Below are 55,751 nucleotides of genomic sequence, written 5' to 3' on the forward strand. Positions count from 1 at the left end.
TAATAACACTGGCCCCCCCCGGCCCCCCCCCCCCCCCGCCCCCCCCCCGGGCCCCGGGGGGGGGCGGGGGGGCCCCCCCCCCCCCCCCCGCTTCTCTAGGTTGCTTGAGAACGACCCCAACACCCTTCGTGTTGCGACGATTTGTTGAATCCGCCTGGGGCCGACGGGGCGCACGGAGCGGGCGGGAGTTACTTCTTCTCGACCGCGTGGCCGCCGAACTGGTTGCGCAGGGCGGCGATCATCTTCATCTGCGGGGAGTCCTCCTGGCGGGAGGAGAAGCGGGCGAAGAGGGAGGCCGTGATCGCGGGCAGCGGGACCGCGTGGTCGATGGCCGCCTCGACGGTCCAGCGGCCCTCGCCGGAGTCGGCCGCGAAGCCGCGCAGCTTGTCGAGGTGCTCGTCGTCGTCCAGGGCGTTGACCGCCAGGTCGAGCAGCCAGGAGCGGATGACGGTGCCTTCCTGCCAGGAGCGGAAGACCTCGCGCACGTCGGTCACCGAGTCGGCGGCCTCCAGGAGCTCCCAGCCCTCGGCGTAGGCCTGCATCATGGCGTACTCGATGCCGTTGTGGACCATCTTGGAGAAGTGGCCGGCGCCGACCTTGCCGGCGTGGACGTAGCCGAAGTCGCCTTCGGGCTTGAGGGCGTCGAAGACCGGCTTGACCTTGGCGACGTTCTCGTCGGAGCCGCCGACCATCAGGGCGTAGCCGTTCTCCAGGCCCCAGACGCCGCCGGAGACGCCGGCGTCGACGAAGCCGATGCCGCGCTCGCCGAGCTCGGCGGCGTGCTTCTCGTCGTCGGTCCAGCGGGAGTTGCCGCCGTCGACGACGAGGTCGCCCTCGGACAAGAGGTCCTTCAGCTCGTCGACGGTGGACTGGGTGGCGGCGCCCGCGGGGACCATCACCCAGACCACACGCGGGCCTTCGAGCTTGTCGACGAGTTCGGCGAGGGAGGCGACGTCGGAGATCTCCGGGTTGCGGTCGTAGCCGATGACGTCGTGGCCGGCGCGGCGGATGCGCTCGCGCATGTTGCCGCCCATCTTGCCGAGACCGATGAGACCGAGCTGCATGTCAGTTCACTTACCTTCGGGGTTAGTTGCGGCCGCGCAGAGCGCGGTAGGTGGCGACCAGGGACTGCGTGGAGGAGTCGAGGCCGGGGACCCGGGCGCCTTCGGTGAGGGCGGGCTCCACGCGCTTGGCGAGGACCTTGCCGAGTTCGACGCCCCACTGGTCGAAGGAGTCGATGTTCCAGACCGCGCCCTGGACGAACACCTTCTGCTCGTAGAGGGCGATGAGCTGGCCGAGGACCGAGGGGGTCAGCTCGGTCGCGAGGATCGTGGTCGTCGGGTGGTCGCCCTGGAACGTCTTGTGCGGGACCAGCTCCTCGGGCACGCCCTCGGCGCGCACCTCTTCGGGCGTCTTGCCGAAGGCCAGCGCCTGCGTCTGCGCGAAGAAGTTGGCCATGAGCAGGTCGTGCTGGGCCGCCAGGCCGGACTCCAGCTCCTCGACCGGCTTCGCGAAGCCGATGAAGTCCGCCGGGATCAGCTTCGTGCCCTGGTGGATCAGCTGGTAGTAGGCGTGCTGCCCGTTGGTGCCGGGCGTGCCCCAGACCACCGGTCCGGTCTGCCAGGCCACCGGCTCGCCGTCGCGCTGCACCGACTTGCCGTTCGACTCCATGTCGAGCTGCTGGAGGTACGCGGTGAACTTGGAGAGGTAGTGGCTGTACGGGAGGACCGCGTGCGACTGGGCGCCGTGGAAGTTGCCGTACCAGATACCGAGGAGGCCCAGGATCAGCGGGGCGTTGGCCTCAGCGGGGGCGGTGCGGAAGTGCTCGTCGACGAGGTGGAAACCGTCGAGCATCTCGCGGAAGCGCTCCGGGCCGATCGCGATCATCAGGGAGAGGCCGATGGCGGAGTCGTACGAGTAGCGGCCGCCGACCCAGTCCCAGAACTCGAACATGTTCGCGGTGTCGATGCCGAACTCGGCGACCTTCTCCGCGTTCGTCGACAAAGCGACGAAGTGCTTCGCGACGGCTTCCTGTCCGGCGCCGAGGCCCTTCAGGAGCCAGTCGCGGGCGGAGCTCGCGTTCGTGATCGTCTCGATGGTGGTGAAGGTCTTCGAGGCGACGATGAAGAGGGTCTCCGCCGGGTCGAGGTCGCGGACGGCCTCGTGGAGGTCGGCGCCGTCCACGTTCGAGACGAAACGGAACGTCAGGTCGCGGGCGGTGTACGGGCGCAGCGCCTCGTAGGCCATCGCGGGGCCGAGGTCGGAGCCGCCGATGCCGATGTTGACGACGTTCCTGATGCGCTTGCCGGTGTGGCCGGTCCAGGCGCCGGAGCGGGCCTGGTCGGCGAAGGCGGCCATCTGGTCGAGGACGGCGTGCACCTGCGGCACGACGTTCTCGCCGTCGACCTCGATCACGGCGCCGGCCGGGGCGCGCAGGGCCGTGTGCAGGACGGCGCGGTCCTCGGTGGTGTTGATCCTGTCGCCGCGGAACATGGCGTCGCGCTGCCCGAAGACGTCGGTGGCGGCGGCCAGGTCACGCAGGAGGGCGAGGGTCTCGTCCGTGATCAGGTGCTTGGAGTAGTCGATGTGCAGGTCGCCGACGCGCAGCGTGTAGCGGTCGGCGCGCTCGGGGTCGGCGGCGAACAGCTCGCGCAGGTGGGTGCCGTCGGTCTCGGCGCGGTGGTCCTCCAGGGCGGTCCACTGCGGGCGGCGTGTCAACGGGGTGTTCGGGTCAGGCATGTTGAACGGACTCCTTGGAGTCGGAGGTGCCGGTGCCGGCCTGGAGCGCGACGGCGTACATCTCGTCGGCGTCGAGGCGGCGGAGCTCTTCGGCGATCAGCTCGGCGGTGGTGCGGACCTTCAGGGCGAGGGTGCGCTCGGGCTGGCCGGGCAGGGTGAGGGTGGCGAGGGGGCCGTCGGGGCGGTCGATGCGGATGTCGCCGCCGGCGGTGCCGAGGCGGACCGCGGTGACGACGGGTCCGGCGGTGACGACGCGCTCGACCGGGACGCCGAGCCGGGCGCCGAGCCAGCGGGCGAGGAGTTCGGCGCTGGGGTTGCCGGCTTCCGACTCGACGGCGGCCGAGGTCACCTCGACGCGGGCCTGGTCGAGCGCGGCGGCCAGCATGGAGCGCCACGGGGTGAGCCGGGTCCAGGCCAGGTCGGTGTCGCCGGGCGTGTAGGACACCGCGCGCCGGTCGAGGGCGTCGAGGGCGTCCGCGTCGGCGTACAGGTCGGTGATGCGGCGGGCGGCGAGGGCGCCGAGCGGGTCCTTGGCGGGCTCGTCGGGGGCGTCGACCGGCCACCAGACGACCACCGGGGCGTCGGGCAGCAGCAGCGGCAGGACGACGGAGGCGGCGTGGTGGCTCACCTCGCCGTACAGGCGCAGGATCACCGTCTCGCCGGTGCCGGCGTCGGAGCCGACCCGCACCTCGGCGTCGAGCCGGGTGCCCTGCCGGTCCCGCGGGGTGCGGGCCGTGCGCTTGATGACGACGAGGGTGCGCGAGGGGTGCTCGCGGGAGGCCTCCTCGGCGGCCTTGACCGCGTCGTAGGCGTTCTCCTCGTCGGTGACGATGACCATCGTGAGCACCATGCCCACGGCCGGGGTGCCGATGGCGCGGCGCCCCTCTACGAGCGCCTTGTTGATCTTGCTTGCCGTGGTGTCGGTCAGGTCGATCTTCATGGCCTGCGCCAGCTCCGTCCGTCTCGTGCGAGCATCTCGTCGGCTTCCACCGGGCCCCAGCTGCCGGAGGCGTACCGGGCCGGGCGGCCGTGGGTGTCCCAGTGCTCCTCGACGGGGTCGAGGATCCGCCAGGACTCCTCCACCTCCTCCGTGCGCGGGAAGAGGTTGGCGTCGCCCAGCAGTACGTCCAGGATCAGCCGCTCGTACGCTTCCGGGCTGGACTCGGTGAACGACTCGCCGTACGCGAAGTCCATCGAGACGTCGCGGATCTCCATGGAGGTACCCGGGACCTTGGATCCGAAGCGTACGGTCATGCCCTCGTCGGGCTGGACGCGGATGACGATCGCGTTCTGGCCGAGCTCCTCCGTGGCGGTGGAGTCGAACGGGGAGTGCGGGGCGCGCTGGAAGACGACCGCGATCTCGGTGACGCGGCGGCCCAGGCGCTTGCCGGTGCGCAGGTAGAACGGGACGCCCGCCCAGCGGCGGTTGTCGATCTCCAGCTTCACGGCGGCGTAGGTGTCGGTCTTCGACCCGGGGTCGATGCCGTCTTCCTGGAGGTAGCCCTTGACCTGCTCGCCGCCCTGCCAGCCGCCTTCGTACTGGGCGCGCACGGTGGAGCGCTCCAGGTCGGCGGGGACGCGGACGGACTTGAGGACCTTGAGCTTCTCGTTGACGAGCGACTCGGCGTCGAAGGACGCGGGCTCCTCCATGGCGGTGAGCGCCATGAGCTGGAGGAGGTGGTTCTGGATGACGTCGCGGGCGGCGCCGATGCCGTCGTAGTAGCCGGCGCGGCCACCGATACCGATGTCCTCGGCCATCGTGATCTGCACGTGGTCGACGTAACTCCGGTTCCAGATGGGCTCGTACATCTGGTTGGCGAAGCGGAGCGCCAGGATGTTCTGGACGGTCTCCTTGCCGAGGTAGTGGTCGATGCGGAAGACCTGCTCGGGCGCGAAGACGTCGTGGACGATCGCGTTCAGCTCGCGGGCCGAGGCGATGTCGTGGCCGAACGGCTTCTCGATGACGGCGCGGCGCCAGGATCCCTCGGGGGCGTCCGCGAGGCCGTGCTTCTTGAGCTGCTGGACGACCTTGGGGAAGAACTTCGGCGGGACCGACAGGTAGAAGGCGTAGTTGCCGCTGGTGCCGCGCTTCCCGTCGAGCTCGTCGACGGCGTCGCGCAGCTGCTCGAACGCGGTGTCGTCGTCGAAGTCGCCGGGGATGAAGCGCATGCCCTCGGCGAGCTGGGCCCAGACCTCCTCGCGGAAGGGGGTGCGGGCGTGCTCGCGCACGGAGTCGTGGACGACCTGGGCGAAGTCCTGGTCCTCCCACTCGCGGCGGGCGAAGCCGAGGAGCGAGAAGCCCGGGGGCAGCAGACCGCGGTTGGCGAGGTCGTAGACGGCCGGCATCAGCTTCTTGCGGGAGAGGTCGCCGGTGACGCCGAAGATGACGAGCCCGGAGGGGCCCGCGACGCGCGGCAGACGGCGGTCGCGGGGGTCCCTCAGGGGGTTGTGCCAGGCGGAGGCGCTCACTTGGCCTGCGCCTCCTCGCCGGCGAGGCGGGCGGAGACGGTGCCGAGCAGGTCGTTCCAGGCGATCTCGAACTTGGCGACGCCCTCGTCCTCGAGCTGCTGGACGACCTCGTCGTAGGAGATGCCGAGGGCCTCGACGGCGGCGAGGTCGGCGCGGGCCTGCTCGTAGCCGCCGGTGACGGTGTCGCCGGTGATCTCGCCGTGGTCGGCGGTGGCGTTCAGGGTGCCCTCGGGCATGGTGTTGACGGTGCCGGGGGCGACGAGCTCGTCGACGTACAGGGTGTCCTTGTACGCGGGGTCCTTGACGCCGGTGGAGGCCCACAGGGGGCGCTGCTCGTTGGCGCCGGCGGCCTCCAGCTCGGTGGCGCGCTCGGAGGCGAAGACCTGCTCGTAGGCCTCGTAGGCGAGTCGCGCGTTGGCGAGGGCCGCCTTGCCCTTGAGGGCCTTGGCCTCGTCGGTGCCGACCTTGTCGAGGCGCTTGTCGATCTCGGCGTCGACGCGCGAGACGAAGAAGGAGGCGACGGAGTGGATCGTGGAGAGGTCGATGCCGCGGGCGCGGGCCTTCTCCAGGCCGGCCAGGTAGGCGTCCATGACGGCCTTGTAGCGGTCCAGGGAGAAGATCAGCGTGACGTTGACGCTGATGCCGAGGCCGATGACCTCGGTGATGGCCGGGAGGCCCGCGAGGGTCGCCGGGATCTTGATCATGACGTTGGGGCGGTCGACGAGCCAGGCGAGCTGCTTGGCCTCGGCGATCGTGGCCTCGGTCTCGTGGGCCAGGCGCGGGTCGACCTCGATGGAGACGCGGCCGTCGCGGCCCTGGGTGGTCTCGTACACGGGGCGCAGGATGTCGGCGGCGGCGCGGACGTCGGCCGTGGTCATCATGCGGACGGCCTCGTCGACGGTGACCTTGCGGACCGCGAGGTCGGCGAGCTGCTCCTCGTAGCCCTCGCCGGAGCCGATGGCGCCCTGGAAGATCGAGGGGTTCGTGGTGACGCCGACGACGTGGCTGTTCTCGACGAGCTCCGCGAGGTTGCCGGACTCGATGCGCTTGCGGGAGAGGTCGTCCAGCCAGATGGAGACGCCCGCGTCGGAGAGGGACTTGAGGGGGGCCGCGGTGGTGCTCATGTTCTTCTTCATCTTCTTTCGAGTGCTATGACGCGTACGGGTCAACGACGGGCGGCGGCAAGAGATTCCCGGGCCTGAGCTGCGACGTTCTCGGCGGTGAAGCCGAACTCGCGGAACAGGATCCCGGCGTCGGCGGAGGCGCCGAAGTGCTCCAGGGAGACGATCCGGCCGGCGTCGCCGACATAGCGGTACCAGGTCAGACCGATGCCGGCCTCGACTGCCACGCGGGCCTTCACGGACGGCGGAAGGACGGCGTCCTTGTAGGCCTGGTCCTGCTCCTCGAACCACTCGACGGACGGCATCGACACGACGCGGGTCGCGACGCCCTCGGCCTCCAGCGTCTCGCGGGCGGCGACGGCGAGCTGGACCTCGGAGCCGGTGGCGATGAGGACGACGTCCGGGGTCTCCTTCGAGGCCTCGGCGAGGACGTAACCGCCCTTGGCCGCGTCCTCGTCGAGCGCGTACGTGGGAACGCCCTGACGGGTGAGCGCCAGGCCGTGCGGGGCCGGCTTGGCCGAGCCGCGGCGCAGGATCTCGCGCCAGGCGACGGCCGTCTCGTTGGCGTCGGCCGGGCGGACGATGTTGAGGCCCGGGATGGCGCGCAGCGAGGCGAGGTGCTCGACGGGCTGGTGGGTGGGGCCGTCCTCGCCGAGGCCGATGGAGTCGTGCGTCCACACGTACGTGACGGGGAGCTGCATCAGCGCGGACATGCGGACCGCGTTGCGCATGTAGTCGGAGAAGACCAGGAAGGTGCCGCCGTAGATGCGGGTGTTGCCGTGCAGCGCGATGCCGTTCATCTCGGCGGCCATCGAGAACTCGCGGATGCCGAAGTGCACGGTGCGGCCGTACGGGTCGGCCTCGGGCAGCGGGTTGCCCTTCGGGAGGAAGGAACTGGTCTTGTCGATCGTGGTGTTGTTGGAGCCGGCGAGGTCGGCGGAGCCGCCCCACAGCTCGGGCAGGACCGGGCCGAGGGCCTGGAGGACCTTGCCGGAGGCGGCGCGGGTGGCGACCTTGGTGCCTTCCTCGAAGGTGGGAAGCGCGTCCTCCCAGCCCTCGGGCAGGCGGCCCGCGACGATCCGGTCGAGCAGCTGGGCGCGCTCGGGGTTGTCGGTGCGCCAGGCGCCGAGCTGCTTGTCCCAGGCGGCGTGCGCCTCGGCGCCGCGGTCCAGGGCGGTGCGGGCGTGGGCGAGGACCTCGTCCTCGACGATGAAGCTCTGCTCGGGGGCGAAGCCGAGGACGCGCTTGGTGGCGGCGATCTCCTCGGCGCCGAGCGCGGAGCCGTGGGAGGCCTCGGTGTTCTGCGCGGTCGGGGCGGGCCAGGCGATGATCGTGCGCATCGCGATGATGGACGGGCGCCCGGTCTCGGCCTTGGCGGCGGCGAGGGCCTCGTACAGGGCCTTGACGTCGGTGTTGCCGTCGGCGAGCGGCTCGATGCGCTGGACGTGCCAGCCGTAGGCCTCGTAGCGCTTCAGGACGTCCTCGGAGAACGCGGTCTCGGTGTCGCCCTCGATGGAGATGTGGTTGTCGTCGTAGACGAAGACGAGGTTGCCGAGCTTCTGGTGGCCGGCGAGGGAGCTGGCCTCGGCGGAGACGCCCTCCTCCAGGTCGCCGTCGGAGACGATCGCCCAGATGGTGTGGTCGAAGGGGCTGGCGCCCTCGGGGGCCTCGGGGTCGAAGAGGCCGCGCTCGTAGCGGGCGGCCATCGCCATGCCGACGGCGTTGGCGACGCCCTGGCCGAGCGGGCCGGTGGTGGTCTCGACGCCGGCGGTGTGGCCGTACTCGGGGTGGCCGGGGGTCTTGGAGCCCTGGGTGCGGAAGGCCTTCAGGTCGTCGAGCTCCAGCTCGTAGCCGGACAGGAAGAGCTGGGTGTAGAGGGTGAGGCTGGTGTGGCCGGGCGACAGGACGAAGCGGTCGCGGCCGGTCCACTCCGGGTCGGCGGGGTCGTGCCGCATGACCTTCTGGAAGAGGGTGTAGGCCGCGGGGGCGAGGCTCATGGCCGTGCCGGGGTGTCCGTTGCCGACCTTCTGGACGGCGTCGGCCGCCAGCAGACGGGCGGTGTCGACGGCCCGCTGGTCGAGCGCGGTCCACTCGAAGGGACGCTCGAAGGGGTCGAGACCGTGCGGTGTCTGCGTGCTCATCTGTGGGACTTCCTTCGCATCCGTTGTCCTGTCCACGTGCCCGAAGGCACCGCCCGGCCGAGGCTAAAGCCCCAGGTCGAACCGGTACCTAACTTAAAGGTCATACTTTTGAAACGGCAGGTGCCCCCGTGCCGTTGTTCGGTGAAAATGAGACACCCACAGGCCCCGAAGCCGAGGAAGGTCGATGACGGAGCAGGACCCCGCGCAGACGAGCGCACATCTGGGAGCGAGCCCGGAAGAACGAGCGCGCATCCGCACGTATCCCTTCGACCCGAGCACCAGCGTGTCCGGGGTCGGGATCCAGGTCGGCCCGATGGGGACCGAGGGTCCGTGGGCCGGCGGCGCCGACCTGTCGCGGCGGGTGCACCGCATCGACTTCCACGTCCTGCTGTTCTTCCGCGCGGGCCCGGTGCACCACATGATCGACTTCGCCGAGTACGAGGCCGGCGCGGGCGACGTGCTGTGGATCCGGCCGGGGCAGGTGCACGGCTTCTCCGCGACCGAGCCGTACGAGGGCACGGTGCTGACCATGCAGCCGGGCTTCCTGCCCCGCTCGATCGTCGAGGCCACCGGCCTGTACCGCTACGACCGGCCGCCGCTGCTGCACCCCGGGCCGGACCAACTGGCCGCCCTGGACGCCTCACTGGCGCAGTTGCAGCGCGAGTACCTGGACACGCGGACGCTGCCGCTGAGCCTGCACACGAACGTGCTGCGGCACACCCTGACGGCGTTCATGCTGCGGGTCGCGCACGTGTCGGCGCAGGCCGCGGCGGACGAGTGCCGGCCGCAGCCGGACACCACGTTCACCCGGTTCCGCACAGCCGTCGAGCGCAGCTTCACCACGAACCACAGCGTGAGCGCGTACGCCGACGAACTGGGCTACTCGCGGCGGACGTTGGTGCGCGCGGTGCGGGCCGCGACCGGGCAGACGCCGAAGGCGTTCATCGACCGGCGGGTGGTCCTGGAGGCGAAGCGGCTGCTCGCGCACACGGATCTGCCGGTGGGCCGGATCGGGGTCGCGGTCGGCTTTCCCGACTCGGCGAACTTCTCGAAGTACTTCCAGCAGCACGCGGGCACGACCCCGGCGGCCTTCCGCGCGGAGCAGGTCTGAGGGGACGGCGCCGAGAGGCGCTCGGTAGAGTCGGCGGCATGGCACGCCCCACCCCGACCACCTGCCCCTGCGGCCTTCCCGCCGCGTACGAGGACTGCTGCGGCCGCTACCACTCGGGCCGGGCCGCCGCGCCCACCGCCGAGGCGCTGATGCGGTCCCGGTACGCCGCGTTCACCCGCAAGGACGCGGCGTATCTGCTGCGCACCTGGCACCCGGACACCCGGCCGCCGGCGGTGGAGTTCGACCCGGGGCTCACCTGGGTGGGCCTGGAGGTCCTGGAGACGACCGACGGCTCGGCGTTCCACCAGCGCGGCACGGTCACCTACCGGGCCCGCTACAAGGACGACGGCCGGGCGGGGTCGCTGCACGAGCGCAGCCGGTTCGTGCGGGTCGACGGCGCCTGGGTGTACGTGGACGGCGACTTCATCGAGTAACCCGGCCCCGCCGCGGGACGCGTTCAGGGCGCGAGGATGTCCAGCTCCTGGAGCGCGCCCACCGCGATCTCCCGCGTGAGCGCCTCGGCGCGCTCCGCGTCCCCCTCCCGGACCGCCTCCGCCACGTGCACATGGAGCGAGACGGCGGCCGGGTCGGGGTCCTCGAACATGACCTGGTGGTGGGTACGGCCCGCCAGGACCTCGGCGACCAGGTCGCCCAGGTGCGCGAACATCTCGTTGCCCGACGCGTTGAGCACGATCCGGTGGAAGTCGATGTCGTGCACGAGGTACTTCTCCAGCTGCTGGCCGCGCGAGGTGGCGACCATGCCCAGCGCGCACTCGGTGAGCGCGGCGCACTGCTCGGGCGTGGCATGGCGGGCGGCGAGGCCCGCGGCGACCGGCTCGACCGCCGAGCGCAGCACCGTGAGCGAGCGCAGCTGGCGCGCCCGGTCGGCGCCGGCCAGGCGCCAGCGGATGACCTGCGGGTCGTAGACGTTCCACTCCGCGGCGGGCCGCACGGTGACGCCGACCCGGCGCCGTGACGCCACCAGATGCATCGACTCCAGGACGCGCACGGCCTCCCGCATCACCGAGCGCGAGACCTCGAACTGCTGCGCCAGCTCATCGGTGCGCAGCACGCTGCCCTCGGGGTACTCCCCCGCGGTGATGGCGGGACCGAGGCTTTCGAGTACGCGGGCGTGCAGGCCCCGGCCCTGTGTGGTCATGTCGAAAGAGTACGAGGCGGGACGTGACGTGCACGACGCGGTACCGGGACCCGGAATAAATAGTCTGACTTTTATGTCACAGCCTCTTGAATTAGTCAGACCTATTGGGTTTCAGTGACGTGACACAGCGATGTCGACGAAGACAGCGATGAAGACAGCGAGGCAGCGATGAGCACCCCCCACGTCGTCGTGGTCATGGGCGTGGCAGGCACCGGCAAGACAACGATCGGTCCCCTGCTCGCCGAGCGTCTCGGCGTTCCGTACGCCGAGGGCGACGACTTCCACCCGCAGGCCAACATCGACAAGATGTCGGCCGGGACGCCCCTGGACGACGAGGACCGCCGCCCCTGGCTCGAGGCCATCGGCCGGTGGGCGCACAGCCGCGCCGGACTCGGTGGCGTCGTCTCCAGCTCGGCGCTCAAGCGGAGCTACCGGGACCTGCTGCGCTCCGAGGCCCCGGACGCCGTCTTCCTGCACCTCACCGGCAGCCGTGAGCTCATCCTCGACCGGATGAGCCACCGCGAGGGCCACTTCATGCCGACGAGCCTGCTGGACTCGCAGTTCGCCACGCTCCAACCGCTCCAGGCGGACGAGGCGGGCGTCGACGTCGACGTGTCGGGCTCCCCGGAGGAGATCACGGACCGGGCCGTCAAGGCTCTGGCCGCGCTCGACCCCGAGCAGCCCTAGCTCTCCCCCGCACTCCCCCAGTAGTCCTTCCGTCCCCCTCCCCTCCTCGTACAAGGGATCAGACCGTGACCAGTCTCAGTGTCGAGACCCTGGCAGCGGACGCCGTCGAGCCGATCACGTCCGCGGGCCATGCCCAGCTCGGGATCGCCGTGCTCGTCGGTATCGCCGTCATCGTCCTGCTCATCACGAAGTTCAAGCTCCACGCCTTCCTGGCGCTGACGATCGGTTCGCTCACGCTGGGCGCGGTCGCCGGCGCCCCGCTCGACAAGGCGATCACCAGCTTCAGCGCCGGTCTCGGTTCGACCGTCGCCGGTGTCGGTGTGCTGATCGCGCTCGGCGCGATCCTCGGCAAGCTGCTCGCCGACTCCGGCGGCGCCGACCAGATCGTGGACACGATCCTCGCCAAGGCCGGCAAGTCCGGCGGCAAGGCGATGCCGTGGGCGATGGTCCTCATCGCCTCGATCATCGGCCTGCCGCTGTTCTTCGAGGTCGGCATCGTGCTGCTGATCCCGGTCGTCCTGATGGTCGCCAAGCGCGGCAACTACTCGCTGATGCGGATCGGCATCCCGGCCCTCGCCGGCCTGTCCGTGATGCACGGCCTGATCCCGCCGCACCCCGGCCCGCTCGTCGCGATCGACGCGGTCGGCGCCAACCTCGGCATCACCCTGGCCCTCGGCGTCCTCGTCGCGATCCCGACGGTGATCATCGCCGGTCCGGTGTTCTCGAAGTTCGCCGCGAAGTGGGTCGACGTGCCCGCCCCGGAGAAGATGATCCCGGCGCGCGCCTCGGACGAGCTGAAGGGCCGTCCCAGCTTCGGTGCCTCGGTCGCCACGATCCTGCTGCCCGTCGCGATGATGCTGTCGAAGGCTCTCGTCGACATCATCGTGGACAACCCCGAGCACACCGTGCAGCGCGTGTTCGACGTCGTCGGCTCGCCGCTGATCGCCCTGCTCGCGGCCGTCATCGTGGCCATGTTCACCCTGGGCCGCCCGGCGGGCTTCACCAAGGGCAAGCTGGCGTCCACGACGGAGAAGTCGCTCGCCCCGATCGCGGGCGTGCTGCTCATCGTCGGCGCGGGCGGCGGCTTCAAGCAGACCCTGATCGACTCCGGCGTCGGCCAGATGGTCCTGGACATCTCCAAGGACTGGTCGATCCCGACGCTGCTGCTCGCCTGGCTGATCGCGGTCGTGATCCGTCTCGCGACGGGTTCGGCGACGGTCGCGACCGTCTCGGCGGCCGGTCTGGTGGCCCCGCTGGCGGCCGGTATGACCGACACGCACACGGCGCTGCTGGTGCTGGCGATCGGCGCGGGTTCGCTGTTCTTCAGCCACGTCAACGACGCGGGCTTCTGGCTGGTCAAGGAGTACTTCGGACTCAGCGTCGGGCAGACGGTGAAGACCTGGTCGGTGATGGAGACGATCATCTCGGTCGTCGCCGGTGGCCTGGTCCTGCTGTTGTCCCTGGTGATCTAGCGCCACGGGCCCGGCACACGGCGGCGGCCCCACCCGACCTCTCCGGTCGCGTGGGGGCCGCCGCCGTCTTCCGTACGGGTCAGCCCGCGCGCTTCTCCAGCTGGAACGCCTCGTTGCCGAGGCCGATCCGGGCGTGCGCCTGCGGGTTGCGGGCGCGCAGCACCAGGCTGTACGCCACGCCGGCGAGGGCCGCGAGCACGATGACGCCGGGCAGGATCCAGGTCAGCGCGGAGCCCGGCGCGGAGGCCAGGAGCACGTCGAAGTCCTTGACCGTGTAGCCGGCGATGACGAGCAGCGCGAGGCCGGCGATGCCGGAGGCGAGCAGCCGCCAGATCTGCGCGCCGGCCGCGCCGCGCCGCACGAAGAAGACGATGACGGCGAGGGAGGCGGTGGCCATCAGCAGGATGACGCCGAGCGCGCCCACGTTGCCGCCCCACGTGAACAGGCGCAGGACCGGCGCGGTCGGGTCGCCGGCGGGGGCCGAGTCGGTGACGGCGAAGACGAGGACGACGACGAGGGAGATCACGGACTGCAGCACGGAGCCGGTGCCGGGCGCGCCGCTCGCGCTGTTGGTGCGGCCGAAGCGGGCGGGCAGCAGGCCCTCGCGGCCCATCGCGAAGGCGTACCGGGCGACCACGTTGTGGAAGCTGAGCAGCGCCGCGAACATGCCGGTCACGAACAGCACGTGCACGATGTCGGTGAAGGTGCCGCCGAGCCGGTCCTCGGTGAGCCCGAACAGCAGGCCCGCGGACTGCTTGCGGGCCTCGCCGACGATCGCGGCGGGGCCGGTGGCCACGGTCAGGGCCCAGGCGCTGAAGGCGAAGAACAGGGCGACGCCGCCGACGGCCAGGAACATGACGCGGGGCACGAGGATGTGCGGGCGGCTGGTCTCCTCCGCGTAGACGGGGGCCTGCTCGAAGCCGGTGAACGCGGCGATGCAGAAGCACAGGGCGGTGCCGAGGCCGACGCCGGAGAGGGTTCCGGGGTCGAAGGCGTCCAGGGAGAGGCCCTGGCTGCCCGGGTCGCCGATGGCGGCGATGTCGAAGACGACCACGACGGCCACCTCGACGAGCAGCAGCACGCCGAGGACCTTGGCGTTCACGTCGATCTTGAGCAGGCCGAGCACGGCGACCGCGACGACGGCGAGGACCGCCGGGATCCACCAGGCGATCTCCAGGTCGAGGAACTGCTGGGCGAGCCCGGAGACCTCGAAGCCGAACATGCCGTAGATGCCGACCTGGAGCGCGCTGTAGGCGACGAGCGCGACCAGGGCCGCGGCGGCGCCGGCCGTCGGGCCGAGGCCGCGCGCGATGTAGGCGTAGAAGGCGCCCGCGTTGTGCACGTGCCGGCTCATCTCCGCGTAGCCGACGCTGAACAGGGTCAGGACGACGCCGAGGATGAGGAAGAGCAGCGGCATGCCGACGACGCCCATCACGGCGAACGTCGTGGGCATGACACCTGCGACGACCATCAGGGGGCCGGTCGCGGCGAGCACGGAGAGCAGCAGCCCCGCCGTGCCGAGCCGCCCGGCCCGCAGGGCGCTCTCCTCGCCTATGAACGTGCTGATGCCCGGCTCCGCCGTGCTCTCGGCCGTTCTGTCGCTCGTGGTCATCGGGGGGTGTCCCTTCACGGTGGGTCGTGGTCGACGGCTACGCCGTGCCGAGCGCGGCACTGCGCGCGGCACGGAACGCTTCGTACGGATCCCGGTCGGGGTAGGACCAGGGCTCCGGTGTGACGTGCGGTCCGATGCGGTGGAACAGGGCGGCCGCCTCGGCGGGGCGGCCCTCGCAGTACTTGGCGTGGGCGAGGAAGTTGAGGTCGACGCGGTCGCGCGGGCGGCCCGCGCCGGTGCGGGTCTCGCCCCACTCCAGCCACCAGTCGAAGGCGGTCTTCATGACGACGCGGGCCCGGCGGCCGGTCCAGTGGCCCGAGGCCTTGGGGTCGGCGGGCTCGGTGCCCGCCCTGGCGAGGACCCGGTAGCGCTCGGCGTGGGCGACCACAGGCAGGACGGCGAGCGGAGAGGAGGGCGGGGCCTGCTCGGCGGCCCAGGCGGCGAAGTCGTAGACCTCGTGCAGCGGGTCCTGGCCCGCGGCGGCGCGGCGCTCGGCGAGCCGGGCGACCATGAGGTGGTGGGCGTGGTGATGGTCGGGGTGCCGGTGGCGGACCTCGTCGAAGAGCCGGACGACGTCCTCCTCGCGGCCCAACTCGCGCTCCAGGAGCAGCAGTCCGAGCCAGGGCGTCGGGTCGGCGGGGACCAGGGCGGCGGCGTCGAGGCAGCCGTCGCGGATCTTGTCCGGGCGGGCCTTTCCGGCGAGCGCCCGGTGGACGCCGGCGCAGGCGAGCAGGACGGCGGCGTCCGTCGACTCCGGTTCGACCAGGAGCCAGTCGCGGACCCAGGCGGTGGCGGTGGGCTCCTGGGCGAGGACCATGATCCGGTGACCGCGCCGGTCCCAGTCGTCGCCGGTTCCGTCGAGCAGCGCCCTGGCCTCGGACCACCGGCCCTGGGCGAGCGCGGTGCGGGCGGCGACGAGGTCCGCGTCGTCGAGCGCGGGGTCGAAGGAGTGCGTGGCCTTCTTGCGAGGGCGGCCGAGCGGGGGCGGGGGTGGGGACACCGCGACGGTTCCTCTACGACTCTTCAGTAACGCCGACGGCGGCGCGCGAGGCTGCGCGGCCGGGGCGGCCAAGGGGCGGATGATCACGCACAGCAAACCGGTAGGGAGGGCTCCACGTCAAGGGTGATCGGGGGACGGGCTTCACCAACTCGTCGCGAACTCTGCCGAGTTCACTTGCATGACATTTCAACCACCTTGCGGCCGGGGGCGCGGCCGGGCCCGGAGCGCTATCGTCAGCCGCATAGCGATGTGTTTTCCGAGCGCAGTCCGAGGTGCACAGCGTGCCGGTTCTCGTCCTCGTCCTCGCCGTGAGCGCGGCCTTCTGTCTGGGCATCGGCTTCGTGCTCCAGCAGAACGCGGCCCGGCGCGCCCCGCTCGGCGACTTCCTGCGGCCCCGGCTCCTGCTCGACCTGATGCGGATGCCGCGCTGGCTGGCGGGCATCGGGTTCATGGTGTGCGGCATGGCGCTCGGCGCGGTGGCGCTCGGCAACGGCGAGGTGTCGCTGGTCGAGCCCCTGCTCGCGACGAACCTCCTCTTCGCCCTGCTGCTCTCCCGCCTCCAGACCTATGTGCCGCTGGGCCGGCAGGGCTGGCTCGGGCTCCTGCTGCTCGCGGGCGGGGTGACGGCGTTCATCGTGGCGGGGCAGCCCAGCGGGGGCGGCGAGAAGGCGGGGCCGCTGCGGCACTGGCTGATCATCGGGCTGATGGTGGGCGGGGCGCTGCTTCTCGCGGCGCTCGCCAAGCGGTCCCGGCTGAGCAAGGCGCCGGTGCTCCTGGCGGTGGCGACCGGGATGCTCTACGGGGTGCAGGACGCGCTGACCCGGGTCAGCGGGCAGCGGTTCCAGGCGGGCGGCCTGGACCATCTGTTCCTGGGCTGGCAGCCGTACGCGGTGCTGCTGCTCGGGGTGACGGGGCTGCTGCTGGTGCAGAGCGCCTTCGAGACGGCGCCGCTGCGGATGTCGCTGCCCGCGCTGACGGCCGCGCAGCCGCTGGCCGGGATCGCGTGCGGGGTGGGGTTCCTCGGGGACCGGCTGCGCACCGACGCCGGGGCGCTCGCCTGGGAGGTGCTGGGCCTTGCCGGGGTCGTGGCGGGGGTCGTGCTGCTGGGGATGCATCCGGCGATGCCGGGGGCGGCGGCACACGACCGGAACGCGGAGTCGAGCCCGGTGTAGGGGCGGGGCCCGGGGCACGGCTTAGCCTCGGGGCATGAGTTCTGCGAGTTCTGCGCGTCCTTCCGAGGGCCGTGAGACGTCTGAGGCCGCGGCGCGGTCGGCCGGGGAGATCCTGGACATCGTCGACGCGGACGACCGGGTCGTGGCGCAGGTGGCGCGCGGCGAGGCGTATGCGCGGGGGCTGCGGCACCGCTGCGCGTTCGTCCTGGTCCGCGACCCGGAGGGCCGGGTGTTCGTGCACCGGCGCACCGAGACCAAGCTCGTCTTCCCCGGGCTGTACGACATGTTCGTGGGCGGCGTGGTCGGCGCGGGCGAGACGTACGACGAGGCCGCCCTGCGGGAGGCGCAGGAGGAGCTCGGCGTCTCGGGGCTGCCGCGGCCGACGCCGCTGTTCCGCTTCCTGTACGACGGGGCGGGGCGCTCGTGGTGGTCGGCGGTGTACGAGGTGGTCTGCGACCGGCCGGTGGACCCGCAGGCCGAGGAGGTCGCCTGGCACACGTTCCTGCCCCAGGAGGAGCTGGACCGGCGCATCGGCACGTGGTCCTTCACCCCGGACTCGCTCGCGGCCTACGCACGCCTGCGCGCCCGTGACTGACGGGCAGGCCCTAAGGTCCACACCGTGATCGAATTCGCACGCACCGTACGGCTCTGGTTCGCCCCGGAGCGGGTCAGGGACGAGGGCGAGACGCCCGACTACCGGTTCTCGCTGGCCAACGAGCGGACGTTCCTGGCCTGGCTGCGCACCGCGCTCGCGCTGATCGGCGGCGGCTTCGCGGTCGACCAGTTCCTGCCGGACCTGCCCTGGGGCTGGCGGGTCGGGCTCGCGCTCGCGCTGCTGGCCTCGGGCGCCCTGTGCTCGCTGCGGGCGGTCAGTCACTGGGTGCGGTGCGAGCGGGCGATGCGCAAGGGCGAGGACCTGCCGGTGTCGCGGTTCCCCGCGCTGCTGAGCGTGGTGATCGCGCTGGTCGCCGTCGCCATGGTGGTCGTGGTGTTCGCCGGCTGGGCGGGGTGAGCGGACGTGACGGAACCCGTACGCGATCCCGGGTTGCAGCCGGCCCGGACCCGTCTCGCGTGGCGGCGTACGACGCTGTCCTGCACGGTGGCCGCGATCCTGGCCGGCCGGACGGCGCTGAGCGGTTCCGGCGGGGCGCTCGGCTGGGTGGCCGCCGCGCTGTGCCTGCTGGTGTGGCTGGGCTTCCTGGCGGTCGCGCACCGGCGCATCACGGGACTTGCGCTGCACGAGATCGCGCCGCCGGTGATGACGCGGCGCGGGGCCGTCGCGGCGGCGCTGTGCACGGTGGCGCTGGCGGTGTTCGCGTCGCTGCTCGTGACGTGAGCCGTACGGGCGCGGCCGGTGAGGCCCTCTTCCGTGGACGCTCGGGACGAGGCAGCGTAAGAACGATCACGTTCGTGTGCATCACTGGACGACATACCGACCAGTCAGCATGATGGTTGGCGACGACGCTGCCGCCCGTTCCCCGGAGGACCCCGATGAGCCACCCCCCAGGTCTCGACCTCGACCAGCTGCGCGCCCACCTCGACCGGGAGCGGCCCGGACTGGTCGGCGGACCGCTGACCGCGCGGCTCATCGAGGGCGGACGCTCGAACCTGACGTACCTGGTCGGGGACGGGACGACCCAGTGGGTGGTGCGGCGGCCCCCGCTCGGCCACGTCCTGGCCACCGCGCACGACATGAAGCGCGAGCACCGGGTCATCGCCGCCCTGCACCCCACCGACGTGCCGGTGCCCGAGCCGATCCTGCTGTGCGAGGACGACACCGTGCTCGGCGCGCCCTTCTATGTCATGGAGTTCGTCGACGGCACGCCGTACCGGACCGCCGATCAGCTCGAACCGCTGGGCCCGGAGCGGACCCGCGCGGCCGTGCTCGGACTCGTCGACACCCTCGTCGACCTGCACGCGGTGGACCCGGCGAAGGTCGGCCTCGGCGACTTCGGCCGCCCCGAGGGCTTCCTGGAGCGCCAGCTGCGCCGCTGGGGCAAGCAGCTCGACGCGTCCCGCAACCGCGATCTGCCCGGCATCGACGAGCTGCAGGCCGCGCTCGGCCGCGCCCTGCCGGACTCCCCCGCGCCGACGATCGTGCACGGCGACTACCGCCTCGACAACGTCCTGATGCGGCAGGATCCGGACGGGACGGACCTGATCAAGGCGGTCCTCGACTGGGAGATGTCGACGCTCGGCGATCCCCTGACCGACCTGGGCCTGCTGGTCATGTACAGCACGGACCTCGGTCTGACCGAGTCGCCCGTCTCCACGACCGCGACGGCCCCGGGGCACCCGGACCCGGCCGAGCTGATCGAGCGGTACGCCGCGCGCTCGGGGCGCGACGTCTCCGCGATCGCCTGGTACACGGCGTTCGCCTGGTTCAAGCTCGCCGTGATCCTGGAGGGCATCCACTACCGGTACACGCTCGGCCAGACGGTCGGCGCCGGCTTCGACCGGATCGGCGAGCTCGTCCCGGTCTTCATCGAGCACGGCCTGTCCACGCTCAAGGCTCCCCAGGAAGGCTGACCGCACCATGGACTTCGCATTCGACGCCCGGACCGAGGAACTGCGCGAGCGGCTCCTCGCCTTCATGGACGAGCACGTGTACCCGGCCGAGGCCGTCGCCGCCGAGCAGCGCGCCGCGCTCGACTCGCCGTGGCAGACGCCCGCCGTGGTCGGGGACCTCAAGGCCGAGGCCCGCCGCCAGGGCCTGTGGAATCTGTTCCTGCCCGACGCCGAGCACGGCGCGGGTCTGACCAACCTCCAGTACGCGCCGCTGGCCGAGATCACCGGCTGCTCCCCGCAGCTCGCGCCGACCGCGCTGAACTGCGCCGCCCCGGACACCGGGAACATGGAGGTGCTGGCCCAGTTCGGCACCGAGGCCCAGCAGAAGCAGTGGCTGGAGCCGCTGCTCGCCGGGGAGATCCGCTCGGCGTTCGCGATGACGGAGCCGGAGGTCGCCTCCTCCGACGCCACGAACATCACGACGCACATCGAGCGCGACGGCGACGACTACGTCATCACGGGCCGCAAGTTCTACATCTCCGGTGCCATGAACCCGGACTGCAAGATCTTCATCGTGATGGGCAAGACGGACCCGGACGGGCCCGACATCCGGCGCCAGCAGTCCATGGTCCTCGTCCCCCGCGACACCCCGGGTGTCGAGGTGCGGCGGGCCATGACGGTCTACGGCTTCGAGGACCACTGGCACGGCGGCCACGCCGAGGTCGTCTTCGACCACGCGCGCGTGCCCGTCTCGAACCTGATCGGCGAGGAGGGCGGCGGCTTCGGTATCGCCCAGGCGCGGCTCGGTCCGGGCCGCATCCACCACTGCATGCGGCTGATCGGCATGGCCGAGCGGGCCATCGAGCTGATGTGCCGCCGGGCCGTGGGCCGCACCGCGTTCGGCAAGCCGCTGGCTCAGCAGGGCGTGGTGCAGGAGTGGATCGCGGACGCGCGGGTCACCGTGGAGCAGCTGCGGCTCCTCGTCCTGAAGACGGCCTGGCTCATGGACACGGTGGGCAACAAGGGGGCCCACACCGAGATCCAGTCCATCAAGATCGCGACGCCGCGGGCGGTGGTCGACATCATCGACAAGGCGGTGCAGTTGCACGGGGCGGGGGGTGTCTCCCAGGACTATCCGCTCGCGGAGCTGTGGGCCGGAGCGCGTACGCTCCGCTTGGCCGACGGGCCCGACGAGGTCCACCAGCGATCGCTGGCGCGGCGGGAACTGAAGCGGTACGTCTAGGCTCGCCGCCGGGTGCGGGCCCGGTGGGGCTTCTCGCGCAGTTCCCCGCGCCCCTGGAGATGCGCACTTCGTGCGCGATCTCCATCGGGGCGGTCCCTCATCGGGGAAATGCGGCGCGAAGCGTCTGCATTTCAGGGGCGCGGGGAACTGCGCGACCAGCCCCCACCGGGCCCGCAGACGCGCACGAACCCTCAGTACCCCCACCCCCCGCGTGATCCATCAGCGCCAGCCTGCGCACGAACTGGACCTGGCGTTCCTCGCACCGGACGCGCGCCGGCTGCCGGACGGGATCGCCTCGTTCGGCGCCTGGCAGGAGGACCTGGTCATGATCACGGCGCCGGGCCATCCGCCGGCCTCGGCGGGGCGCACGCTCATCAAGGATCTGGCGGCGCACTGCGGTCTGGAGCGCCGCATCACGTGCGACGTGACCCAGATCGGGCTGCTCGTGGATCTCGTGCGGGCCGGGATCGGGGTCGCCATCGTGCCGCGCCGGATCGGGGAAGCCGCGGGGCTGCCCTGCGTGGCGATCCGGCAGCCGGAGCCTGGCCGCACGGTGGTGCTCGCGGGGCGGGCGCCCCGGCCGCGCAATCCGGCGGCCGAGGCGCTGCTCGACCGTCTTACGGGCGCAGCGCCCGCAGGAGCAGCTCGGCCAGCTGGTCGGCGAGTTCCTGCGGGGTGAGGGGGCCGTCGGGCCGGTACCAGGTCGACAGGTGGTGGACCGAGCCGAAGTGGTAGTCGACCACGAGGTCGGCCGGGGTCTCGGTGGAGAAGACTCCGGCCTTCTGGCCCTCTTCGATCAGGGCCCGGAACCGCTCGTGGTAGCGGCGCCGCTCGGCCCGTACCTGCTTGTTCTTCTCGGGGCTGAGGTGGTGCATGGAGCGGAAGAAGATCGCCGCGTCGTCGAGGTTCTCGATGGTCGTGACGACCACGTCGGCGGCCGCGGCGCGCAGCCGCTCCTCGACCGGCTGGTCCCGGTCGGCGAAGGCGTCGAGCCGCTCCTGCTGGAGCCGCAGCACGCGCGCGTACACCTCGTGCAGCAGGTCGTCCTTGGAACCGAAGTAGTGGTAGAGGGCGCCCTTGGTGACGCCCGCCGCCTCGACGATCTCCTGCACGGAGGTCCGGTCGTAGCCGCGCTCGGCGAACAGCCGGGTGGCGGCCGCCAGGAGTCGCTGCGGAACCGGCGTCCCGTCGCCGTCCGTCGCCGCCTTGGCCACTGCCGCCACCTGCCTTCACTGTATGTCTCGTGCTGCTTCGGTCACTCGGGTCCTGCGCGGGTCACGCGTCCGCTGAACGCAGTTCCCGCCGGAGGATCTTCCCACTTGCCGTCTTGGGAAGCTCGCGCAGGACCTCCACCTCGCGCGGGTACTTGTAGGCGGCGAGCCGTTCCTTGCAGTACGCGGACAGCTCGTCCGGGGTCGCGTCGGCGCCGGGACGCAGGCTCACGTACGCCTTGACGGTCTCGCCGCGGTAGGCGTCGGGGACGCCGACGACGGCGGCCTCGCGGACGGCGGGGTGGGTGTAGAGGACGTCCTCGACCTCGCGCGGCCAGACCTTGAAGCCGGACGCGTTGATCATGTCCTTCTTGCGGTCGACGACGTAGAGCCAGCCGTTCGCGTCCATGAAGCCGATGTCGCCGGTGCGCAGTTCGCCGTCGGGGAAGGCCTCGGCGGTGGCGTCGGGGCGGCGCCAGTAGCCGGGCACGACCTGGGGGCCGCGCACCGCGATCTCGCCCTGCTCGCCGAAGGGCACGTCGGCGCCCTGGTCGTCGATGATGCGGACGACCGCGTCGGGCCCGGGCACGCCGACGGCGAGGGTGCCGGAGACGGGGTCGACGGGGGCCTCGACGCCGGGCGGCACGGTGGCGCAGGGGGCGGTGCACTCGGTGAGGCCGTAGCCGTTGTGGATGTAAGGGCCGAACGCGGCGCGGAACTTCTCGACGAGCGCGGGCGGCACGGGCGCGCCGCCCGAGGAGATCGAGTCGAAGGACGCGAAGTGCTCGCGGGTGGCCTGGGGCTGGGCGCCGAGCGCCATGAAGGCGGTGGACGGGCCGACGGTGTAGGCGGGCTTGTGCTCGGCGAACGCGTCGAGGACGACGCCGGGTTCGAAGCGGTAGGCGAGGGCGAGGGTGCCCGCGTTGGCGACGCAGGCGACGAGTTCGCAGACCATGCCGGTGATGTGGAACAGGGGCGCGAGCGCGAAGTAGGTGGCGCCTTCGGCGACGCCGAGTCCGGTGCGCTGGCGTTCCGCGTTGTAGGTGATGTTGCCGTGCAGGTTGGTGGCGCCCTTGGGGGTGCCGCTGGTGCCGGAGGTGTAGCTGATCAGCGCGATGTCGTCGGCGGTGAGTTCGCGGTCCGCGGGCGCGGTGTGGCCGGCGCGGGCGACGGTCAGCAGGTCGTCGGCGCCGGCGGGCGCCGGGGTGACGCGCTCGAAGGACAGGACGCGGGTGTCGTCGCGGCTCTGGAGGTCGAGTTCGCAGGCGGTCAGGGCGATGCGTACGGGCGAGTCGGCGGCGGTGTCGCGCAGGTACGCCTCCCAGGCGCGGTCCGCGCAGACGAGGGCGGTGACCTCGGCGTCGTGCAGGACGTGGGCGACCTCGCCCGCCTTGTACATCGGGTTGACCGGGACGACGACGGCGCCGGCCTTGAAGGCGCCGAGCAGGGCGAGCACGAAGTGCGGCGAGTTCTGCAGCATGATCGCGACGCGGTCGCCGCGCTCCAGGCCCCGGGCGGCGAGGTGTCCGGCGACGGAGTCGGAGAGGGCGTCGACCTCGGCGTAGCTGAGGCGGCCGTCGAAGTAGGCGAGGGCGGGGTGGTCGGGGGCGCGGCGCACGGCGTCGGCGAAGGCGTGGACGACGGTGGCGGGCGGGGTGACGGGGGCCTTCTGGGCCTCGCTGAGGACGGCGAGCCAGGGGCGCGCGGCGTAGATCGACTCGGTCACCGGCCGGCCTCCCACTTCTGCTGGATGTGGTTCATGGTGGCGAGCCAGCGGTCGGGGTCGGCGGCGCGACCCGCGTAGTACCCGGCGACCTCGGGGTGCGGCAGGATCAGGAAACGGTCCTCGGCCATGCCCGCGAACAGGGCGTCGGCGACGTCCTCCGGTTCGATGGCGGTGGGCGCGAGGACGAGGTCCCCGGCGGATCCGGCCTCGGTGAGCATGTCGGTGCGCACGCCCTGCGGGCAGATGGCGTGCACCTTGACGCCGCGGTGCCGGTAGGTGAGCGAGAGCCATTCGGCGAAGGCGTACGCGCCGTGCTTGGTGACGCTGTACGGGGCGGCGCCGATCATGGTGAGCAGGCCGGCGGCGGAGACGGTGGAGACGAAGCGGCCGCTGCCGCGCTCCAGCCAGTCCGGGAGCAGGGCCTGCGCGGCGCGCACGTGGGCCATCACGTTGACGTCCCAGGCGGCGGCCCACACCGCGGGGTCCGCGGCCTCGGTGCCGCCGGAGGACAGGCCCGCGTTGGCGCACCAGACGTCGACGGGGCCGCCGAGGGCGTCCCGGGCGTCGTCGACGATCGCGGAGGCGTCGCCGGGGACGGCGGTCGCGCCGATCTCCTCGGCGACCGCGGCGGCCTTGCCGGCGTCGAGGTCGTTGACGACGACGCGGGCGCCGGCGGCGGCGAAGCGGCGGGCGAGGGCGGCGCCGATACCGCCGCCCGCGCCCGTGACGACGACTGACTGGCCCTGCGGACTCTCCACCATCGGTCTCCTTCGGCACGCCGTGACTCAGGTTGCCTCAGCACACTAACCAGTCGGTATGTCGTGGGGAAAGGGGGCGCGGGACACGGATGCGCGCAAGATCCGTTCCCCGGACGGGGTCCGGGGGCTAGCGTGCGGCGAGAGGACCAGACCAGTTCCGGCGATCACGGAGGTGCACGGATGAACGTGTCGAGACGGGTGCTGCTCGCGGCGGGCGCGGGGGTGGCCGGCGCGCTGGGTGCGGGGAGCGGCACGGCGGGCGCCGCGACGGTGGACGGGCAGGGGCGCGGGCCGGGCCTGCGCACCGGTTTCGAGCGGCTCGCGGCCGACGGCTACGGGCTGCTGTCCGGCCAGAAGGTCGGCGTCGTCACCAACCCCACGGGCGTGACCCGGGACGTGCGGCACATCGTGGACGTCATGCACGAGGACGACCGCGTGGACCTGAAGGCCGTGTTCGGCCCCGAGCACGGCTTCCGCGGGACGGCGCAGGCGGGCGGCTCGGAGGGGCGCTACGACGACCCGGCGACCGGACTGCCGGTCTACGACACGTACTTGAAGAGCGGTCAGGCGCTCGCCGACATCTTCACGGCGTCCGGCGTCGACACGGTCGTCTTCGACATCCAGGACGTGGGCGCCCGCTTCTACACGTACATCTGGACGCTGTACGACTGCATGGAGGCGGCGCGGCTCGCCGGCAAGCGGTTCGCCGTCCTGGACCGGCCGAACCCGGTGACCGGCCGCGAGGCGTACGGGCCGGTCCTGCACAAGGAGTTCGCGACGTTCGTGGGCCGCCGCGAGATCGCGCAGGCGCACGGCATGACGGTCACGGAGCTGGCGCGGCTGTTCAACGGCGAGTACCTGGACAAGCCGGTCGAGCTGGCCACGGTGACGATGACCGGCTGGAAGCGCCGCGACTTCTACGACGCCTCGGGTCTGCCCTGGGTGCCGCCGAGCCCGAACATGCCGACCGCGGACACGGCCCTGGTCTACTCGGGCACCTGCCTGTTCGAGGGCACGAACCTCTCCGAGGGGCGCGGCACGACCCGCCCCTTCGAACTCCTCGGCGCCGAGGGCGTCGACGCGCGCTGGGCCGCCGCGGCGAACGAACTCGCGCTGCCCGGCGTGCACTTCAGGGAGGCGTACTTCGCGCCGACGTTCTCCAAGTTCCAGGGAAAGACCGTGGGCGGCGTGCAGATCCACGTCGACGACCGCGAGGCCTTCGATCCGGTCCGCACCGGGATCGCGCTCCTCGTCACCGCCAAGTCCGTCTGGAGCGGCTTCGCCTGGCGCTCCGACAACTGGATCGACAAGCTCACCGGCTCGACCCAGGTCCGCACGATGATCGACAAGGGCGCGACGACCGACGAGGTCGTCCAGGGCTGGCACGCCGAACTGGAGACGTTCCGCGCGGTGCGCCGTCAGTACCTGACCTACAAGTAGGCACCCCGGCAGGAACCCGGGAGGCATCTCAATCCCCGAGACCCCACGTCTCGGGGATTGACTGCATACTGCACCGACCGCGACAGTGCAGCCGTGCTCAAAGACGACCCCACCAGGGAAGAACCAGCCCAGGACGACACCACCGCACCCCCCGAACCGGAGCGCCTGCGACGCGTGGCGGTCGCCAGCTTCATCGGCACGGCCATCGAGTTCTACGACTTCTACGTCTACGGAACCGCCGCCGCCCTCGTCCTGAACGAGGCGTTCTTCCCCAACCTGTCCCCCCTCAACGCCACCTTGGCCTCGTTCTCGACGTACGCCGTCGCGTTCGCGGCCCGCCCGATCGGCTCGCTGGTCTTCGGTCACTTCGGCGACCGGATCGGCCGCAAGTCGGTCCTCGTGGCCTCGCTGCTGCTGATGGGCCTGTCGACGGCGTGCGTCGGCCTGCTGCCCGGCTACGCCACGCTCGGCGTGTGGGCCCCGCTGCTGCTCGTGCTGCTGCGCTTCCTCCAGGGTGTCGGCCTCGGCGGCGAGTGGGGCGGGGCGGCGCTGCTCGCGGTGGAGCACGCGCCGCGCGGACGGCGCGGCCTGTTCGCCGCGTTCCCCCAACTCGGCCCGTCCGTCGGGTTCTTCGCGGCGACCGGCATCTTCTGGCTGCTCTCCGCCTCCCTCTCCGACGACGCGTTCCAGGCCTGGGGCTGGCGGATCCCGTTCCTGCTCTCCTTCCTCCTGGTCGCCGTCGGCCTGTTCGTCCGGCTGAGGATCAGCGAGACGCCCGTGTTCGCCAAGGTGATGGCGGATCAGGAGGCCAGCAGGGCACCGGCCCTGGAGGTGTTCAAGCGGCACCCGAAGGAGATCCTGCTCGGCGCGGGCGGCATGGTCGTCGCGTACGGCCTCTTCTACACCGCCACCACCTACTGCCTGGCCTACGGGACGAAGACGCTGGGCGTGCCGCGCGGCACGATGCTCGCGGTGTCGCTCGTGGCCTGCCTCTTCCTGGCGGCCGGCACCTGGCTCGCGGCGACGCGCTCGGACGCGGGCGGGCGGCGCCGCACGGTGCTCGCCGGCTCGGGCCTCGCGATCGTGTGGGGGCCGGTCCTGTTCCTGCTGATGGACACCGAGCAGCCGGTCCTGATCGCGCTGGCGCTCGGCGGCGCCCTGTTCTGCATGGGTGTGGTCTACGGCCCGATGGGCGCGTACCTGCCGGAGCTGTTCTCGGTCCGGGTGCGCTACTCGGGCGCCTCGTTCGCGTACAACCTGGGCGGTGTGCTGGGCGGCGCCGTCGCGCCGCTGGTGGCGACGCGGCTCCAGGGCTCGTTCGGCTCGTCGTCGGTGGGCTGGTACGTGAGCGCGATGGCCGTGGTCTCCTTCCTGTGCGTGCTCGCGCTGCCGGAGACCCGGGAGCGCGAACTCGGCTGAGGACGCCACGGGAACGGGAAAGCGGCCGGGCGGATGCCCGGCCGCTTCGTCGTCCCGTGCCGCGGTCAGTTCACCGGTGCGCCGGGAACTCGACGACCTGCTGGTACGTGGGCCGGTTCTGCCACTGCATCGAGCGGTGGGAGATCCCGCCGACGGCGCGGTGCACGATGGTGTCCGCGCACCACTGGTCCCCGGCCTTGCAGGTGTCGTCCCCGGGATAGACCTCGGTGGCGGGCTTCGCGACCGCCGTGGCGAGCGAGGCGAGGAGTGCGTCACGGCAGGACGAGAGGTCGCCGGCGCCGCAGTACTTCTTGCCCAGCGCGCCCTTCACGGGCTCACCGAGGACCGCGCGCAGGTCCTTGTCGACGTAGCCCCACCAGCCGTACTGGAACGCGGATCCGGCGTGCGAGCCGGTCGGGCCGTGACCGGCCGACGGGGCCTCGTCGACGGCGAGCTGACCGGTGAGCGCCTGGTAGAGGTCGCCGCCGAGTCCGGGCGCGAACTCGGCCTTCACGAGGAGCGGCCACCACGCGTCCATGATCCGTACGGCGTCCGGGTGGGCGTACGCCTTGGACCCGGCGGAGGTCTGGTTGCGCTGCGCCCCGCCCTTGCGCCAGGCCTCCAGCTGCTGCACGGCCCGGGACAGCGCCGGGTCGGTGATCGGCTTGCTGCGCAGCACCTTGAGGAGTTCGGGCAGGACCTGCTCTCCGCGCAGGTCGGTGACGGCCGCCTCCTCCATCGCCTGGGTGAGGGAGGCGCGGGTGACGCCGCCCTCGGCGGTGAGCTTCTTCACCCGGCCGTCGAGGAGGTCGGCGCGGTGGACGGCGCCGAGGCTGAAGTTGGCGGCGCCGAAGCCCTTGGCCTGCTTGTTGTTCCAGGAGATGTAGTAGTCCTGGTTCACCGAGTGCGGGTGCTCGGCGGGCGGGGCGTAGGCGGCCGTGTTGTCGGCCGGGTCGAAGTCCCGCCACTCGTAGGCCCGTTCCGCCTTCACGGGCAGCGACATGTCGACGTCCTCGGCGCGCACCGGGTTGGCGCCGCTGTTGTAGTACGCGATGTCCCGGGAGTCGGCGTAGAACCAGTTGAAGGCGTAGCTGATGTGCTGGGCCGCCTTCTGGAAGGACGCGGCGTCCTTGACGTAGGACGGGTCGTTCAGCATCTGGAAGCCGATGATCGAGTCGGCCTCGTGACGGTAGGTGGAGCGCAGCGCGGTGTAGGCGACGGGCTTGCCGTCGACGGTGGCGCGGTGCGTGACGACGCCGTACTTCGTGCGGAAGACCTGCATCCGGTAGCTGCCGGCCGCGGTGGAGTCGGCGACGGTCGGCTTCCAGGCGTTCTTCCGCTCCAGCTTCTCCATCGGGGTGCAGGTGCCCCGGTAGACGTAGGAGGTCGAGCCCTTGGTGGGCGCCGAGCCGTCGAGCTCGCACAGGGGCACCGCGTAGGTGTCGGTGATGTCCTGTCCGGCGGAGGTCGCGGACCAGGCGTAATCCTGGCCGCGGCCCAGCTGGATGTACATGCCGACGCCGGCGAAGGAGACGCCGCGGGCGCTGATACCGGGGCCCTGGAGCTCCTGCATCATCAGCAACTGGGGCGCGAAGTAGCCGGTCTGCGGGCCGAACACGGCGACCGGGTTTCCGGACGCGGTGTGCTTCCCGGAGACGAGGAGGGCGTTCGACATGCCCTTCTTGGAGGCCGAGTCGCGGAACATGCCCTCGGGGAGCACGCCGTCGTCGTACAGGCCCTGGAGGGGCTTGAGGCGGGCCGGGGCCTTCACCGGGTCACGGGTGACGGTGCCGGACCGCGCGGCGGTGGCGGCCGAGCCGGTGCGGTCGTGCACGAGGGGCTCGCGGTCGACGGATCCGGGGTCCGGCAGGGCCTGGCCGCGCGCCTTCGCGGGCTTGGCCCCGTAGGGGAAGCGGGTGCCGTCGTGGATGGTGGTGACGGTCTCCGGGTCGTCGCGCCCGCGGAAGGACTCCCAGACCTGGGTGCCCTTCTCGACGCCGTACTTCTGCTGGGCGGCGAGCAGCGAGAGGGCCGCGTCGACCTCTCCCCCGCCGCCGTTGCCGAACAGTCCGCCGACGACGGAGGCCAGGGCGATCATGTCGGTCACCTTGAACGGCTGGATCTCGCCGGCGTTGGTGATCGCGTCGATCTTGCCGGTGAGCACGTACTCGCCGGGGAAGTAGCGGCCCTTCTTGGCCCGGTCGCGGTAGTCGTTGAGCCCGTCGATGTAGGCCTGGGCGTCCTCCATGGCCTGCTTCCCGCGCGCGCCGCCCTTCGTCCTGATGAAGTCGACCTGCTTCTGGAGATCGTCCTCGGTGTAGGGGGCCTGCGGCCAGAACTCCTGCTCGAGTCCCTGGTTCGCGAGGGCGCCGCCCGCGAACGAGGTCAGCTCGCCGCGGCCGATGTGGCGGAACAGGTCGATGAGCCAGAGGCGGTCCTGACCTGCGGCGTAGCCAGCGCCGAACTCTGTTCCGTAGCGCGAGGAACCTTTGATGTGGGGTACGCCGTTCTTCTTGTCACGGGTGATGGTCACGTCCTCCCGGGGACGGGTGACCGAACCGACCTGACCATTCGGGACCCCGAAGGAGGAGTCGTTGAAGAACTGGGAGAGCGTGTCGTCCGTGAGCGACGGATATCCGGACGACAGCGCGTCGTAGGGACCGAGCTGATCGTCGGCGTGCGCGGGCTGGGTTCCGAACAGCTTGTTGCCGAGGATCTCGACGAGCGTCGCGCTGCCGTTCACCCCGGGCGGCAGGATGTCCGCGCACTGGCCCGCGCAGTAGTCGGCCGCGGGGGCGGGTTCGTCCGCGGCGGCCGTCGCGTGCGGGGACAGGAGCCCCGCGGTGAGCACGAGCGCCGCGGCGGCCGTAAGTCTCCGCAGGGGGCCACGGGCCCTCCTGCGCGGGGTGGTGCGTGGGGTGCGTCCTCGCATGCCTGGTCCTCCCGACGATGGTGAGCCGGAAGTTACCGGCGGTAGACCGACCGAAGAAGATGAACATGCGTCACGTTTTCAGGATCACCACAGGGATCACAGAGAGACTCCCCAGACCCACGAGGTGCCGCTGATGGCATCCATCCGGAATCGGATGGATACCGGCGCCCCGAGGAGGGATCCGAATCGCGTGTCGATACGTCTACTCGGCAACGTCGCTTCATGGCTGCGGCGACGCCGACGTACGTGTGACGGAGGTGCAGGGCGATGGCCGGATTCCGGAGTCTGGCAAGACAGGTGCGCGACGCGCGCAACGATCTGGCACTGCGGCGGTACTCACTGCGCAAGTGCCTGGAGAGGTTCGCTCCTTACGGACACCGGGCGACCTGGGACCATCTGTGCTCCCGGGCCGGCTTCGGCCCCGAGGACCGCTCCCCCGACCCGGCCCGCCTGGTCGCGGCCCTGGAGGAGCTGGAGGAGGCGCGGGCCGTGTGGCTCGCGTACGAGGACGACTTCGCCGAGCGGCGGCGCAAGGAGAAGCACGACGGGCTGCGCCGGCCGGGCAGCACGGACGACTGGCACCGGCTGACCTGGGGCGGCTTCGGGGTCGCCTGGTGCGACGACCCGGCCGTCCACCCGGACCAGCCGCTGGCCGACGTGCTGCGCCGGCTGATCGCCGCGCTGGAGCGCGAGCCGGGCCGTGCCTGCCCGGTCTGCGCGGACGACGGCCTGGTCTGGAAGCACGACCTGGCGCACGAGCCGTCCTCGGGACCGGTGTGCACACACTGCGGCATCGTCGTCCCGCGCCCGGTGCTCACCCCGGCAGCCCTCGCGGAGGCCCGGCGCTCCCGGATGCTCGTCTCCGCGTAGGACCGTTCTGCCGCACGGCGCGGCGGGGGTGCGGCCCGGTCGAGGCGCACCCCCGGATTCGACGGCTCCGGGCGGGAGTTCAGCCCGGGATGTGTTCGAGGCGCTGCCGGTCGAGCAGGTACTTCGGCAGGTACGGCTGGTCCCTGTCCAGCGGGAAGTCCATGTCGTGGGCGAGGCAGGCGAGGGCGAGCGGGCCGAGGGCCACGCGCGCGCCGGGCGCCGCCGAGTCGCCCCAGTACCGGGCGTGATGGCCGAGCGCCTCGGCGAGCGCCGTGCCGAAGGCCTCGTGGTCCTGGGTGAGCAGCCGGTGGAACAGGGCGACGGGCTGGTAGTCGACGAGGTCCAGGAAGTCCTTCGGCGTGCGCGTCGACGCCTCGGGGTGCGAGGTCTCCATCGTCGTGACGAGCTTGGTGACGACATCGTCCGTGGGGCGGCGCAGCCAGTGGCTCTGGAGCGTGTCGATCCAGTGCAGGACGTAGTCGTCGACGGGCCCGGCGGCGCGCAGCGTGTCGAGCGGCACCTCGCACAGCCGCGTGGTGCGGTCCCGTTCGCGGGTGACGAGGGTCAGGTAGAAGGCGTCGAGCCAGGCGCGGGCGTCGCCGCGGACCTCGGTGCCGGTGGCGGGGACGGTGTGCTCGGTGTCGCCGAGCATCAGGGTCACGGCCTTGGTCTCGGTGAACAGGGCGGTGCCCAGCTGGAGTGCGGCGACCCACGCGTCCCAGGTCTCGACGCGGTCGGCGTCGGGATCGGCCTCGGCGCTCGCCTGCGCGAGGAGCACCGCGTCGGTGAACGCGTCGGGCAGTCCGTCCGGTGCGGCGTCGAGCGCGTCGACCGAGGCGGCGAGCGACGCGGTGAGGGCGGTCACCTCGACGGGGCGGGCCGTGCCGACGAGCCGTCCGGCGCGGTCCAGGCCGCGCAGCAGCCGCAGGATGTCGACGAGTTCGGCCGGGGGCCGCTGGCTGATGGTCTGGCGCTCGTCGTCGATGACGGTGAGCGAGGTGAGCCGGCCCTCGTGCCACCAGTACACACGCGGCGACAGCGAGCCGGGCCCCTCGTCGTGGGCGCGGACGGCGTACGTGGCCAGGTCGTTGACGGCGTCGACGGCGCTGCCGTCGGTGATCGGGTGGAAGGCGAGCAGGTGCCGGGTGGGCACGACGACGAGGGCGCCCGCGCCGGGCAGCCGCTTCCCGGTGACCTCGGCGGCGAGCTCGGGCAGCAGCAGCGCCTTGCTCGCGACGAACACGGAGTCCCCGTACACGGAGTGCAGGACGGGGTGCCCGTCGAGCCGCACCTCCTCGTGGCGGAACGGCTCGCGCGACAGGTTGCGGCCCGCGGCCTCCCACAGCGCATCGGGGTCGCCGGCCCGCGCCACGTCCTGGTCGTTCAGCAGCCGCACGGTGGTCGGGGCGTCGAGGGCGAGCGCGAGGTTCAGGCCGGGTGCCACGGCGCGCAGGTAGCTGAACTGCCCGGCTCCGTCGGCGGGTACGGCGCCGGGCGCCACGAGTCGCATGCGGGTGCCGGCGAGCAGTTCCTCGGCGCTCTCGCCGCCCTGCGACGCCTCGGCGAGCTGCGCGAACTGCTGCTCGACCAGCTCGGGCCAGGCCTCCTCGGGCGTGACGCGGCAGCGCTGCGCCAGGTTCGTCAGCGGGTGGCGGTGTCCGGCGATCGCCGCGGTGTCCCCTTCGAAGGCGGGCGGCGTCCCGTGCCGCCGCTCCAGGGCAGCGGCGACGAGGCCGCGCAGGCGGTCGGCCTGCGCGGTGGTGAGCACGGGCAGATGAGCGTCAGGCGTGTCGTGTGGTGTCACGGGTCGACTCTACGAGGCGCGCCTCCAGCGCGTCGGCGTCGGCGAGGAACCAGAGTTGACGCCCCCGGTTGGACTCGCGCACGAAGTCGCGCAGCGCGGTGCTCACGGCGGTCCGCTCCTCGATGTCGCCGAGAACGGCGAGCCCCACGCGATAGTTGGCGAACTTCTGGACGACGTCGCCCGCGACCCGGGTGCGCAGCGTGAAGAACGCGTCGCCGCAGCGGTCGGCGGGGACGGCGACCCACTGGGCGCCGGTGAACATGGCGGGGCCGACGAGGTCGGTGGCGGCCCGCTCGCTGTCCAGCGGCGGCCCGTCGGGGTGGCAGAGAAGCACGGGGACTCCGGCCAGCTCGCGGATCTCGTCGGTCGGTTCGCTCATCGTCGTTCCTCCACCGTCAGGGCACCATGACATCGGTCTGTATCGCCATCTTGAACTCGGCGAGGGCCAACGGTACGGCGATCTTGGTGTCCGACGCGCGGGCGCTGATCTTGAGGCCGACGGGGGTGCCCGGGTGGACGAACATCTGCCAGGTGTACGAGCGGTACTGGCCGCCTCCGGTGGCGGAGATGTCCGTGGTGCCGGTCGAGTCGTAGCCGGTGGACTCGCCGATCGGGTCGCGCACGAAGCGGGCCCGGTACTCGGTGGCGCGGTCGTCGGCCTTCCAGAAGACGAGCGCGGACAGGGTGGCCCATCCGTCGTGGCTCGGCCGGATCAGGCCGGAGTGCGGGTCCGGGTAGTCGGGGTCGCCGGCCGGGTCGTGCATCTTCCAGGGGTCGTAGGACTCCTCGGCCGCCGCGTAGGGGAAGCGCACGAGGTGGTAGCCGTCCTTGTCGTACGTGATCCTCTGGGCGCCCGTCCGGGCCGCGTCGTACTTGAGCGAGCAGATCGCGAGGGGCATGGCCCACCACTCCCTTGTCGTCGGACCGGCGACCGTAACAGGGGGAAATCCCGTCGATCCAGGGGGTTTTCGGTCGGCACAGTCGGCCTCGGAGGGCCGGGTCGCGGTCCTTCGTCCCGCGCACGAGTACGAGGAGCCCCGTGTCATGTCGACGCTGCGCGTCACCGCCGAACCCCTGACCGTCCATCCGCACCCGAACGCCGACGCGCTCGAACTGGCCCAGGTGGGCCTGTACCGGGCCGTCGTCGCCAAGGGCGCCTACCGCACGGGCGAGTGCGCCGTGTATCTGCCGGAGCAGTCGGTGCTGCCGGCGGCGCTGATCGAGGAGCTGGGCCTGACCGGGCGCCTCGCGGGCGGGAACGCGGACCGGGTCAAGGCCGTACGGCTGCGCGGGGAGCTGTCGCAGGGCATCGTGTGCCGGCCGGCGGCGCTCGCGGACGTGGACCTGGCGGCGGCCGCCGCGGCGGGCACGGACTTCGCGGAGCGGCTCGGGGTGACGAAGTGGGTGCCGCCGGTCCCGCCGACGATGAACGGCGACGTGGAGTCCGCGCCCGAGCTGCTGCCGTGGACGGACATCGAGAACATACGCCGCCACCCCGACGTGTTCGCGCCCGGCGAGCCCGTCGTCGTCACCGAGAAGCTGCACGGCACGGCCTGCCTGCTGACGTACTGCGCGGACGACGGCCGGGTGCGGGTCTCCTCGAAGGGGTTCGGCGCGAAATCGCTGGCCCTGACCGAGGATCCGCGCAATCTGTACTGGCGCGCGGTGCGCGGCCACAAGGTCGCCGAGGCGGCGGCCCGGCTCGCCGAGCGGCTCGGGGCCAGCCGCGTCGGGATCTTCGGCGAGGTGTACGGGGAGGGTGTGCAGGACCTGTCGTACGGGGCGGACGGGCGCCGGGACACGCTCGGCTACGCGGCGTTCGACGTGTCCGCCGAGATCGACGGGCAGGTGCGCTGGCTGGACGCCGAGGCCCTGCTGAGCGGTGAACTGCCGCTGGTGCCGCGGTTGTTCGCGGGCCCCTTCGACCTTGATCGGGTCCTGGAGCTGGCCGAGGGCCGGGAGACGGTGTCCGGGCGCGGACTGCACCTGCGGGAGGGCGTCGTGGTGCGCCCGGCGGTCGAGCGGCACAGCCCGGTGACCGGCGGCCGGGCGATCGTCAAGGCGGTCAGCCCGGCGTACCTGACCCGCAAGGGCGGCACCGAGTACGAGTGACGGCCGCACGGGCCGCCCCGCCCGCGCTCAGGAGGCCCGGCGTTCGCCGAGCAGCCGGGAGCCGGTGAGTCGGTCGCCGAACACGTCGTCCGGGTTGGACAGGACGCAGGTGTCCAGGGAGAGGCAGCCGCAGCCGATGCAGTCGGTGAGGTGGTCGCGCAGCCGGTTGAGCTGCTTGAGCCGCTCGTCGAGCTCGGCCCGCCAGGTCTCCGAGAGGCGCGCCCAGTCCTCTTTGGTCGGAGTGCGCTCCTCGGGGAGTTCGGCGAGGGCGTCGCGGATCGTGGCGAGCGGGATGCCGACGCGCTGGGCGGCCCGGATGAACGCGACGCGGCGCAGGGTGTCACGGCAGTAGCGGCGCTGGTTGCCGGAGGTGCGGCGGCTGCTGATCAGGCCCTTGGACTCGTAGAAATGCAGGGCGGACACGGCGGCGCCGCTGCGGGCCGACAGCTGGCCGACGGTGAGCTCATGGATCTTCTCCGGAATCTGAGGCACCCGCCCGAGCCTAGTCCTCGGCCGTGGACGTTGTTAGCATGCCGAGAAGACTGAGCAAGCGCTTAGACATACGGACACGGAGGCCACTGAACATGGCGGAGCCGCGGGTTTTCAAGAGTGTCGACGAGCTGAAGGGCGCCGTGGGCGAGCAGCTCGGGTACAGCGACTGGGCCGAGATCACGCAGGAGCGGATCAACCAGTTCGCGGACGCCACGGGTGACCACCAGTGGATCCACGTCGACCCGGAGCGCGCCAAGGACGGCCCGTTCGGTACGACGATCGCCCACGGGTACCTGACCCTGTCGCTGCTGCCGCTGTTCGGCCCGCAGCTGATCACGGTCGAGGGCATGAAGATGGGCGTCAACTACGGGACGAACAAGGTGCGTTTCCCCGCCCCGGTGCCGGTCGGCTCGCGGCTGCGCGCGAGCGCGACGATCACGAACGTGGAGGACGTGACGGGCGGCGTCCAGGTCTCGGTGGCCTTCAGCGTGGAGCGCGAGGGCGGCGACAAGCCGGTCTGCGTCGCCGAGTCGGTCTCGCGCTACTACCTCTGAACCCGCGGGGCGGCCCTACCGCCGGGCGGCCCCCACCATCCTGAGCACGAGGTCGGCGTAGAGCGCGCCGACCTCGTCGGGGGTGCGCCGCCCCTGCTCGTTGAACCAGCGGGCCACGTCGATGCAGAGCGAGAGGATCGCGACGGTCGTGCCGGACACGTCCGGGACGTCGAACTCGCCGGAGGCCACGCCGTCCGCGATGATCTCGCGCACCGTGGCGTCGCTGCGCCGGCGCAGATCCACGATCTCCGGCCGGTGCTCCTCGCCGAGCGAGTCCAGCTCGTACTGGACGACGCGGGCCGTCATGTGGTGTCCCGCGTGCCAGCGCACGAAGGAGCGGACCGCCTCGGCGAGGCGCTCGGAGGCGGTGCCGTCCGCGTCGGCGGCGGAGCGCAGCACCTCCAGTGCCTTCTCGTGGCCGATGCGGCTGATGCGGAGGAGGAGCTCCTCCTTGGTCTTGTAGTGGATGTAGAGCGCGGCCGGGCTCATGCCGGCGCGGCTCGCGATGTCGCGGGTCGTCGTGGCGTGGTAGCCGCGCTCCGCGAAGGCCTCGACGGCGGCGACCAGGAGTCGCCGCGCCGCGTCCGGGGTGACCTCGTCCCACGGCATCCCGTCCGCGGCCTGGGTGTCGGCCCGCTCGTCGTGCGTCATCGCTGCGCTCGCTCCTCCCGTGGGGTGTGGAGGGCTCACCTTACCTGCCACGGTGAGCGAGCGCTTAGGCCCGGCGGGTCCCGATCAGACGACGGGCTTGAAGGGATCGTGCTCGGCGAGGATCTTGTCGAGGCGGGCCTGGTCGACGCGGCTGACCAGCTGGTCGGCCTCCTGCCGGTCCCTCACGACCTTGGCCAGGGTGAACGCCGAGGTCGTGAGGTACAGGACCGCGATGGCCAGGAAGGCCCGCACCCAGCCGCTCGCGTCGAGGCTGTAGATGCCGATGCCGGTCGCCCCGAGCGCGACGGCGAAGGACGCGACGGCCTGACCGTAGTAGGCGGTGGTGTTGCGCTGCTTGACCGTTGTCTCACTCATGCGGGACAGCATCGGGCGGATGTGGCTGCCGTCACATCCGCTCGGCTACCTAGGTACGTACTCAGAAGGCGGAGACCCCGGTGAGCGCGCGGCCGATGATGAGCTTCTGGATCTGGCTGGTGCCCTCGTACAGGGTCATGACGCGGGCGTCGCGCAGCAGCTTGCCGACCGGGTACTCGTCGATGTAGCCGTAGCCGCCGAAGACCTGGAGGGCGTTGTTGGCGCAGCGCACGGCGGCCTCGGACGCGTAGAGCTTCGCCTTGGAGGCGGCGGTCGCGAAGTCCTGGCCGCGGTCGATGAGATCGGCCACGCGCCAGGTGAGCAGCCGGGCCGCGTCGACGTCGACCGCGATGTCGCTGATCAGTTCCTGCACCAGCTGGTACGAGGCGATGGACTTGCCGAACTGCTCGCGCTCGCCCGCGTATCCGACGGCGGCGTCGAGGGCCGCCTGGGCGATGCCGACGCAGCCGGCGGCCACCGACATGCGGCCCTTGGCGAGCGCGGACATGGCGATCGAGAACCCCTTGCCCTCCTGGCCGAGCAGCGCGGAGGCGGGGACGCGGACGTCCTCCAGGACCAGTTCGGCGGTGGCCTGGCCGCGCAGGCCGAGCTTGCCGTGGATGGTGCGGCGGGTCAGGCCGGGGGTGTCGGTGGGGACGAGGAAGGCGCTGACGCCCTTGTGTCCGGGGGCGTCGGTGGAGCGGGCGAAGAGCAGGACGACGTCGGCCCAGGTGCCGTTCGTGATGAACATCTTGGAGCCGTTGATCACGAAGTCGTCGCCGTCGCGCACGGCCCGCGTCGTCAGGTTCCCCGCGTCGGAGCCGGTGCCGGGCTCGGTGAGGCCGAAGCAGCCGAGGGCCTCGCCCGCGGTGAGCCGGGGCAGCCAGGCCCGCTTCTGCTCCTCGGTACCGTAGGCCTGGAGGGTCTTGGAGACGAGGCCCAGGGAGACCGAGACGATGCCGCGCACCGAGGAGTCACCGCGGCCGAGCTCCTCCGTGACCAGGCAGTACGCGAGGTGGTCGCCGCCCGAGCCGCCGTACTCCTCATCGATGGTCAGGCCCAGGAAGCCGACCTCGCCGAGCTTCTTGACGATGCCGCGGTCGACCTCCTCGGCACGGTCCCAGGCCACGACGTTCGGCGCGATCTCGCGGTCGACGAAATCCTTGGCGAGCCGGCGCACGGCCGCCTGCTCCTCGCTCAGCTCCAGATCCACGGCCCGACTCCCAGGTGTCGCCAGCACCAATAAATTAGCACTGCTAGTTTTTCGCTGTCAGCCCTACTATGTGCCGCATGGCCCGACCGCGCAAGCCCCTGCTGAGCACCGACCGCATCGTCGACGCGGCCCGTGCCCTCGTCGACGCCGAGGGCCTCGCCGCCGTCTCGACCCGCCGGCTCGCCGCCGAGCTCGGGGTGAGCGGCCCGTCGCTCTACAACCACTTCCGCACGAAGGACCAGATCCTCGGGGCCGTCGCCGACTCGGTGAGCGCGCAGGTCGACCTGTCGATGTTCGACCCCGAGGACGAGCGGGACTGGCGGACGGCGCTGCACGACTGGGCAGTCTCCTACCGGGCCGCACTGCGCGAGCACCCGAACATCGTGCCGGTGATGGCGCAGGGCCCCGGCCGCCGTCCGGCCGGACTCCGGCTCGCCGACGCGGTGTTCGGCGCGATGGTCGACGCCGGGTGGCCGCCCGCGCAGGCGACCTCCATCGGCGCGCTGATGCGGTACTTCGTGATGGGCTCGGCGCTCGGCTCGTTCGCGGGCGGCTTCGTCGACGACGAGACGGCGTACGACCCGGCCGACTACCCGCACCTCGGCCAGGCCCATCTGCTCGCCGAGCGGCAGGAACAGGTCGACGAGCGGGCCTTCGAGACGGGGCTCGCGGCGCTGCTCGACGGTCTTGCCGTGCAGTACGCGCAGGTGGCGGCTACCACTCCCTGATATTGCGGCGACGGCCGAACCGTCGTGGGCCCATCCTTGGGTCATGGCTGCTTCCCAGGAACCCGGCGCCCCCCGACTCGCGGCGCTCGCCGCGCTGTTCGCCGACGAGACACGGGCCTCGTGCCTGCTCGCACTGCTCGACGGGCGGGCCTGGACGGCGGGCGAGCTCGCGCGGCACGCGGGCGTCGCCCCGTCCACCGCGAGCGAGCACCTCGGCCGGCTCGTCGCGGGCGGACTGCTCGCCGAGGAGCGTCAGGGCCGGCACCGGTACGTGCGGCTCGCCGACGCGCGGGTCGCCGAGCTGGTCGAGAGCCTCGCCGGGTACGCGGCGCCGGGCGGGGGCTCCCCGCGGGCCCGGTCGCTGCGGGCCGCTTCCGTACGGGACGCGCTGGCGCGCGGGCGGACCTGTTACGACCATCTCGCGGGGCGGCTCGGGGTGTCGGTGACCGAGGCGATGGCCGGGCGCGGGCTGCTGCGGGTCGACTCCGGGTTCGCGCTGACGGAGGCGGGGTTCGGGTGGTTCCGGTCGCTGGGCATCGCACTCGGGGGCGGCCGGCGGCCTCTCGTCCGGGGGTGCCTCGACTGGACCGAGCGGCGGCCTCATCTCGCGGGGGCGGCGGGGGCGGCGCTCTGTTCGCACGTGCTGGAATCCGGCTGGGCCGAGCGCATTGGTTCGGGGCGGGCGGTTCGGCTCACCGCCGCGGGAATCCGCGCCCTCCGCACCGAGATCGGCCTGCCCGCGCCGGAGTGAGGCCCGTTCTTCGTCTGCGGGCCGGTGGGGGCTGATCGCGCAGTTCCCCGCGCCCCTGGAAGGCATGCGGCTTCGCCGCGCCTTCCCCCGATGAAAGGCACCCCGCACCTTGATCGGGGAAATGCGACCCGAAGGGTCTGCATTTCAGGGGCGCGGGGAACTGCGCGACCAGCCCCCACCGGAGCCGCACTCGCCCACGCACCACCCACGAACAAAGGAGCCAGCCCCCCATGAGAACCCTGCGATCCGGGCCGGCGGCAGCCATGGTCACGGTCACCCTGTGGGCCTCCGCCTTCGTCGCCATCCGGAGCGCCGGCGCCCACTACTCCCCCGGCGCCCTCGCCCTGGGCCGGCTCCTGGCGGGCGCCGCCGTGCTGGGAGTCCTCTGCGCGGCCCGCCGAGAGGGCCTGCCCCCGCGGAGCGCCTGGCCGGGGATCGCCGTGTCGGGCGTGCTCTGGTTCGGGGTGTACATGGTCGTCCTCAACTGGGGCGAGCAGCAGGTGGACGCGGGCACGGCGGCGCTCGTCGTGAACATCGGCCCGATCCTCGTCGCGCTGCTCTCCTCCCGGTTCCTGGGCGACCCGCTGCCGCCCCGGCTGCTCGCGGGCATGGCGGTGTCGTTCGCGGGCGCCGTGGCCGTCGGCCTCTCCCTGTCCGGAGAGGGCCGCGCCTCCGTGCTCGGGGTCGGCCTGTGTCTGATCGCGGCGGTCGGCTACGCCTGCGGTGTCGTCGCGCAGAAGCCCGCCCTCGGCCACGCGAGCGCGCTGCAGGTGACGACGTTCGGCTGTCTGATCGGGGCGGTGGCGTGCCTGCCGTTCACCGGGCAGCTGGTGCACGACGCGGCCCGGGCGCCCGCCGAGGCCACGTTCGGGATGCTGTATCTGGGTGTGTTCCCGACCGCGCTGGCGTTCACGACCTGGGCGTACGCGCTGGCCCGGACGACCGCGAGCCGGATGGGCGCGACGACGTACGCGGTGCCCGCTCTCGTGGTGCTGATGTCGTGGGCCGCGCTCGACGAGGTGCCGGGTCCGGTGACGCTCGGCGGCGGCGTGCTGTGCCTGGCCGGCGTGGCGGTGGCGCGTTCTCGTCCCCGGAACGCGGTGAAATCGGCCCCCGCGCCCGCCACATCCCAGAAGTAGCTGTACAGTCCCTCCGCCCGGACTTGGGCAACATGGTCGTCACGCGGGAGCGGCACATGGCAGGCGTGGTGGACGCCGCAATTCACCCCGAATCGGGGCGTAGTTGGACTTCGGATTGCATGCAGTTCGCACTGCGGGTGCTGCGGGGACTGGGTCAGGTGACCTTCGTGCCGCGCGCGCTGACCGGCGCCCTGTTCGTCGTGGCGCTGTTCGCCGCCGGGTGGGAGTACGGGCTGTACGGGCTCGGCGGGGCGGTCGTCGGGACGGGGATCGCCGCCCTGCTCGGGGTGGAGCGGGAGCGGGTCACCCAGGGCCTCGAGGGCTTCAACTCCTGCCTGGTGGGCGTGAGCTGCGCCGTGTTCCTGCGCCCGGAGCGTCCCGCGACCGTGCTGGTCGCGCTGCTCGGGTGCGCCGTCGTGACCGTGGTGACCGCCGCGGCGGGGCGGGCCCTCGACACGTTCGGGCTCCCGGCGCTGACCCTGCCGTTCTGCGCGGTGGCGACCGCGGTGGCGCTGGCCGCGCCCGCGTTCCCCCGGGTGTGGACCGGGGGCGGGCTCGCCGCGCTGCCGGGCCCGGTGGAGTTCGGCGCGAAGGGTCCGGGCCCCGCCGAGCTGGCCCAGGGGTTCCTCGCGGGTTTCGGCCAGATCTTCCTGATGCCGCAGTGGTACGTGGGGGCGTTCGTGTTCGCGGGGCTGCTCGCCGCGGGGCCGCGGGTGGCCGGGGTCGCCGCGCTCGGCAACCTCGTGGGCATGGTGACGGCAGGGCTGCTGGGCACGCCGGCGGCGCAGCTCGCCGAGGGCACGTCCGGGTACAACGCGATCCTGGTGGCGCTCGCGCTCGGCGGGGTGTTCCTGGAGTTCGGGCCGCGGACGCTGATCTACGCGCTGGCGGGGGCCGCCGCCTCGACCGCGTTCGCCCCGGCGCTCGGGGCGCTCACCGCACCGGCCGGCGGGCACGCGCTGACCTGGCCGTTCGTGCTGACGACGCTGGCGTTCCTGGCCGGGGCGCGATCCTTCCCGACGCTGACCGAGCGTGGATCCGGGCCCGCCCCGGCGCAGGCGGACCCGGATCCACGACCGTGAGGTGAGCGGGGGTCAGGAGCGGTCCGCCGCCCGGCCCGCGAGGACCTTGATGGACGCCAGGGCGATCACGGCGAGCCCGATGATGTAGGCCGACACCGCGAGCGAGGTCCCGCTCGCCTCCAGGAGCAGCACCATCACGAACGGGGCCAGGCCGCCGCCGAGCACCGCCGCGATCTGGTAGCCCAGCGAGGCGCCGGTGTAGCGCATCTCGGGCGTGAACAGTTCGGCGAACAGGGCGGCCTGGGGCCCGTACATGATGCTGAGGAAGCAGCTCGTCACGAACGTGCCGACCGCGAGCCAGAGCAGTGAGCCGGTGTCGATCAGCAGGAACATCGGCACCGCCCACACCGCGAGCCCGGCCGCGCCCAGGGCGTAGATGCGGATGCGGCCGATCCGGTCGGACAGGGCCGCCGCCGCGGGGATCAGGACGAGCTGGGTGAGGCTGACACAGAGCGAGACGGTGAGGACGGCCTCGCGCTTCATGCCGAGCTCGCGGGTCGTGTAGTCGAGGACCCCGGTGATCAGGATGTAGAACGTCGCCGTGTTCACGGCGAACGAGCCGCCCGCGAGGAACACGGTGCCGAGGTGCCGGCGCAGCACCGTACGCAGCGGGGACTGCGCCGATGCCTTCGCCTTCTCGCCCTCGGCGAGCTTGCGCTCCGCCTCCTTGAACTCGGGGGTCTCCTCGACCCGGGTGTGGATGTAGAAGGCGAGGGCCAGGACCAGCAGGCCGACCAGGAACGGCACACGCCAGCCCCACGCGGCGAACGCCGCGTCGGAGGTGACGGCGCCCGCGACGAGGAACACCGTGTTGGCGGTGATCACGCCGATGGGCACGCCGAGCTGGACGAGGCTGCCGTACAGTCCGCGCTTGTTCTCGGGAGCGTACTCGGTGGCCATGAGCATGGCGCCGCCCCACTGCGCGCCGACCGCGATGCCCTGCACGACGCGCAGCAGGACCAGCAGGATCGGTGCGGCGACGCCGACGGTGTCGTACGTGGGGAGCAGGCCGATGCAGGTCGTGGAGAGGCCCATCAGCGTCAGGGCGAGGACCAGCATGGGCTTGCGGCCGCGCTTGTCGCCGAAGTGGCCGGCGATGATGCCGCCGATGGGGCGGGCGAGGAAGCCGACGGCGAACGTCGCGAAGGAGGCCAGTACGCCGGCGGTGGGGCTGCCGGAGGGGAAGTACAGGTCGCCGAGGACGAGGGCGGCGGCGATGCCGAAGACGAAGTAGTCGTACCACTCGACGGCGGAGGCGAGGGCGGCCGCCGTGGCGACCCTGCGCCGCTGGCGGTCGCGGCTCTTCTCGTCCGTCGTGGGGTGGGTGGTGCCGGGGCGAGCGGATGGGGCTGAGGCCATGCGGGCACACTCCGGTGGGTGCGGGGACGTTTGCGTTCTGGCGGGCGCCGCGCTTGCCCCGGGAACGTACTGACCGGACGGTATGGCGGTCAACGGGTTGGGCGGCGCCGATATTTTTCGACGCCGCCCGGTCGTACCGTCACGGGGCTCCGCCCCGGACCCCGCTGCTCAATCGCCGCAGGGGCTTGAATCGGTCAGAACACCACCAGCGCCCTGCCTCCCTTGCCCGCCAGCATGGTGTCGAAGGCCGTCGGGATGTCGTCCAGGGTGATGTGCTCCGTCACCAGCGCGCTCAGGTCCAGGCGGCCCGCGCGGACGTGCTCGGCGAGGACGGGCAGGTCCACGGCCGGGTCGCAGTTGCCGTAGACGCAGCCGGACAGGGTGCGGCCCCAGTGGAAGAGCTCCAGGGCGTTGAAGGTGACCTGCTGGTCCTTGCCGCCGATGCCGACGACGACGGTGCGGCCACCGCGCCGCGTCGACTCCCAGGCCGTACGGATGGTCACGGCGCGGCCCACGCACTCCACGGCCACGTCGACACCCTGCTTGCCGGTGAGGGCGCGGATCTCGCGGGCGGTGTGCTCGGAGGCCACGACGTAGTCGGTGGCGCCGGCGCGGCGGGCCAGCTCCTCCTTCTCCGGGGAGACGTCGACGGCGACGATCTTCGCGGCGCCCGCGATGCGCGCCGCCTGGAGCGTGGCGAGGCCGACGCCGCCGACGCCGTAGACCGCGACGGTCTCGCCCTCGCGGACGCGGGCGGCGTGGTGGACGGCACCGTAGCCGGTGAGGACGGCGCAGCCGAGCAGGGCGGCGTCGGTGAGCGGGACGCCGTCGGGGACGGGCAGGACGCAGCGGGCGGCGACGACGGTCTCCTCGGCGAACGCGGCGACGTTCAGACCGGGGTGCAGGTCGCTGCCGTCGGACGACCTCTGCGCGTACACGTCGCCCGCGCCGGTCAGCGCGTCGGCGCAGAGCCAGACCTCCCCGAGCGAGCAGGCGTGGCAGCGCCCGCACGAGGGCGCCCAGTTGAGGACGACGCCGTCGCCGGGGGCGACGTGGGTGACGCCCTCGCCGACGGAGACGACGGTGCCGGCGCCCTCGTGGCCGAGGACGGCGGGGACCGGCACGCGCATCGTGCCGTTGGTCAGGGACAGGTCGGAGTGGCAGACCCCGGCGGCGGCCAGCCTGACACGGACCTGGCCCGGTCCGGGTGCGGGCAGGTCGATGTCGGTGATCTCCAGCGGGGAGCCGACGGCGGGCAGTACAGCGGCGCGGACCATGGGATGTACGGCTCCTGGGGCTAGAACTGGAGGGACTTGGTCTGGAGGTACTCGCCGAGGCCGTGCGGGCCGAGCTCGCGGCCGACACCCGACTGCTTGTAACCGCCGAACGGGGCGAGCGGGTTGAAGCGGCCTCCGTTGATGTCGACCTGGCCGGTGTCCATGCGGCGGGCGAACGCCACGGCCTCCGCCTCGTCGCCGGCCCAGACGGCGCCCGCGAGACCGTAGACGGTGCCGTTGGCGATGCGCAGGGCGTCGTCCTCGTCCTCGTAGCGGACGATCGAGACGACGGGGCCGAAGATCTCCTCCTGGGCGATCGTCATCTCGGGGGTGACGTCGGCGAAGACGGTCGGCTCGACGAAGAAGCCCCGCTCGCGCTCGGTGTCCGGGCCTCCGGCGACGAGGCGCGCGCCCTCGGCGACGCCCTTCTCGATGTAGCCGCGCACGCGGGCCTGCTGCTTGGCGTTGACGAGCGGGCCGATGCGGTCCCCGTACTTGGCGGCGGCCGCCGCGGCGAGCTCGACGGCCTCGTCGTACTGATCGGTGTGGACGAGCATGCGGGTCCAGGCGCTGCACGTCTGGCCGGAGTTGCCCATCACGTTGGCGACGCCGACGCCCACGGCCTTGGCGAGGTCGGCGGAGGGCAGGATCACGTTCGCGGACTTGCCGCCGAGTTCGAGGGCGACGCGCTTGACGGCGGCGCCCGCGGTCGCGCCGATCTGCTTGCCGACGGCGGTGGATCCGGTGAAGGAGACCAGGTCCACGTCCGGGTGCTCGGCGAGCGCCTGGCCCGCGACCGGGCCGAGGCCGGTGACCAGGTTGAACACGCCCGCCGGTACGCCCGCCTCGTGCACCGCCTCCGCGAACAGCTGGGCGGTCAGCGGGGTGTCCTCGGCCGGCTTGAGCACGACCGTGCAGCCCGCGGCGAGCGCCGGGGCGACCTTCGCGACGATCTGGTGCAGCGGGTAGTTCCAGGGGGTGATCGCGCCGACGACACCGATCGGCTCGGCGTACACCGTGGAGTTGCCGATCTTCTCCTCGAAGGCGTACGTGGCGGCGAGCTCGGCGTACGAACCCGCGACCAGGATCGGGACGCCCGCGTGGACCGCCTGCGAGAACGCCAGGGGTGCGCCGAGCTCGGCGGTGACCGTCTCGGCGATCTCCTCCTTGCGGGCCACGAGCACATCGCGCAGGGCGCCGATGCGGGCCGCCCGTTCGGCGGGCGGGGTCGCGGCCCAGCCCGGGAGCGCGGCGCGGGCGGCGCGGACCGCCGTGTCGACGTCCTGCGCGGTGCCTGCCGGTACGTGGCCGATGACCTGCTCGTCGGCCGGATTGACGACCGCGATCGTCTCGCCGCTCGCGGCCTCCCGCCACGCACCGTCGATGTACATCCCCTCGTGGGCCTTCATGGCTCTCCTCCAGTACCGCGTAAGTCGTGCCGGTCGTCCTGCGCCCCAAACTAGCGGTGTTAGTTTTTGGGCGCCAGGGACCGTCCGGAGACCCCTGTCACGCGGTCGGGAATTCTTCGGTGACCGCCGCGACGGGGCGGCGCGCCCTCGGCCCGGCGGAGGGGACGGGCAATCCATCCGTCGCCGCGTTCGAGCGGGCCGATCCGGCCGGACTGCGGGTGCTGCGGTACGAGTTCGACGCGGCACGGGAGCCGGCGGAGGCGGCTGTCGCCGGGGGGCGAGGAGGGCGACGCGTGGTCGCCCTCGTAGGCGCCGGCCCGGGTTCGGATGCGTGACAGTGCGGCCGGGAGGGCCGGATCTCCGCTGGAGCGGTCGGTCGTTGCGGACCGGCAGGGGACCTCTTCGAGGTGCGCACCGCTCGCGCCGCGAGGCCCCCTTCCTCGCCGGGCCGACCGAACTCCTCGCCGGGCCGCGGGAGTCGGCCGTAAGGATCGCTGCCGCGGAGGCCGGGCGGGCGGTCGGGGCCGGGGAGCGGCTCACGGAGGTGGAGGCGCGGGTCGTCGCGGGTGCGGTGCGGCCGGATGGGATCACGGAGTGCGGGGGGGCGCGGGGCGGTTCGGGACGCCGCGCCAGAAAGCTCGCGGCTCCCCGTACTCCCCCGCTTCCCCGTACTCCCCTCCCGATACGGGGAGGGGGACGGGTCAGAGCTTCCGCTCGACGCCGGTGAGATGGGCGAAGACCACGATGTTGGCCGCGTACCCGGTCTTCCGGTCGTAGGCGCCACCGCAGGTGATCAGGCGCAGTTCGGGGCGCCGGGCGGCGCTGTAGACCTCCTGGTCCGGGAAGGCCGCCTTGGCGTACGTACGGACCCGGTCGACCGTGAAGACGGCGACGCGGCCGTCGGCGCGGGCGATCCGGACGGTGTTGCCGGTGTCGAGCGAGTCGAGATCGAGGAAGATCGCCGGGCCGGTGCGGGTGTCGCGGTGACCGACGACGACGGCGGTGCCGCGCTCGCCGGGGGCGACGCCGCCCGTGTACCAGCCGACGAGCCGGGGGTTGTCGACGGGCGGGGCGGCAAGGCTGCCGCCCGGCTTCAGGCCGAGGCCGACGACGGGTGCCTCGATGGTGATCGCGGGGACGGCGAGGGCGGTGGGGCGGGACCGGGCCAGGGGCGCGGGGGGCCGCGCGGGCTCCCCCGGAATCCTGGCCGCCTTCTGGTGCCCGGTCGCGCCGGACGTGTCCCGCGCTCGTGCGGCATTCGCCCCGTGCGCTCCGTTCGCCCCGTCGGTGCCGGACCCGGAAGCCGCGCGGGTGGCGAGGGCCGGGGCCGACGGCTCCTCGCCCCCGGACCACCAGACGACCCCGCCGACCAGCGTCAGGGTGACGGCCACCGTGCGGGCGAGCCTCAGGAGCCGGCGCTGCCGCCGGGTGGTGCGCCCGCGCCGGACGGCCCCGCGCGGACGGGCCGGGGCTCGTCCGCTCGGGGCCGCCGCACGCGGGGGGACCGAACTACGCTGCGCCATCGGCGCGGCGGCGGGAACGGCGGACGAGGATCAGACCCGCGGCGCCCGCGAGGCCCGCGGCGGCGGCGCCCATCGCGACCCCGGAGCCCGAGTCGCCGGCCGGCGCGCTGGTGTCCGCCACGCCGCCGCCACCGGCGCCGACCGGGCCGTGCGGTGGCTTGTGGCCGTGGCCGCCCGGTCCACCGCCGTTCGTTCCGCCGCCGCCCGGACAGTCGACCTGGAAGACCTTGTGCTTGCCCGCGCCCTGCTCGCCCGCGAAGGTCCAGTCGAGCTTGTACATCCCCTCGGGCAGCGAGAGGTTCGCGGTCCGCTTGTGCCCGTTGGCGTCCGTGGTGAGGGCGCCCTGGAGACTCGGCAGGTCGGCCTTGGGCGGCTGCGGGGCGATCGTCCAGGTCACCTTCTGCCCGGCGTCGAAGTTGAAGGCGTCGAGATAGAAGCGGCAGACCTTCGGGTCGTTGCGCTGGTCGAACTCCCCGGTGCTCGAGTCGTGGATCTTCACGTCACCGTTGTCGCCGGGGGCGGCGTACGCGGCGGGGGCGCCGGCGAGGGCGAGGGCGATGACGGAAGCGGACAGCAGGGGGCGGATCACCGAAGCGCTCATGCGTGGTTCCTTTAGTCGTGGATCCCGGATCTGACGGGCCGATAATCCGACTATTGGTACGCAACAGACGCGCCTGGCGGCACCGTGCCGCACCACCCTCCGACTTCCACCCGTCCGGCTCCATCGGGTGCGGGTGCGAATGCCGGTGCTGCCAAGGTGGCTGCCGCGCGCGGCCGTCGCTCGACTCACGCGCCGTCGTGGCTGAGCGCGCAGTTCCCCGCGCCCCTGAAATGCAGACCCTTCGGGTCGCATTTCCCCGATGAGGCGCAGCCTCATTAGGGGCGCGGGGAACTGCGCGACCGGCCACGACGCAGCCGCACCCGCCCCGCGACCGGCCCCGGCACACGCGGCCGCGCCCCCCGCACCCCCAAGCCGGAGGCAAGGAGCAGGAGACCGCCCAGCATCACGAAGGGCGCCGCCGTCCCGGCCACCCCCGCGACGAGCCCCGCGGAGGCCGGCGCCGCGACCTGCCCGAGCCGATTCCCGGTCAGGCGGAGCGCGAGCGCGGTGGAGCGGGCCTCGGGCGGGGCCGCCTGGACGACGGTGGTCATCGACAGCGGCTGGCCGACGCCGAGGCAGAAGCCCAGCAGGACCAGCATCACGCCGAGCGCCCAGACGGGCACGGGCAGCGCGATCCCCGCGCACAGCAGCGCGGCCAGCCCGCACGTGGAAGCGATGAGGACCGCGCGGCCGAGCCAGTCGATGAGCGGGGTCATGACGAGACGGCACGCGATGGTCGCGCCCGCGCGCAGGCTCAGCAGGACGCCGACGACGGACGGGGCGATGCCGCGGTGCTCGCCGACGACGGGCAGGTAGGCGGTGAGGATGTCGGTGGCCGACAGGACGGCGAGGCTGATGAAGATGCCGCCGGGGACGCCGCGGGTGCGCAGGATGCGGTGGACGGGGACCCGGGGCGCGCCGCCCGGTTCGCCCCGGCCCGCCGGCCCGGCAGCCGTGCGGGACTCGATGCGCCACAGGGAGGTGAGGGAGACGGCGCAGACGCCGGCCGAGACCAGCAGGGCGAGCGCGCTGGTGCCGGCCATGTCGGGCCCCCCGATCAGCGCGCCGGCCGCCATGGGGCCGATGAGCTGGCCGAGGGAGGCGCCGATGGTGAAGTGGCCGAAGTTGCGGTCCTGTTCGTCGGGCGCGGACTGCCGGGCCACGATCGACTGGGCGCCGATCACGAAGCAGAGATGTCCGAGGCCCATGACGCCGCTCCAGGCGGCCATGGACGCGAGGGACCCGGCGGTGCCGCTGAGGGCGCAGCCGCCCGCGATGAGCGCGACGCCGAAGGGAAGGAGCGGGGCGCAGCGCCCGTGGTCGGTGCGCCGGCCGAGCGGGACGGCGGCGAACAGCGGGAGCAGGGCGTAGACACCGGCGATGACGCCGACGGCGCGTTCGTCGGCGCCGAGCGCGAGGGCCCGGTAGGAGACGGCGGGCCGCGCCATCGACACCGCCGCCTGCGCGAAGCTGAAGGCGATGACGAGGCGGAGCAGCCACGCGCGTCCCTGACCGGGCCCTGCGGAGCGGTTCATCGGGTCACAGGATCCCGAAGAGGAGGCCGGCGGCGAGGACCACCAGGGCGGTCAGCGCGGCCCATTTCACGGTGAACTTGGTGTGGTCGCCGAACTCGACCTTGGCCATGCCGACGAGGACGTAGACGGCGGGCACCAGCGGACTCGACATGTGCAGCGGCTGGCCGACGAGCGAGGCGCGGGCGATCTCCAGGGAGGAGACGCCGTGCGCGGCGCCCGCCTCGGAGAGGACCGGCAGGATGCCGAAGTAGAAGCCGTCGTTCGACATGAAGTACGTGAACGGGATGGAGAGCACACCGGTGACGAGCGCCATGTGCGGGCCCATCCAGTCGGGGATGCCGCTGACGACCCACTTGGCCATGTGGTCGACCATGCCGGTGCCCTGGAGGACGCCGGTGAAGACGGCGGCGGCGAAGACCATGCCGGCGACGTTGAGGACGTTCTCGGCGTGGGCGCCGATGCGGGCCTTCTGGTCGGGCATGTGCGGGAAGTTCACGGTGAGCGCGAGCGCGGCGCCGAGCAGGAACAGCACCGGGATCGGCAGCCATTCCATGATCATGGCGGTGAGCAGGGTGACCGTGAGCAGCGCGTTGAACCAGTAGAGCTTGGGGCGCAGGGTGGCCCGGTTCGGGTCGAGGCCGGCGAAGGTCTCGCCCTCCTCGTTCTCGTACGAGGGGGCGCTGTGGTCGCCGCCGCCGGTGGCCTTCTTGTCGGAGCCCGCACCGGAACCGGCGCCGACCAGGACCTTCTCGTCGGCGGTCTCGGTGACCGTCTCGGTGACCTCGTCCAGGGAGAGGAAGCCGAGGCGCTTGCGCTCGCGGCGGCCGAGGACGTAGGCGAGGGCGAAGACGGCGACGAGGCCGACCGCGAGGGCCGGGATCATCGGCACGAAGATGTCGCTGGCGTCCAGCTTGAGGGCCGTGGCGGCGCGGGCGGTGGGGCCGCCCCAGGGCAGGGTGTTCATGACGCCGTTGGCGGTGGCCGCGACACCCGTCATCACGACGAGGCTCATCTTCAGGCGCTTGTACAGCGGGTACATCGCCGAGACGGTGATCATGAAGGTGGTGGAGCCGTCGCCGTCGAGGGAGACGATCGCGGCGAGCACGGCCGTACCGACGACGATCCGCACCGGGTCCGCCTTGGCGAACTTCAGGATGGCGCGCACGATCGGGTCGAAGAGGCCGACGTCGATCATGACGCCGAAGTAGACGATGGCGAACATGAGCATCGCCGCGGTGGGCGCCAGGTCGCCGATGCCGGCGATGACGTAGTCGCCGAGATGGGCGCCCTTGCCGACCAGCACACAGAACAGCGCGGGGATGAGCACGAGCGCCGCGATGGGCGACACCTTCTTCATCATGATCAGCACCAGGAAGGTGGCGATCATGACGAATCCGAGGATTGTCAGCATGGAGGAGGTCCCTAACGTTCGCCGTTGAACTGCCGTCTGCAGTGCCGTCCATCGGCCCGGACGGAGAGGCCGGACGGGGGAGGCGGTCAGCGAGACGTTAGGGGCCGTCATATGGGGTTAACAAGATGTTGACGCGTGAGCAATAAGCGCAAAACTCCAGGTCACAGCTTTGCGCGTGGTGTACGGGGGGTGCGCGGGCGGCGCGGGTCGAGGGATTCGGCGAGGTAGGCGTGCAGGAGCAGGCGGACCTCGGCGATGATCCGCTCGTCGCCCGCGGGGTCGATCCGGAAGGCGAGCCGCACGAGGGAGTCGGCGGTCTCGACGGCGACCAGGAACACGCGGCGCAGGTCGTCGTCGGGCTCGCGGTCCAGGTGCGGGGCGATCAGGTCGGTGAAGGTGCCGGCGACCCGGTGGTTGGGGTCGGAGGCCGGGTCGCCGACCGGGATCTGGGTGCCGAAGTCGACGAGCGAGAAGCCGGGCGCGGTGCGCTTCATGGCCACGTACTCGTCGAGGAAGGTGTCCATCGCGGCGCGCCAGTCGCCCTCCGTGATCCGGCCGAGCCGCTCGGTGACCCGCTGCGCGTAGTGCTCCAGGTTGCGCTGGGCGAGGGCGTCGACGAGGGCGCGCTTGTTGCTGAAGAAGCGGTAGACGGACCCGATGGGGACCTCGGCGCGCAGGGCGACGGCCCGCGTGCTCAGCTCCTCGTAGCCGCATTCGTCGAGGAGCCCGGCGCAGGCGTCGAGGATCCTGGTGAGCCGCTCGGCGCTGCGCCGCTGGACGGGGGTGCGGCGCAGGGAACGTGCCGACTGATCGCTGAAGGAAGGCGTCGTGGTCACGGGGTCCATCATGGCCCTTCGGGTACGGGGACCGTCGACTGCCTCCCGATCGGTCCCGGGGCGCGGCCGGTCTCAGGCGATGAGCAGGCCGAGGCCGCCGAGGGTGTACGCGATCATCAGCGCGAACAGGGGGAGCTGGCCGGTGACGGACTTCTCCGGGGGCAGCAGCCGGACGGCACGGTCGTGCGCGGCGACGACGCCGAGGACGTGTCCGGTGACGATGGCGAGGACCTGGAGCGCGGCGAGGCCGCCGGGTCCGAGGGGCGGTTCGGGCGGGACGGGGTGGTCGGCGCCGGCGGCCAGGGCGAGGGTGCGCGGTCCTTCGGTCGCGTAGAGCGTGAAGTAGTGGGCGACGAGGTAGCCGAGGGCGATCGGCACGAGGGCGTGGGCGAACGCGGCGCGGGGCGCCCGGCCCGCGCACAGCGCGTACAGGGCAGCGACGAGGGTGACGGCGCCGAGCAGGCCGAGGGTGGCGGTCGCGGTGGGGCCGAGGGAGGAGGTCTGCAGGCGGGTGATCCAGGACGGGGCGTCCGCGTAGCCGTCGTAGGCGGTGGAGCCGAGCATCACGCACACGGTGGCCACGAGCCCGGGGGCGGGCGGGGTGGCGTCGAGGCCGTGGAACGGGTTGCGCAGCGCGAGGCGTCCGTCGTCGCGCCGGCCGAACGGGGAGAGCCGGGCGAAGAGCGTCGAGTACGCCTCGAAGGCGTCGCCCTCGTCGAACCAGCGGGCGCCGAACCTCGCGGCGGCGGCGAGCTGGACGGCCGCGTAGGTGAGCAGGAAGGCGAGCAGGGCGGTGCGGGACGCGGGGTCGGGGGAGGCGAGTTCGAGCCAGGTGTAGGCGAAGAGGCCGAGGGCGGCGGGCCACATGCCGAGCCGGGGCGGGAGCGGGCGCCCGGCGTCGGGGTCGCGTCCGAGGGCCCGGCAGCCGGCGGCGTGCAGGGTGCGCAGGGGGTTGAGCAGCCGCCAGACGGGGCCGCACAGCAGCGAGGCGGGCACGAGACCGACCCAGAACAGGACGTGCACGGCGCCGGGGGCCGGGTTGCGTTCGGGGTCGTCGGGGCCGAGAAGGAGGGAGACGAGGACGAGGACGGCCGTGCCGAGGCCGAGCGCGCGCAGGGCGGTGCGCGTGGCGCGGGCGTCGGCGAGGCGCTGGACCGGGCGCGGCAGCGCGAGCCCGGACCGGTTCCCGCGGAACCGGGAGGCGGACCAGAGCAGGCCGAGCGCGAGGAAGGAGACGAACAGCGCGGCGAAGGCTCCCGCGTACGCGTAGAAGGGTGAGAGGGGCAGATCGTGCCGGGAGCCGATGCCGTGGGCGAGCGGGGCGGAAGAGCGGAGGGTCACCGCACGTCACCGGACCACGAGTTGGGTGAGGAGCAGGCCGGACTCGTGCGTCTCGACCTCGAACAGGCCGGTGCGGTCGAGGGTGAGGGTCAGCGTGGCCGCGCGGCCGGCCGGCAGGGTGACCTCCTTGTCGTAGCCGTGGACGTGGAGGGTGTCGGCGCGGTCGCTCGTGACCGAGAGACGGATGCGCTCGCCCTTCTTGAACTCCAGGCGGTCCGGCGGGGGTTGGACGTTCTTGCCGTCGACGGTGACGGTCACGGTGCGGTCCACCTTGCCGCCTGCGGAGGCCCCGGCATCGCCGTGCGCGTGCCCGCCCTCGCGTCCGGAGGACGTCACGTGGGCGGTCGACTCGACCGGTTCGCCGTCGACCGCCCAGACCGTGTGGTCGTCGGCGTAGAGGCGGGCGGTCAGCCGGTGGGTGCCCTTGGGGACGGCGGACTCGGGCAGGTGGAACCACTCGCCGTAGACGCGGGCGATCTTGCGGTCGTCGACGTACAGGTGCGCGTGGCCGCGCCCGGGCAGCGCTCCCCCGCCGACGCTGTCCGGGGTGAACCGGAAGTCGCTCACGTCGAGGTGGACGTTCCAGCCGTCGGCCGAGTCCGGCCGCACCTCCAGTTCGACCGACGGGGCGCCGTCCGCGTCGACCTGCCGGTAGCGGTGCCCGGACTCGTCCGTGCGGTCGAGCAGCCGTCCGGCCGAGCCGCTCGCCTCCTGGTGTCCGGTGCCGGGCTTGTGGTGGGTGGTGGGCCGCCCGCCGCACCCCGCCGCGACACCGACGACCAGCAGCACCACGACGACCGCACGCGCCAGCCGTCCGCTCACGCCCGCGCCGCCCCTCACGCCCGCACCTCCGTCAGGACCTCGGGGGTCTCCGGCCGGCCGGCGGCGTCCTGGCGGGAGGCCGCCACCACGGCCCACAGGACCCACACCACGCCGAGCAGTCCGCGGATCCAGGCGGGGCCGAGCGGGATCCACGGCAGCATCACCACCGCCTTGTCGAAGGCGTCGAGGAGGGTGAGGGCGCCCAGCGCCACGGTGACCCACCCGAACCACGGGCGTTCGCGCCGCAGGACGAGTCCGATGCCGGTCCACCACGCGCCGGTCAGTACCAGGGCGAGGGCGGGCAGGTAGCCGGACTGGAGTCCCATGGTCGATCCGGCGACATCGAGCGCGAGGCCGACGAGTCCCGCGGCGCACGCCACGGTCGCCCAGCGGTGTGTGCGCAGCCGGCGCCACCACAGCACCCCGCCGACCAGGGTCAGCACGACCGCGACGCCGAGCGCGAGCTGCACCTCGATGCGCTCGATGCCCCGCGCCCCGTACCAGTCGCAGCCGGCGGGCAGCCGCCGCGCCTGGACGTTGTAGTCGGCGCAGACCAGCAGCGCGGCCAGCTTGGTCGGTTCGCCGGCGAGCCGGTCGGAGCCGCCGGAGACGTCTCCGCGCTTCGTCCCGCAGGTGGGTAGTGCGCGCGGGGTGGAGGCGCCCGCGGAGCCCTGCCAGCAGTTGCCCCCGCCCTGGCCGTCCCACCACACGTCGGTGGCGTTGGGCCGCGATCGGCCCTGCTTGTCGACGCCGAGCTTGTTGCCCGCGTACCGGTTGTGGTGCGAGGTGTCCGTCTGCTTCGACCAGGCGGACTCGCCGCGGATGAACGCGGGGACGGCGCTCAGGAAGAAGGCGGCGCGGTCGTGCCCGTACACCCAGTTGTTCTCGTACCGGTTCCAGTTGCCGCCGGCGGTGATGATGCCGGTGCCGGGCGGCATGGAGATCTGGGGGCAGACCACACCGTCCTCGTAGCCGCGGTCGACGGGATCCTTGGCGCAGGTGCCGTCGGCGACGTACGGGTAGTAGTTCTGGTTGTTGTCGTGGATGTCGTTGCGCTCGAACCGGGCGTGGTTCTGCGGCAGTCCGGGGTGGCCGGGGAAGGCGGAGTCCATGGAGGCGCCGCCCATGTTGTGGTCGAACTCGTTGTCGTGCGCGTAGACGGAGTCTCCGGCGGTGCCGCTGTAGCCGACCATGTTGTGGTGGCTGCGGCAGCCGGCGATCTCGATGGAGTAGCGCGGGACGTCGTAGCCGCGGCCGTTGTTGATGTTCGAGGCGCTGCCCGGGTAGATGCCGGAGTCGCCGTTGCCGTAGGACTCGCAGTTCTTGTACAGCCCGTGGTCGCTGGCGAAGGTGAGGAAGCCGTACTCGTCGTTCCAGCGGGTCAGGACGTCGTCGATGACGAAGCCGTCGCCGGCCAGGACGTACAGCGAGTTGAAGGTGGTGCGCTGGGCGGTGAAGTTCCTGAAGTAGATCCCGTCGCTGCCGTCGGCGCGGATCGCGTTGAGCTTGGAGTACTTGGCGTCGATCACGACGTCGAGGCGGGACTGGCCGGTGCCTTCGATCTGCAGGTTCTTCTTGCCGAGGATCGCGACGAGGTTCTGATTGTGCGGGCAGCGCTTCTGCTGGGCGTAGGACAGGATCTGGTAGCCCAGCTGGGAGTTCCTGGCCTTGAGGCGGGTGCAGGCCCCGGTGGGCCTCGGCCGTGAGGGCTCCTCCTCGTACAGGCCGGGCAGGATCGCGATGTTCATGCCGGGCCGGTCGACGGCGTCCACCGCGGCCTGCAGGTGCCGGAAGCCCTTGTCCTGGCAGCGGGCGAAAAGGTCGAGGTTCTTCTTGCGCAGGGCGGCCGGGAAGCCGGCGACGCGGCGCTCGAAGTCCGCGCGGTCGTTCTTGCAGACGAGCAGGTCGGGCGGCCCGTCGCGGTGGACGGGCACGCTGCCCGACCC

52 protein-coding genes (1 of these 52 running past the window's edge) are annotated in these 55,751 nt (G+C 72.3%); 21 read left to right on the forward strand and 31 right to left on the reverse strand.

Features of this window, described 5'->3' with window-relative positions:
- Window positions 1-188: 188 nt before the first annotated feature.
- The 6 genes from gnd to tkt are packed head-to-tail and all read right to left on the reverse strand — an operon-like array spanning window position 189 to window position 8,470.
- Window positions 189-1,064 (reverse strand): phosphogluconate dehydrogenase (NAD(+)-dependent, decarboxylating), encoded by an 876-nt coding sequence (gene gnd, locus ACZ4E1_RS31980; RefSeq protein ID WP_467546090.1) that lies wholly within the window; start codon window positions 1,062-1,064, stop codon window positions 189-191.
- A gap of 22 nt (window positions 1,065-1,086) precedes the next feature.
- The gene (gene pgi, locus ACZ4E1_RS31985) at window positions 1,087-2,739 is read right to left on the reverse strand and encodes a glucose-6-phosphate isomerase (RefSeq protein WP_467546092.1); all 1,653 of its coding nucleotides are present in this window, start codon (window positions 2,737-2,739) and stop codon (window positions 1,087-1,089) included.
- A complete protein-coding gene (gene opcA, locus ACZ4E1_RS31990) occupies window positions 2,732-3,679 on the reverse strand; it encodes a glucose-6-phosphate dehydrogenase assembly protein OpcA (RefSeq protein ID WP_467546094.1) in 948 nt (315 codons plus the stop codon). The genes pgi and opcA overlap by 8 nt, the downstream gene beginning before the upstream one ends.
- Window positions 3,676-5,208 carry a glucose-6-phosphate dehydrogenase gene (gene zwf, locus ACZ4E1_RS31995; RefSeq protein WP_467546096.1) on the reverse strand — a complete coding sequence of 511 codons (1,533 nt, stop codon included), beginning with the start codon at window positions 5,206-5,208 and terminating at the stop codon, window positions 3,676-3,678. The genes opcA and zwf overlap by 4 nt, the downstream gene beginning before the upstream one ends.
- Window positions 5,205-6,332, reverse strand: coding sequence for a transaldolase (gene tal, locus ACZ4E1_RS32000; RefSeq protein WP_467546098.1), 1,128 nt, complete (start codon window positions 6,330-6,332; stop codon window positions 5,205-5,207). The genes zwf and tal overlap by 4 nt, the downstream gene beginning before the upstream one ends.
- A 41-nt stretch (window positions 6,333-6,373) precedes the next feature.
- Complete coding sequence (tkt, locus tag ACZ4E1_RS32005) at window positions 6,374-8,470, reverse strand: transketolase (protein ID WP_467546100.1); 2,097 nt, start codon at window positions 8,468-8,470, stop codon at window positions 6,374-6,376.
- A gap of 184 nt (window positions 8,471-8,654) precedes the next feature.
- Here tkt and ACZ4E1_RS32010 point away from each other — a divergent pair, with 184 nt between their 5' ends.
- Window positions 8,655-9,581, forward strand: coding sequence for a helix-turn-helix domain-containing protein (locus ACZ4E1_RS32010; protein ID WP_467546102.1), 927 nt, complete (start codon window positions 8,655-8,657; stop codon window positions 9,579-9,581).
- A 38-nt stretch (window positions 9,582-9,619) separates the two neighbouring features.
- Complete coding sequence (locus tag ACZ4E1_RS32015) at window positions 9,620-10,015, forward strand: YchJ family protein (RefSeq protein ID WP_467546104.1); 396 nt, start codon at window positions 9,620-9,622, stop codon at window positions 10,013-10,015.
- Between the two features lie 23 nt (window positions 10,016-10,038).
- Here ACZ4E1_RS32015 and ACZ4E1_RS32020 read toward each other — a convergent pair whose 3' ends face one another.
- Window positions 10,039-10,740: a FadR/GntR family transcriptional regulator gene (locus tag ACZ4E1_RS32020; protein ID WP_467546106.1), complete on the reverse strand. Its 702-nt coding sequence runs from the start codon at window positions 10,738-10,740 to the stop codon at window positions 10,039-10,041.
- A gap of 168 nt (window positions 10,741-10,908) precedes the next feature.
- Between ACZ4E1_RS32020 and ACZ4E1_RS32025 the strand changes: the two genes are divergently transcribed.
- A complete protein-coding gene (locus ACZ4E1_RS32025; RefSeq protein ID WP_467546108.1) occupies window positions 10,909-11,427 on the forward strand; it encodes a gluconokinase in 519 nt (172 codons plus the stop codon).
- 65 nt (window positions 11,428-11,492) lie between these two features.
- A complete protein-coding gene (locus ACZ4E1_RS32030) occupies window positions 11,493-12,899 on the forward strand; it encodes a GntT/GntP/DsdX family permease (protein WP_467546109.1) in 1,407 nt (468 codons plus the stop codon).
- 79 nt (window positions 12,900-12,978) lie between these two features.
- On the opposite strand, the gene ACZ4E1_RS32035 is transcribed toward ACZ4E1_RS32030, so the two are convergent.
- Together ACZ4E1_RS32035 and ACZ4E1_RS32040 are read right to left on the reverse strand one after the other, a co-directional pair.
- A complete protein-coding gene (locus tag ACZ4E1_RS32035) occupies window positions 12,979-14,511 on the reverse strand; it encodes an APC family permease (RefSeq protein ID WP_467546111.1) in 1,533 nt (510 codons plus the stop codon).
- 37 nt (window positions 14,512-14,548) lie between these two features.
- On the reverse strand, window positions 14,549-15,511 hold the full coding sequence (locus tag ACZ4E1_RS32040; protein WP_467546112.1) for a hypothetical protein: 963 nt from the start codon (window positions 15,509-15,511) through the stop codon (window positions 14,549-14,551).
- 281 nt (window positions 15,512-15,792) lie between these two features.
- Between ACZ4E1_RS32040 and ACZ4E1_RS32045 the strand changes: the two genes are divergently transcribed.
- The 7 genes from ACZ4E1_RS32045 (at window position 15,793) to ACZ4E1_RS32075 (ending at window position 21,113) form a co-directional block, all read left to right on the forward strand.
- Window positions 15,793-16,683, forward strand: coding sequence for a DMT family transporter (locus tag ACZ4E1_RS32045; protein ID WP_467546113.1), 891 nt, complete (start codon window positions 15,793-15,795; stop codon window positions 16,681-16,683).
- Between the two features lie 34 nt (window positions 16,684-16,717).
- Window positions 16,718-17,278, forward strand: a complete 561-nt coding sequence (locus tag ACZ4E1_RS32050) for an NUDIX hydrolase (RefSeq protein WP_467546115.1) — start codon at window positions 16,718-16,720, stop codon at window positions 17,276-17,278.
- 24 nt (window positions 17,279-17,302) lie between these two features.
- Window positions 17,303-17,695 (forward strand): YidH family protein, encoded by a 393-nt coding sequence (locus ACZ4E1_RS32055; protein ID WP_467546117.1) that lies wholly within the window; start codon window positions 17,303-17,305, stop codon window positions 17,693-17,695.
- Between the two features lie 6 nt (window positions 17,696-17,701).
- Window positions 17,702-18,019, forward strand: coding sequence for a DUF202 domain-containing protein (locus tag ACZ4E1_RS32060; protein ID WP_467546119.1), 318 nt, complete (start codon window positions 17,702-17,704; stop codon window positions 18,017-18,019).
- Window positions 18,020-18,174: 155 nt separating this feature from the next.
- Window positions 18,175-19,212 carry a phosphotransferase family protein gene (locus ACZ4E1_RS32065; protein ID WP_467546121.1) on the forward strand — a complete coding sequence of 346 codons (1,038 nt, stop codon included), beginning with the start codon at window positions 18,175-18,177 and terminating at the stop codon, window positions 19,210-19,212.
- 7 nt (window positions 19,213-19,219) lie between these two features.
- On the forward strand, window positions 19,220-20,434 hold the full coding sequence (locus tag ACZ4E1_RS32070) for an acyl-CoA dehydrogenase family protein (protein WP_467546123.1): 1,215 nt from the start codon (window positions 19,220-19,222) through the stop codon (window positions 20,432-20,434).
- Between the two features lie 211 nt (window positions 20,435-20,645).
- Window positions 20,646-21,113 (forward strand): LysR substrate-binding domain-containing protein, encoded by a 468-nt coding sequence (locus tag ACZ4E1_RS32075; RefSeq protein ID WP_467546125.1) that lies wholly within the window; start codon window positions 20,646-20,648, stop codon window positions 21,111-21,113.
- Here ACZ4E1_RS32075 and ACZ4E1_RS32080 read toward each other — a convergent pair.
- The 3 genes from ACZ4E1_RS32080 to ACZ4E1_RS32090 all read right to left on the reverse strand — a co-directional run bounded on the left by ACZ4E1_RS32080 (window position 21,052) and on the right by ACZ4E1_RS32090 (window position 24,132).
- Window positions 21,052-21,648, reverse strand: a complete 597-nt coding sequence (locus tag ACZ4E1_RS32080; RefSeq protein ID WP_467546335.1) for a TetR/AcrR family transcriptional regulator — start codon at window positions 21,646-21,648, stop codon at window positions 21,052-21,054. The genes ACZ4E1_RS32075 and ACZ4E1_RS32080 overlap by 62 nt on opposite strands.
- Before the next feature lie 61 nt (window positions 21,649-21,709).
- Window positions 21,710-23,371, reverse strand: a complete 1,662-nt coding sequence (locus ACZ4E1_RS32085; RefSeq protein WP_467546127.1) for a class I adenylate-forming enzyme family protein — start codon at window positions 23,369-23,371, stop codon at window positions 21,710-21,712.
- Window positions 23,368-24,132, reverse strand: coding sequence for an SDR family oxidoreductase (locus ACZ4E1_RS32090; protein ID WP_467546128.1), 765 nt, complete (start codon window positions 24,130-24,132; stop codon window positions 23,368-23,370). The genes ACZ4E1_RS32085 and ACZ4E1_RS32090 overlap by 4 nt, the downstream gene beginning before the upstream one ends.
- 177 nt (window positions 24,133-24,309) lie before the next feature.
- Between ACZ4E1_RS32090 and ACZ4E1_RS32095 the strand changes: the two genes are divergently transcribed.
- Together ACZ4E1_RS32095 and ACZ4E1_RS32100 are read left to right on the forward strand one after the other, a co-directional pair.
- A complete protein-coding gene (locus ACZ4E1_RS32095) occupies window positions 24,310-25,569 on the forward strand; it encodes an exo-beta-N-acetylmuramidase NamZ family protein (RefSeq protein ID WP_467546130.1) in 1,260 nt (419 codons plus the stop codon).
- Between the two features lie 165 nt (window positions 25,570-25,734).
- Complete coding sequence (locus ACZ4E1_RS32100) at window positions 25,735-26,988, forward strand: MFS transporter (RefSeq protein ID WP_467546337.1); 1,254 nt, start codon at window positions 25,735-25,737, stop codon at window positions 26,986-26,988.
- 70 nt (window positions 26,989-27,058) lie between these two features.
- Here ACZ4E1_RS32100 and ACZ4E1_RS32105 read toward each other — a convergent pair whose 3' ends face one another.
- Window positions 27,059-29,920 carry a penicillin acylase family protein gene (locus ACZ4E1_RS32105; protein WP_467546131.1) on the reverse strand — a complete coding sequence of 954 codons (2,862 nt, stop codon included), beginning with the start codon at window positions 29,918-29,920 and terminating at the stop codon, window positions 27,059-27,061.
- Window positions 29,921-30,187: 267 nt separating this feature from the next.
- On the opposite strand from ACZ4E1_RS32105, the gene ACZ4E1_RS32110 reads away from it, so the two are divergent.
- On the forward strand, window positions 30,188-30,790 hold the full coding sequence (locus ACZ4E1_RS32110; RefSeq protein ID WP_467546133.1) for a hypothetical protein: 603 nt from the start codon (window positions 30,188-30,190) through the stop codon (window positions 30,788-30,790).
- Window positions 30,791-30,869: 79 nt separating this feature from the next.
- On the opposite strand, the gene ACZ4E1_RS32115 is transcribed toward ACZ4E1_RS32110, so the two are convergent.
- From ACZ4E1_RS32115 to ACZ4E1_RS32125, 3 genes are read right to left on the reverse strand one after another with little or no spacing between them, the layout of a single operon-like run.
- Window positions 30,870-32,594, reverse strand: a complete 1,725-nt coding sequence (locus ACZ4E1_RS32115; RefSeq protein WP_467546135.1) for an immunity 49 family protein — start codon at window positions 32,592-32,594, stop codon at window positions 30,870-30,872.
- On the reverse strand, window positions 32,572-32,973 hold the full coding sequence (locus ACZ4E1_RS32120; protein ID WP_467546136.1) for a DUF4180 domain-containing protein: 402 nt from the start codon (window positions 32,971-32,973) through the stop codon (window positions 32,572-32,574). Before ACZ4E1_RS32120 ends, ACZ4E1_RS32115 begins: the two co-directional genes overlap by 23 nt.
- Before the next feature lie 16 nt (window positions 32,974-32,989).
- Entirely contained in the window at window positions 32,990-33,493 is a 504-nt protein-coding gene (locus ACZ4E1_RS32125; RefSeq protein ID WP_467546138.1) for a hypothetical protein, read from the reverse strand.
- 145 nt (window positions 33,494-33,638) lie between these two features.
- Here ACZ4E1_RS32125 and ACZ4E1_RS32130 point away from each other — a divergent pair, with 145 nt between their 5' ends.
- Window positions 33,639-34,706 (forward strand): RNA ligase (ATP), encoded by a 1,068-nt coding sequence (locus tag ACZ4E1_RS32130; protein WP_467546140.1) that lies wholly within the window; start codon window positions 33,639-33,641, stop codon window positions 34,704-34,706.
- A 27-nt stretch (window positions 34,707-34,733) separates the two neighbouring features.
- Here the strand turns inward: ACZ4E1_RS32130 and soxR are convergent, their stop codons facing one another.
- Window positions 34,734-35,198 carry a redox-sensitive transcriptional activator SoxR gene (gene soxR, locus ACZ4E1_RS32135; RefSeq protein ID WP_467546142.1) on the reverse strand — a complete coding sequence of 155 codons (465 nt, stop codon included), beginning with the start codon at window positions 35,196-35,198 and terminating at the stop codon, window positions 34,734-34,736.
- Between the two features lie 92 nt (window positions 35,199-35,290).
- Here soxR and ACZ4E1_RS32140 point away from each other — a divergent pair, with 92 nt between their 5' ends.
- Complete coding sequence (locus ACZ4E1_RS32140) at window positions 35,291-35,752, forward strand: MaoC family dehydratase (protein WP_467546144.1); 462 nt, start codon at window positions 35,291-35,293, stop codon at window positions 35,750-35,752.
- A gap of 15 nt (window positions 35,753-35,767) precedes the next feature.
- Here the strand turns inward: ACZ4E1_RS32140 and ACZ4E1_RS32145 are convergent, their stop codons facing one another.
- From ACZ4E1_RS32145 to ACZ4E1_RS32155, 3 genes are all read right to left on the reverse strand, one after another.
- Window positions 35,768-36,403, reverse strand: coding sequence for a TetR/AcrR family transcriptional regulator (locus tag ACZ4E1_RS32145; protein ID WP_467546146.1), 636 nt, complete (start codon window positions 36,401-36,403; stop codon window positions 35,768-35,770).
- An 84-nt stretch (window positions 36,404-36,487) separates the two neighbouring features.
- Window positions 36,488-36,778, reverse strand: a complete 291-nt coding sequence (locus tag ACZ4E1_RS32150; RefSeq protein WP_262928318.1) for a YiaA/YiaB family inner membrane protein — start codon at window positions 36,776-36,778, stop codon at window positions 36,488-36,490.
- Between the two features lie 61 nt (window positions 36,779-36,839).
- Window positions 36,840-37,991 (reverse strand): acyl-CoA dehydrogenase family protein, encoded by a 1,152-nt coding sequence (locus ACZ4E1_RS32155; protein ID WP_467546149.1) that lies wholly within the window; start codon window positions 37,989-37,991, stop codon window positions 36,840-36,842.
- Window positions 37,992-38,068: 77 nt separating this feature from the next.
- Here ACZ4E1_RS32155 and ACZ4E1_RS32160 point away from each other — a divergent pair, with 77 nt between their 5' ends.
- From ACZ4E1_RS32160 to ACZ4E1_RS32175, 4 genes are all read left to right on the forward strand, one after another.
- Complete coding sequence (locus ACZ4E1_RS32160; RefSeq protein ID WP_467546151.1) at window positions 38,069-38,719, forward strand: TetR/AcrR family transcriptional regulator; 651 nt, start codon at window positions 38,069-38,071, stop codon at window positions 38,717-38,719.
- Window positions 38,720-38,762: 43 nt separating this feature from the next.
- Window positions 38,763-39,470 (forward strand): ArsR/SmtB family transcription factor, encoded by a 708-nt coding sequence (locus ACZ4E1_RS32165; RefSeq protein ID WP_467546153.1) that lies wholly within the window; start codon window positions 38,763-38,765, stop codon window positions 39,468-39,470.
- 230 nt (window positions 39,471-39,700) lie between these two features.
- Window positions 39,701-40,609 (forward strand): DMT family transporter, encoded by a 909-nt coding sequence (locus ACZ4E1_RS32170; RefSeq protein WP_467546155.1) that lies wholly within the window; start codon window positions 39,701-39,703, stop codon window positions 40,607-40,609.
- A 119-nt stretch (window positions 40,610-40,728) separates the two neighbouring features.
- Window positions 40,729-41,691 carry an urea transporter gene (locus ACZ4E1_RS32175; RefSeq protein ID WP_467546157.1) on the forward strand — a complete coding sequence of 321 codons (963 nt, stop codon included), beginning with the start codon at window positions 40,729-40,731 and terminating at the stop codon, window positions 41,689-41,691.
- A gap of 12 nt (window positions 41,692-41,703) precedes the next feature.
- On the opposite strand, the gene ACZ4E1_RS32180 is transcribed toward ACZ4E1_RS32175, so the two are convergent.
- From ACZ4E1_RS32180 to ACZ4E1_RS32190, 3 genes are all read right to left on the reverse strand, one after another.
- The gene (locus tag ACZ4E1_RS32180) at window positions 41,704-43,050 is read right to left on the reverse strand and encodes an MFS transporter (RefSeq protein ID WP_467546159.1); all 1,347 of its coding nucleotides are present in this window, start codon (window positions 43,048-43,050) and stop codon (window positions 41,704-41,706) included.
- Window positions 43,051-43,244: 194 nt separating this feature from the next.
- Entirely contained in the window at window positions 43,245-44,327 is a 1,083-nt protein-coding gene (locus ACZ4E1_RS32185) for a Zn-dependent alcohol dehydrogenase (RefSeq protein WP_467546161.1), read from the reverse strand.
- Window positions 44,328-44,347: 20 nt separating this feature from the next.
- Window positions 44,348-45,736 (reverse strand): aldehyde dehydrogenase family protein, encoded by a 1,389-nt coding sequence (locus ACZ4E1_RS32190; protein ID WP_467546163.1) that lies wholly within the window; start codon window positions 45,734-45,736, stop codon window positions 44,348-44,350.
- Between the two features lie 119 nt (window positions 45,737-45,855).
- On the opposite strand from ACZ4E1_RS32190, the gene ACZ4E1_RS32195 reads away from it, so the two are divergent.
- Window positions 45,856-46,071: a hypothetical protein gene (locus tag ACZ4E1_RS32195; protein WP_467546165.1), complete on the forward strand. Its 216-nt coding sequence runs from the start codon at window positions 45,856-45,858 to the stop codon at window positions 46,069-46,071.
- Between the two features lie 366 nt (window positions 46,072-46,437).
- Here the strand turns inward: ACZ4E1_RS32195 and ACZ4E1_RS32200 are convergent, their stop codons facing one another.
- The 8 genes from ACZ4E1_RS32200 to ACZ4E1_RS32235 all read right to left on the reverse strand — a co-directional run.
- Entirely contained in the window at window positions 46,438-47,127 is a 690-nt protein-coding gene (locus ACZ4E1_RS32200) for a class F sortase (RefSeq protein WP_467546167.1), read from the reverse strand.
- Window positions 47,128-47,245: 118 nt separating this feature from the next.
- Window positions 47,246-47,860: a hypothetical protein gene (locus ACZ4E1_RS32205; RefSeq protein WP_467546169.1), complete on the reverse strand. Its 615-nt coding sequence runs from the start codon at window positions 47,858-47,860 to the stop codon at window positions 47,246-47,248.
- A gap of 275 nt (window positions 47,861-48,135) precedes the next feature.
- On the reverse strand, window positions 48,136-49,395 hold the full coding sequence (locus ACZ4E1_RS32210; RefSeq protein WP_467546171.1) for an MFS transporter: 1,260 nt from the start codon (window positions 49,393-49,395) through the stop codon (window positions 48,136-48,138).
- A gap of 4 nt (window positions 49,396-49,399) precedes the next feature.
- Window positions 49,400-50,806, reverse strand: coding sequence for a CitMHS family transporter (locus tag ACZ4E1_RS32215; protein WP_467546173.1), 1,407 nt, complete (start codon window positions 50,804-50,806; stop codon window positions 49,400-49,402).
- Between the two features lie 161 nt (window positions 50,807-50,967).
- Window positions 50,968-51,651: a TetR/AcrR family transcriptional regulator gene (locus tag ACZ4E1_RS32220; RefSeq protein WP_467546339.1), complete on the reverse strand. Its 684-nt coding sequence runs from the start codon at window positions 51,649-51,651 to the stop codon at window positions 50,968-50,970.
- 63 nt (window positions 51,652-51,714) lie between these two features.
- Window positions 51,715-52,983, reverse strand: coding sequence for a hypothetical protein (locus tag ACZ4E1_RS32225; RefSeq protein WP_467546175.1), 1,269 nt, complete (start codon window positions 52,981-52,983; stop codon window positions 51,715-51,717).
- Window positions 52,984-52,989: 6 nt separating this feature from the next.
- A complete protein-coding gene (locus tag ACZ4E1_RS32230; RefSeq protein ID WP_467546177.1) occupies window positions 52,990-53,805 on the reverse strand; it encodes a cupredoxin domain-containing protein in 816 nt (271 codons plus the stop codon).
- A 14-nt stretch (window positions 53,806-53,819) separates the two neighbouring features.
- A protein-coding gene (locus ACZ4E1_RS32235; protein ID WP_467546178.1) for a right-handed parallel beta-helix repeat-containing protein crosses the window boundary here: on the reverse strand, window positions 53,820-55,751 show its 3' portion. It continues 108 nt past the right edge of the window; 1,932 of the gene's 2,040 nt are visible here — the last part of the coding sequence; its start codon lies off the right edge, out of view; the stop codon is at window positions 53,820-53,822.

It is taken from the genome of Streptomyces sp. NPDC025806 (genome assembly GCF_055558275.1).

Bases quoted from the DNA above. Each gene is read 5' to 3' on its own strand.
- ACZ4E1_RS32035 (WP_467546111.1), bottom strand. From the start codon at position 14,511: ATGACCACGAGCGACAGAACGGCCGAGAGCACGGCGGAGCCGGGCATC.
- ACZ4E1_RS32125 (WP_467546138.1), bottom strand. From the start codon at position 33,493: ATGCCCCTCGCGATCTGCTCGCTCAAGTACGACGCGGCCCGGACGGGC.
- ACZ4E1_RS32205 (WP_467546169.1), bottom strand. From the start codon at position 47,860: ATGAGCGCTTCGGTGATCCGCCCCCTGCTGTCCGCTTCCGTCATCGCC.
- ACZ4E1_RS32170 (WP_467546155.1), top strand. From the start codon at position 39,701: ATGAGAACCCTGCGATCCGGGCCGGCGGCAGCCATGGTCACGGTCACC.
- ACZ4E1_RS32090 (WP_467546128.1), bottom strand. From the start codon at position 24,132: ATGGTGGAGAGTCCGCAGGGCCAGTCAGTCGTCGTCACGGGCGCGGGC.
- ACZ4E1_RS32110 (WP_467546133.1), top strand. From the start codon at position 30,188: ATGGCCGGATTCCGGAGTCTGGCAAGACAGGTGCGCGACGCGCGCAAC.
- ACZ4E1_RS32065 (WP_467546121.1), top strand. From the start codon at position 18,175: ATGAGCCACCCCCCAGGTCTCGACCTCGACCAGCTGCGCGCCCACCTC.
- ACZ4E1_RS32165 (WP_467546153.1), top strand. From the start codon at position 38,763: ATGGCTGCTTCCCAGGAACCCGGCGCCCCCCGACTCGCGGCGCTCGCC.
- ACZ4E1_RS32185 (WP_467546161.1), bottom strand. From the start codon at position 44,327: ATGGTCCGCGCCGCTGTACTGCCCGCCGTCGGCTCCCCGCTGGAGATC.
- opcA (WP_467546094.1), bottom strand. From the start codon at position 3,679: ATGAAGATCGACCTGACCGACACCACGGCAAGCAAGATCAACAAGGCG.
- ACZ4E1_RS32175 (WP_467546157.1), top strand. From the start codon at position 40,729: ATGCAGTTCGCACTGCGGGTGCTGCGGGGACTGGGTCAGGTGACCTTC.
- ACZ4E1_RS32105 (WP_467546131.1), bottom strand. From the start codon at position 29,920: ATGCGAGGACGCACCCCACGCACCACCCCGCGCAGGAGGGCCCGTGGC.
- gnd (WP_467546090.1), bottom strand. From the start codon at position 1,064: ATGCAGCTCGGTCTCATCGGTCTCGGCAAGATGGGCGGCAACATGCGC.
- tal (WP_467546098.1), bottom strand. From the start codon at position 6,332: ATGAGCACCACCGCGGCCCCCCTCAAGTCCCTCTCCGACGCGGGCGTC.
- ACZ4E1_RS32220 (WP_467546339.1), bottom strand. From the start codon at position 51,651: ATGGACCCCGTGACCACGACGCCTTCCTTCAGCGATCAGTCGGCACGT.
- ACZ4E1_RS32160 (WP_467546151.1), top strand. From the start codon at position 38,069: ATGGCCCGACCGCGCAAGCCCCTGCTGAGCACCGACCGCATCGTCGAC.
- ACZ4E1_RS32210 (WP_467546171.1), bottom strand. From the start codon at position 49,395: ATGAACCGCTCCGCAGGGCCCGGTCAGGGACGCGCGTGGCTGCTCCGC.
- ACZ4E1_RS32020 (WP_467546106.1), bottom strand. From the start codon at position 10,740: ATGACCACACAGGGCCGGGGCCTGCACGCCCGCGTACTCGAAAGCCTC.
- ACZ4E1_RS32140 (WP_467546144.1), top strand. From the start codon at position 35,291: ATGGCGGAGCCGCGGGTTTTCAAGAGTGTCGACGAGCTGAAGGGCGCC.
- ACZ4E1_RS32215 (WP_467546173.1), bottom strand. From the start codon at position 50,806: ATGCTGACAATCCTCGGATTCGTCATGATCGCCACCTTCCTGGTGCTG.
- ACZ4E1_RS32015 (WP_467546104.1), top strand. From the start codon at position 9,620: ATGGCACGCCCCACCCCGACCACCTGCCCCTGCGGCCTTCCCGCCGCG.
- ACZ4E1_RS32130 (WP_467546140.1), top strand. From the start codon at position 33,639: ATGTCGACGCTGCGCGTCACCGCCGAACCCCTGACCGTCCATCCGCAC.
- ACZ4E1_RS32050 (WP_467546115.1), top strand. From the start codon at position 16,718: ATGAGTTCTGCGAGTTCTGCGCGTCCTTCCGAGGGCCGTGAGACGTCT.
- ACZ4E1_RS32070 (WP_467546123.1), top strand. From the start codon at position 19,220: ATGGACTTCGCATTCGACGCCCGGACCGAGGAACTGCGCGAGCGGCTC.
- pgi (WP_467546092.1), bottom strand. From the start codon at position 2,739: ATGCCTGACCCGAACACCCCGTTGACACGCCGCCCGCAGTGGACCGCC.
- ACZ4E1_RS32010 (WP_467546102.1), top strand. From the start codon at position 8,655: ATGACGGAGCAGGACCCCGCGCAGACGAGCGCACATCTGGGAGCGAGC.
- ACZ4E1_RS32095 (WP_467546130.1), top strand. From the start codon at position 24,310: ATGAACGTGTCGAGACGGGTGCTGCTCGCGGCGGGCGCGGGGGTGGCC.
- tkt (WP_467546100.1), bottom strand. From the start codon at position 8,470: ATGAGCACGCAGACACCGCACGGTCTCGACCCCTTCGAGCGTCCCTTC.
- ACZ4E1_RS32180 (WP_467546159.1), bottom strand. From the start codon at position 43,050: ATGGCCTCAGCCCCATCCGCTCGCCCCGGCACCACCCACCCCACGACG.
- ACZ4E1_RS32145 (WP_467546146.1), bottom strand. From the start codon at position 36,403: ATGACGCACGACGAGCGGGCCGACACCCAGGCCGCGGACGGGATGCCG.
- ACZ4E1_RS32120 (WP_467546136.1), bottom strand. From the start codon at position 32,973: ATGAGCGAACCGACCGACGAGATCCGCGAGCTGGCCGGAGTCCCCGTG.
- ACZ4E1_RS32025 (WP_467546108.1), top strand. From the start codon at position 10,909: ATGAGCACCCCCCACGTCGTCGTGGTCATGGGCGTGGCAGGCACCGGC.
- ACZ4E1_RS32150 (WP_262928318.1), bottom strand. From the start codon at position 36,778: ATGAGTGAGACAACGGTCAAGCAGCGCAACACCACCGCCTACTACGGT.
- ACZ4E1_RS32190 (WP_467546163.1), bottom strand. From the start codon at position 45,736: ATGAAGGCCCACGAGGGGATGTACATCGACGGTGCGTGGCGGGAGGCC.